At 46.3% G+C, this 57671-nt stretch carries 47 protein-coding genes (2 of these 47 running past the window's edge); 27 read left to right on the forward strand and 20 right to left on the reverse strand.

The genetic code is table 11. The features are described from left to right. A protein-coding gene (locus QYB97_RS10345) for an AAA family ATPase (protein WP_301165918.1) crosses the window boundary here: on the reverse strand, positions 1 to 417 show its 5' portion. Its footprint begins 312 nt before the window's first position; 417 of the gene's 729 nt are visible here — the first part of the coding sequence; the start codon lies at positions 415 to 417; its stop codon lies off the left edge, out of view. Between the two features lie 567 nt (positions 418 to 984). Here QYB97_RS10345 and QYB97_RS10350 point away from each other — a divergent pair. Then, positions 985 to 1431: a hypothetical protein gene (locus tag QYB97_RS10350; RefSeq protein WP_301165919.1), complete on the forward strand. Its 447-nt coding sequence runs from the start codon at positions 985 to 987 to the stop codon at positions 1429 to 1431. Positions 1432 to 1502: 71 nt separating this feature from the next. Here the strand turns inward: QYB97_RS10350 and QYB97_RS10355 are convergent, their stop codons facing one another. From QYB97_RS10355 to QYB97_RS10370, 4 genes are all read right to left on the reverse strand, one after another. Further along, entirely contained in the window at positions 1503 to 2123 is a 621-nt protein-coding gene (locus tag QYB97_RS10355) for a class D sortase (protein WP_301165920.1), read from the reverse strand. Between the two features lie 64 nt (positions 2124 to 2187). Further along, positions 2188 to 2688 carry an excalibur calcium-binding domain-containing protein gene (locus tag QYB97_RS10360; protein ID WP_301165921.1) on the reverse strand — a complete coding sequence of 167 codons (501 nt, stop codon included), beginning with the start codon at positions 2686 to 2688 and terminating at the stop codon, positions 2188 to 2190. Positions 2689 to 3069: 381 nt separating this feature from the next. Next, the gene (brnQ, locus tag QYB97_RS10365; protein ID WP_301165922.1) at positions 3070 to 4434 is read right to left on the reverse strand and encodes a branched-chain amino acid transport system II carrier protein; all 1365 of its coding nucleotides are present in this window, start codon (positions 4432 to 4434) and stop codon (positions 3070 to 3072) included. Positions 4435 to 4758: 324 nt separating this feature from the next. Then, on the reverse strand, positions 4759 to 4947 hold the full coding sequence (locus tag QYB97_RS10370) for a hypothetical protein (protein ID WP_301165923.1): 189 nt from the start codon (positions 4945 to 4947) through the stop codon (positions 4759 to 4761). A gap of 156 nt (positions 4948 to 5103) precedes the next feature. On the opposite strand from QYB97_RS10370, the gene QYB97_RS10375 reads away from it, so the two are divergent. The 3 genes from QYB97_RS10375 (at position 5104) to QYB97_RS10385 (ending at position 11290) form a co-directional block, all read left to right on the forward strand. Beyond that, positions 5104 to 6018 (forward strand): DUF4405 domain-containing protein, encoded by a 915-nt coding sequence (locus tag QYB97_RS10375; RefSeq protein ID WP_301165924.1) that lies wholly within the window; start codon positions 5104 to 5106, stop codon positions 6016 to 6018. A 297-nt stretch (positions 6019 to 6315) separates the two neighbouring features. Next, positions 6316 to 6990 carry a DNA alkylation repair protein gene (locus QYB97_RS10380; RefSeq protein ID WP_301165925.1) on the forward strand — a complete coding sequence of 225 codons (675 nt, stop codon included), beginning with the start codon at positions 6316 to 6318 and terminating at the stop codon, positions 6988 to 6990. A gap of 193 nt (positions 6991 to 7183) precedes the next feature. Next, entirely contained in the window at positions 7184 to 11290 is a 4107-nt protein-coding gene (locus QYB97_RS10385; RefSeq protein WP_301165926.1) for a phosphodiester glycosidase family protein, read from the forward strand. Between the two features lie 26 nt (positions 11291 to 11316). On the opposite strand, the gene QYB97_RS10390 is transcribed toward QYB97_RS10385, so the two are convergent. Continuing rightward, the gene (locus tag QYB97_RS10390; RefSeq protein WP_301165927.1) at positions 11317 to 11541 is read right to left on the reverse strand and encodes a YczF family membrane protein; all 225 of its coding nucleotides are present in this window, start codon (positions 11539 to 11541) and stop codon (positions 11317 to 11319) included. Between the two features lie 129 nt (positions 11542 to 11670). Between QYB97_RS10390 and QYB97_RS10395 the strand changes: the two genes are divergently transcribed. From QYB97_RS10395 to QYB97_RS10405, 3 genes are read left to right on the forward strand one after another with little or no spacing between them, the layout of a single operon-like run. Next, positions 11671 to 13275 (forward strand): spore germination protein, encoded by a 1605-nt coding sequence (locus QYB97_RS10395; RefSeq protein ID WP_301165928.1) that lies wholly within the window; start codon positions 11671 to 11673, stop codon positions 13273 to 13275. Next, positions 13272 to 14486 (forward strand): Ger(x)C family spore germination protein, encoded by a 1215-nt coding sequence (locus tag QYB97_RS10400; RefSeq protein ID WP_301165929.1) that lies wholly within the window; start codon positions 13272 to 13274, stop codon positions 14484 to 14486. The genes QYB97_RS10395 and QYB97_RS10400 overlap by 4 nt, the downstream gene beginning before the upstream one ends. Positions 14487 to 14513: 27 nt before the next feature. Next, on the forward strand, positions 14514 to 15611 hold the full coding sequence (locus tag QYB97_RS10405) for a GerAB/ArcD/ProY family transporter (protein ID WP_301165930.1): 1098 nt from the start codon (positions 14514 to 14516) through the stop codon (positions 15609 to 15611). Positions 15612 to 15650: 39 nt separating this feature from the next. On the opposite strand, the gene QYB97_RS10410 is transcribed toward QYB97_RS10405, so the two are convergent. From QYB97_RS10410 to QYB97_RS10425, 4 genes are all read right to left on the reverse strand, one after another. Further along, positions 15651 to 16175 carry an NAD(P)H-dependent oxidoreductase gene (locus QYB97_RS10410; RefSeq protein WP_301165931.1) on the reverse strand — a complete coding sequence of 175 codons (525 nt, stop codon included), beginning with the start codon at positions 16173 to 16175 and terminating at the stop codon, positions 15651 to 15653. Between the two features lie 23 nt (positions 16176 to 16198). After that, positions 16199 to 16846 carry an SDR family NAD(P)-dependent oxidoreductase gene (locus QYB97_RS10415; RefSeq protein WP_301165932.1) on the reverse strand — a complete coding sequence of 216 codons (648 nt, stop codon included), beginning with the start codon at positions 16844 to 16846 and terminating at the stop codon, positions 16199 to 16201. Between the two features lie 48 nt (positions 16847 to 16894). Further along, entirely contained in the window at positions 16895 to 17329 is a 435-nt protein-coding gene (locus tag QYB97_RS10420) for a MarR family winged helix-turn-helix transcriptional regulator (protein ID WP_301165933.1), read from the reverse strand. Positions 17330 to 17391: 62 nt separating this feature from the next. Next, positions 17392 to 17757, reverse strand: a complete 366-nt coding sequence (locus QYB97_RS10425; RefSeq protein ID WP_301165934.1) for a winged helix-turn-helix transcriptional regulator — start codon at positions 17755 to 17757, stop codon at positions 17392 to 17394. 127 nt (positions 17758 to 17884) lie between these two features. On the opposite strand from QYB97_RS10425, the gene QYB97_RS10430 reads away from it, so the two are divergent. The 3 genes from QYB97_RS10430 to QYB97_RS10440 all read left to right on the forward strand — a co-directional run bounded on the left by QYB97_RS10430 (position 17885) and on the right by QYB97_RS10440 (position 20990). Further along, on the forward strand, positions 17885 to 18865 hold the full coding sequence (locus tag QYB97_RS10430; RefSeq protein ID WP_301165935.1) for a zinc-binding dehydrogenase: 981 nt from the start codon (positions 17885 to 17887) through the stop codon (positions 18863 to 18865). Positions 18866 to 19065: 200 nt separating this feature from the next. Then, on the forward strand, positions 19066 to 20094 hold the full coding sequence (locus QYB97_RS10435; RefSeq protein WP_301165936.1) for a Gfo/Idh/MocA family protein: 1029 nt from the start codon (positions 19066 to 19068) through the stop codon (positions 20092 to 20094). 5 nt (positions 20095 to 20099) lie between these two features. After that, positions 20100 to 20990 carry an SMP-30/gluconolactonase/LRE family protein gene (locus tag QYB97_RS10440; protein WP_301165937.1) on the forward strand — a complete coding sequence of 297 codons (891 nt, stop codon included), beginning with the start codon at positions 20100 to 20102 and terminating at the stop codon, positions 20988 to 20990. A 284-nt stretch (positions 20991 to 21274) separates the two neighbouring features. Here QYB97_RS10440 and QYB97_RS10445 read toward each other — a convergent pair whose 3' ends face one another. The 4 genes from QYB97_RS10445 to coxB form a co-directional block, all read right to left on the reverse strand. After that, the gene (locus QYB97_RS10445) at positions 21275 to 22153 is read right to left on the reverse strand and encodes an LCP family protein (RefSeq protein ID WP_301165979.1); all 879 of its coding nucleotides are present in this window, start codon (positions 22151 to 22153) and stop codon (positions 21275 to 21277) included. A gap of 186 nt (positions 22154 to 22339) precedes the next feature. Further along, entirely contained in the window at positions 22340 to 22945 is a 606-nt protein-coding gene (locus tag QYB97_RS10450) for a cytochrome c oxidase subunit 3 (RefSeq protein ID WP_301165938.1), read from the reverse strand. Continuing rightward, on the reverse strand, positions 22946 to 24892 hold the full coding sequence (locus QYB97_RS10455) for a cytochrome c oxidase subunit I (protein ID WP_301165939.1): 1947 nt from the start codon (positions 24890 to 24892) through the stop codon (positions 22946 to 22948). A gap of 88 nt (positions 24893 to 24980) precedes the next feature. Beyond that, a complete protein-coding gene (coxB, locus tag QYB97_RS10460) occupies positions 24981 to 25985 on the reverse strand; it encodes a cytochrome c oxidase subunit II (protein WP_301165940.1) in 1005 nt (334 codons plus the stop codon). A gap of 475 nt (positions 25986 to 26460) precedes the next feature. Between coxB and fdhF the strand changes: the two genes are divergently transcribed. The 3 genes from fdhF to QYB97_RS10475 all read left to right on the forward strand — a co-directional run bounded on the left by fdhF (position 26461) and on the right by QYB97_RS10475 (position 30635). Beyond that, complete coding sequence (gene fdhF / locus QYB97_RS10465; protein WP_301165941.1) at positions 26461 to 29406, forward strand: formate dehydrogenase subunit alpha; 2946 nt, start codon at positions 26461 to 26463, stop codon at positions 29404 to 29406. Then, complete coding sequence (locus QYB97_RS10470; RefSeq protein ID WP_301165942.1) at positions 29399 to 29887, forward strand: helical membrane plugin domain-containing protein; 489 nt, start codon at positions 29399 to 29401, stop codon at positions 29885 to 29887. The genes fdhF and QYB97_RS10470 overlap by 8 nt, the downstream gene beginning before the upstream one ends. A gap of 67 nt (positions 29888 to 29954) precedes the next feature. Further along, complete coding sequence (locus tag QYB97_RS10475; RefSeq protein WP_301165943.1) at positions 29955 to 30635, forward strand: DUF4396 domain-containing protein; 681 nt, start codon at positions 29955 to 29957, stop codon at positions 30633 to 30635. Positions 30636 to 30646: 11 nt separating this feature from the next. Here QYB97_RS10475 and QYB97_RS10480 read toward each other — a convergent pair whose 3' ends face one another. Then, positions 30647 to 31318, reverse strand: a complete 672-nt coding sequence (locus QYB97_RS10480; RefSeq protein ID WP_301165944.1) for a YetF domain-containing protein — start codon at positions 31316 to 31318, stop codon at positions 30647 to 30649. A 243-nt stretch (positions 31319 to 31561) separates the two neighbouring features. On the opposite strand from QYB97_RS10480, the gene QYB97_RS10485 reads away from it, so the two are divergent. Beyond that, a complete protein-coding gene (locus QYB97_RS10485; RefSeq protein ID WP_301165945.1) occupies positions 31562 to 32860 on the forward strand; it encodes a S8 family peptidase in 1299 nt (432 codons plus the stop codon). 411 nt (positions 32861 to 33271) lie between these two features. Here the strand turns inward: QYB97_RS10485 and QYB97_RS10490 are convergent, their stop codons facing one another. Next, positions 33272 to 34021 carry a sulfite exporter TauE/SafE family protein gene (locus QYB97_RS10490; RefSeq protein ID WP_301165946.1) on the reverse strand — a complete coding sequence of 250 codons (750 nt, stop codon included), beginning with the start codon at positions 34019 to 34021 and terminating at the stop codon, positions 33272 to 33274. 334 nt (positions 34022 to 34355) lie between these two features. Here QYB97_RS10490 and QYB97_RS10495 point away from each other — a divergent pair, with 334 nt between their 5' ends. Then, positions 34356 to 37034: a S8 family peptidase gene (locus tag QYB97_RS10495; protein WP_301165947.1), complete on the forward strand. Its 2679-nt coding sequence runs from the start codon at positions 34356 to 34358 to the stop codon at positions 37032 to 37034. Positions 37035 to 37205: 171 nt separating this feature from the next. Here the strand turns inward: QYB97_RS10495 and QYB97_RS10500 are convergent, their stop codons facing one another. Genes QYB97_RS10500 through QYB97_RS10510 form a run of 3 tightly spaced genes read right to left on the reverse strand, consistent with a single transcriptional unit; the run spans position 37206 to position 43646 of the window. Further along, positions 37206 to 39098, reverse strand: a complete 1893-nt coding sequence (locus tag QYB97_RS10500) for a glycoside hydrolase family 84 protein (protein WP_301165948.1) — start codon at positions 39096 to 39098, stop codon at positions 37206 to 37208. A gap of 30 nt (positions 39099 to 39128) precedes the next feature. Continuing rightward, a complete protein-coding gene (locus tag QYB97_RS10505) occupies positions 39129 to 41636 on the reverse strand; it encodes a PQQ-binding-like beta-propeller repeat protein (RefSeq protein WP_301165949.1) in 2508 nt (835 codons plus the stop codon). 27 nt (positions 41637 to 41663) lie between these two features. Continuing rightward, positions 41664 to 43646, reverse strand: coding sequence for a WD40 repeat domain-containing protein (locus tag QYB97_RS10510; RefSeq protein WP_301165950.1), 1983 nt, complete (start codon positions 43644 to 43646; stop codon positions 41664 to 41666). A gap of 390 nt (positions 43647 to 44036) precedes the next feature. Between QYB97_RS10510 and QYB97_RS10515 the strand changes: the two genes are divergently transcribed. The 8 genes from QYB97_RS10515 to QYB97_RS10550 all read left to right on the forward strand — a co-directional run bounded on the left by QYB97_RS10515 (position 44037) and on the right by QYB97_RS10550 (position 53303). Then, positions 44037 to 45302 (forward strand): sugar ABC transporter substrate-binding protein, encoded by a 1266-nt coding sequence (locus QYB97_RS10515; RefSeq protein WP_301165951.1) that lies wholly within the window; start codon positions 44037 to 44039, stop codon positions 45300 to 45302. 135 nt (positions 45303 to 45437) lie between these two features. Next, positions 45438 to 46316 (forward strand): carbohydrate ABC transporter permease, encoded by an 879-nt coding sequence (locus QYB97_RS10520; RefSeq protein ID WP_301165980.1) that lies wholly within the window; start codon positions 45438 to 45440, stop codon positions 46314 to 46316. Positions 46317 to 46329: 13 nt separating this feature from the next. Further along, positions 46330 to 47142, forward strand: a complete 813-nt coding sequence (locus QYB97_RS10525) for a carbohydrate ABC transporter permease (protein WP_301165952.1) — start codon at positions 46330 to 46332, stop codon at positions 47140 to 47142. 27 nt (positions 47143 to 47169) lie between these two features. Continuing rightward, positions 47170 to 48591: an extracellular solute-binding protein gene (locus QYB97_RS10530; protein WP_301165953.1), complete on the forward strand. Its 1422-nt coding sequence runs from the start codon at positions 47170 to 47172 to the stop codon at positions 48589 to 48591. Next, positions 48588 to 49589, forward strand: a complete 1002-nt coding sequence (locus tag QYB97_RS10535; protein WP_301165954.1) for a zinc-dependent alcohol dehydrogenase — start codon at positions 48588 to 48590, stop codon at positions 49587 to 49589. The genes QYB97_RS10530 and QYB97_RS10535 overlap by 4 nt, the downstream gene beginning before the upstream one ends. 20 nt (positions 49590 to 49609) lie before the next feature. Continuing rightward, positions 49610 to 50941 carry a helix-turn-helix domain-containing protein gene (locus tag QYB97_RS10540; protein ID WP_301165955.1) on the forward strand — a complete coding sequence of 444 codons (1332 nt, stop codon included), beginning with the start codon at positions 49610 to 49612 and terminating at the stop codon, positions 50939 to 50941. 25 nt (positions 50942 to 50966) lie between these two features. Beyond that, on the forward strand, positions 50967 to 51761 hold the full coding sequence (locus QYB97_RS10545) for an endonuclease/exonuclease/phosphatase family protein (RefSeq protein WP_301165956.1): 795 nt from the start codon (positions 50967 to 50969) through the stop codon (positions 51759 to 51761). A 138-nt stretch (positions 51762 to 51899) separates the two neighbouring features. After that, on the forward strand, positions 51900 to 53303 hold the full coding sequence (locus QYB97_RS10550) for an MDR family MFS transporter (protein ID WP_301165957.1): 1404 nt from the start codon (positions 51900 to 51902) through the stop codon (positions 53301 to 53303). A gap of 31 nt (positions 53304 to 53334) precedes the next feature. Here the strand turns inward: QYB97_RS10550 and QYB97_RS10555 are convergent, their stop codons facing one another. Then, positions 53335 to 53712 (reverse strand): VOC family protein, encoded by a 378-nt coding sequence (locus QYB97_RS10555; RefSeq protein WP_301165958.1) that lies wholly within the window; start codon positions 53710 to 53712, stop codon positions 53335 to 53337. Between the two features lie 168 nt (positions 53713 to 53880). Between QYB97_RS10555 and QYB97_RS10560 the strand changes: the two genes are divergently transcribed. From QYB97_RS10560 to QYB97_RS10575, 4 genes are all read left to right on the forward strand, one after another. After that, the gene (locus tag QYB97_RS10560) at positions 53881 to 54582 is read left to right on the forward strand and encodes an alpha/beta hydrolase (protein WP_301165959.1); all 702 of its coding nucleotides are present in this window, start codon (positions 53881 to 53883) and stop codon (positions 54580 to 54582) included. A gap of 148 nt (positions 54583 to 54730) precedes the next feature. Further along, positions 54731 to 55969, forward strand: coding sequence for an Nramp family divalent metal transporter (locus tag QYB97_RS10565; RefSeq protein ID WP_301165960.1), 1239 nt, complete (start codon positions 54731 to 54733; stop codon positions 55967 to 55969). 21 nt (positions 55970 to 55990) lie between these two features. Beyond that, positions 55991 to 57007 (forward strand): NAD-dependent epimerase/dehydratase family protein, encoded by a 1017-nt coding sequence (locus QYB97_RS10570; protein ID WP_301165961.1) that lies wholly within the window; start codon positions 55991 to 55993, stop codon positions 57005 to 57007. Position 57008: 1 nt separating this feature from the next. Then, positions 57009 to 57671 carry the 5' portion of a dihydrodipicolinate synthase family protein gene (locus tag QYB97_RS10575; RefSeq protein ID WP_301165962.1) on the forward strand. 384 nt of this gene lie beyond the right edge of the window, so only the first 663 of its 1047 coding nucleotides appear in the window; its start codon is at positions 57009 to 57011; its stop codon lies beyond the right edge, outside the window.

Here is a 57671-nt window from a genome sequence, read left to right on the forward strand (position 1 = left end):
CTCACCGTGTGATTGTTCATGCAGAGATTTTCCGCCGTATGAATCAATCACCCCCAAGTCTTCAATGTTTGTCGCCACATTATAGAAACTCTCCGCGCGTAAAAAGAAACCGTCTTTCGGCCGTTCGGTCCCTCTGACAACCGTCAGATACTCATCAAGATTGGAATGCGAGTCGTAGGTCGAAAAATTAAAATTCAAGGAACCGCCCTCCGCGTTAAAGCCCATCGAAAGAGCGATGGCTTCAAGCAGGGTGGATTTTCCCATGCCGTTTTCACCAACTATAAACGTAACATCGGGATGGAGCACCAGCTCGTCCATGGCCTTGATCGCCGCCAAATTGAAAGGAAAAGAGCCGAATCCGGGCACCTTGTCCCGTTTCAATCGGATGCTGCGGAAATAAGGAGAAAAAAGATCCATGATGTAGTACCTCCTTGGATTTTTTTACTGTCTCATTTGTAAAGTATTTTCATATTAATGGATATTTTTGGTAAAATAGTCGAGTGCGTTTACGGTTTGTTTTAGTATACATTAAGAAAAAGGAAGAAAATTAATAAGATCTTTGGTGAATAAAAAATTAGAGTGTACTGGTTAAAAGGGAACTCAATAAAGACGCAAAAGTAAGAACCAAACTCATAAAAAGATCTTGAGTTACATATAAAAATGGTAAAAATATGGAAATGAATACAAGGGAGTGTTTCTTATCGTAAACGTACAAGGAATAATTGTAACTGTATTATTTGTTTTGGTAATTGGAGCGATCCTGTGGTTCTTTATCATGTCAGCAATTAAGGTAGGCGTAAGACAAGCCAATAAAGAAAAGAATCAGCAGAAGTAATTTTTTTCTGTCGCAAAGCCACGTCGATGGTTATCATCAGAGCCGCGGTTAATATCTAAGGTTACCTGGATAATTAGAGGACCCGTTTTCCCCATCATTCATATACTGATATGCAGAATAAATTTATTGTAAAAGGGGAGCGGACAGCAATGAATATTACGTTACCCGTTCCATCCCGCTGGGGGATCAGTGCAGATGTCGGCGGCAGACCGCTTGTCTGGGGAACGGTTGAAATTCATTCAATCATGGATCACAAAATTGAAGGAAGTCTCAACTTCAGGGGGGTACCGATTCCGATTCAGGGCTACTGGACGGAGAACACGAGGCATCTGATGTTTAATTCGCCGTACGCCACTTTTTCGGGCAATCTTTCCATTTATGATGATGCTTCCATCAATACACGGCATTTTCTGATTAACGGACGGCTGCAAATGAAGCAAACCTCCATGATGGCGGGAGAGTATGGAACATGGGTCGCCTCAACCAACACCCCATTGGGCCAGGGCGGCGGAACACCACAAGGTCAAAGCCAGATTCCGCCGGTTGGAGCGTTTACCACCTCAGATTACCTGAATGGTGCAGTTGACCGGGAATAGCAAAAGCTGAATGAGAGCTTCTCATTCAGCTTTTTTATGTACTAGTGGCTGCAGGGCACTCTGCCTGCAGCTTATATCCTCTTTGCTTGTATGATGTACCGTTCAGGCGCCCGCCCAAAGTAATCAAATGGATAACAGGTTGTAAGTGTTAACCTTTCATTCTCCGTCGGCACGATAACGCTCCGGTCACCTTTGTCTGTAATCCAATGTTTTTCAACCACATACCAGTACACCTTATTCTTCATTTTTACAGCGAGCTTATCTCCCGGCTGTATGCTGTCCAGACCAACAAACACGGTATCCCTATGGCCGCTTAGCACCACATGCCCTTTCTCTCCGGGCGTAACGGTATACTTTCGGTTCGAATACATTCCCACTCCTTTCTTTAGTGCTTTCTCATCGGTTCCCCAATACACGGAAAATTTCTTCTCCATTTTCGGAATGATGAGCTCTGCCATTTTTTCACCCTCTTTAAATGAAGGAGGTTCTATCTTCTTTTTTTCTATCGGCTTCATGGCCGTTTCTTTTTTTGAGCTTTGATCATCAACCGGTTTATCAACACTTTCGTACTTTTTCATTTCCTTCTGTGTCAGTGCTTCTGCTGATTGGCGTGCTGAAAACCAACTATACAATTGATAACCGGAAAACGTGAGTCCGATAATGATCAAAGCAATACCTATTTTCCTCATCATGCGTACTCCTTATATCCATAATAAGAAAAAGAGCGGGCTCAGTCCCGCTCTTTCGTTGTCATAATTATCGAGCTTTCTTACGGGCGAAAGCCAGCAATGCACCCATTCCGGCTAATAGAGCTCCACCTGCAGCTGCAATCGGCTGATTCGAAGCTGTTTCAGGCATTTCTCCACCGTCCGATGAAGAAGTGGAGTCTCCAGTATTTGAGTTGCTGCTGCTTGTATTACTGTTATTACTGTTATCGTTGGTGCTGTTATCACTATTACCACTGTTATCGCTAGCACTGTCATTGCTGGAGTTGTCGTTGCTGTTATCCTTTTTGTTGGCTAAAAAAGAATCATATTCGCTCTTGCTTACTTCACAAGGAAGTCCATCACTGTCCCGGTCTAAATCATGCGGGTCGTTCTTCGCATTATACCCATTGTTATCCCAAAATTCCATTACTGCCTGATGACTGGAAAAATCCGAACAGTTCTTATCTCCTGACCCAGCTGCTTCTGCCTGAATTCCAGTAGCAGAAGATACTCCCAATGCGACTATCCCAACAAATGCCAACCTTTTCATCTTTTCGCCTTCCTTCTCGTTGTTTTTTTCTTTCTAGTGGTTATTTCTAACCGCTTTCATCATACTATGGCAAATATTGGAAAACAACCCGACTTTTGTCGGTTATTTAAGAATTTTGACGAAAAGTATAGATATATTTAAATGGTTCTTTTTGATTAGGTAATTCTTTTTTCCAAGCTTATATGTAAAAAAATCATTTTTGAGAGTATCGATTCATGGTTTTTATTTAAAAATTTTATATTTTAACTACCTTCCCTATTAATCGAACTGTTAAACAGATATTTTTAAAAATTCAAACTAATTAAAGTCCTACATAAAAAGCTCCTCCGGATTCGGAAGAGCTTGCTTTTATGCAAAAGATATATAACACAGCATCAAGAATTATGAAACCTTCCTGTCACGATCATGGCCGGCAGCCACCTGCGATTGAACTCCGGGAATCAAGCTCAGGAAATACCCAACGAGAGCCCCGACAATTGCCGGGACAACCCAGCCAAGTCCTGCATCATATAGCGGCAGCACGTGTGAGAAAAAGGAATTTACAGCCGGGATGGAAAGCTTGGCTGCATTTAAACCATCAAATAATGAAACAATAAACGTAAACAGCAAGCTGATTTGGTAAACCTGTCTTCGTCCTTCAAACAGGCTGTGTGCAAAGCTTAAAACGATAAGCATGATCGCCAGCGGATAAATGGCAGTCAATACAGGAACAGAAATGGCAATCAGCTCATTTAATCCAAGGTTAGCCGTCAATGCACTGAAAACAGAAAGTGCAACGGCAAGTGCTTTGTATGAAAGCTTTGGAAATACACTTTGGAAATAAGATGAACAAGCTGTTACAAGACCCACACTTGTGGTCAGGCAGGCTACTGTGATCATTAAGCCCAAAAACACATTTCCAAGCGATCCGAAATAGTAGTTGGCTACTGCGGAAAGAACTTCACCGCCATTGCTCATTTGGCCAAGCTTTGAAACACTTGAAGCTCCCATGTAGGAAAGAGAAGTATAGACAATCGCAAGAACGGAAGCTGCAATGAGTGCGGCTTTCGCACAGGTAACAGCGATCACCTTCTTGTCGCTGCCCCTTTTTTCTTTAATGGCATTAATGATGATGATGCCAAAAACAAAAGCAGCAAGTGTGTCCATCGTCAGATAACCTTCCTGAAATCCTTTAAAAAAAGAATTGGTCGCAAACTCTTTGGTCGGAGCCTTGATTGGCCCGATCGGGTGAACAAATGCAGCAATGACCAGAATACCGATAAAGGTCAATTTCAGCGGCGTCAAAATTTTCCCTACAATATCAACTATCTTTGTAGGATTGAGTGAAAGCAAACAGGTGATAGTAAAAAATACAACCGTAAAAATCAGCAACGGCATATGCCCGGTGTTCTGCGGAAGAAACGGTTTTACACCGATTTCAAATGAAACGCTGCCTGCGCGGGGCAGTGCAAAAAGAGGACCGATCGCAAGGTATAGTACAAATGTATAAATCGCGCTAAACCAGGGATGAACCCGGTTTCCCATATCGCGCAAATCATTGCTTCCCGAAATACCGAAAGCAAATACCCCAAGCAATGGAACGCCAACACCAGTGATCAAAAAGCCTGCATTGGCGATCCAGACGTTGGTTCCGGCGCTTTGTCCGAGCATCGCCGGAAAAATAAGATTACCAGCCCCAAAGAAAAGAGCAAATAACATCAGGCCGATAACCAATGTATGTGAAGACTGAGTCTTGTTGTTAAACACAAATAACCCTCCGAATAAGAATATTGTGAATATTTATACCATGTCGTTTTTTGTCGACCGAACTGTCGAATACAATATACGATGATAACACGCTCACAGAAGAAATCAAGGGGAAATTGCAAAAAGAATTTAGTAAATTTCAACTTTTCTCTTTTGAAAGCCTTTTCTATTTAATTCTTAAAGTAATTATAGAAATATGCAAAAAAATTCCTTCGCCAAAAGGAAGAGGAAATATTACACACATTTATAATTTGAGCGTAATTTGAAGAACAGCAAAAACAGTTCGTTATTACACAGATAAAATAAAAAAACACGCCCTTTATGTTAGGCGCGTTCCTTTTTCACTTTATTGTCCTCAGTCACTTTATTGATACTAAAATCACCAATTGATTGTAGGTTCATGAAGTCTAGTACTTTTGTAAGTAGCTCATTTGTTTCCTTGTTAGACTTTTCAAGCTCTTTATCAATTTCATTAATGGATTCAAAAGAACTAACTCTTTCCATCATTGCCATTTAAACCGCCCCTTTCCGGGTCTTCTTTTATAATCATATCACAGAATAAGCGAGCATCTTGGAACGGAAATCAACCACAGTGTAAAAATCAAATTAAGCTTTTCTTAAGGAAACCCCATTACATTAAAATCAGAAACTATGTACAGGGGTGTAGAGATGAAGAAGATTAATTTTGTAAAGTTTGCGGTGGATGTCATCATGGCGGTTACGTTTGTGCTTTTGTTTAACAAAAGGGTGTTTGGCGGGATGACGTTTCACGAAGTGGCAGGTACAGCCATTGGGGTTGCCTTTTTAACGCATATAGCACTGAATTGGAAGTGGATTAGAAACGTCACGAGTAAACTATTTGATAAAAAACTTCCGGGTAAAACGCGTTTCAGTTATGGCTTGAATCTACTGCTGCTTCTTTGCATGGCAACGATTATGATTAGCGGAATTTTTGTATCAAGGGTGCTTTTTCCAAACGTGAACATAGGAAATGAGGGCTGGTTCAAAATGCTTCACATCTCCTTGTCATTCCTGACTTTGATCATCGTTGGCATCCATGTGGGAATGCACTGGAAATGGGTGATCAACGTCTGGAACCAAGTGCTGTCCATAAAGGAACCGAAATCCTGGATGAACTGGGTTTCCAAAGGAGCAATGGCGGTGGTCTTGGTGTTTGGGCTATTTCAGATTTATGAAACAGGATTTATGGCACGCGCAGCGAGCCCCTTCAGCTTGATCGGAGGAAATGCGTTTGCTGCAGGGAAAGGAATGGAGAGGGATGATGATGGAGACGGCGGTAAACCTTTTAACCGGCCGTTTCAAAATGAACGGAGCAACGGCACAAATGAGAACAGTGAGGGACAAGGACCTCTCGATCAGGGTTCATTCCATCATGACCGGCCAGCATTTGGCGGGGAGGACCATAGAGGAAGGGAAGGCTTTGGCGAGCGCGGTCATGAATTTGGCGGGAAGGTGAGCCCATTGTCCGTCATTGCCACCTATACCGGTATCATGGCCGTGTTCATAATCGCTGCCTACTATTTCACCCAATGGCTCTCCAGAAGAAAAAGAAAAACCGTATAGAATTAGGCATTATGCCAGGAACACCAACAGAAGGTGCCTGGCATTTTTATATTTGTTATAATTTAGGAAGAAAAGATTTGCTGTTATATGAGCACACTTAAAGAATTGCTTCAATGACAAGTTGATTGGAGAGCAAGGTGCGAGACTCCAGCAGGAGATGCGGGACAGGTGAGACTAAGGAGGCGTTTACGCCGGTAACAGGCTCACCGCCCGCCCTGCGGAAAGCGAGCGACCTGGAACGGAAATTAACCACATACGAGAACATCTGAGAACACGAAAACAATAGGAGGATGACCCATGACCATGACGTACCTGGAAACGCTGCACGAAGAAATCCGCAGCCGCCAAAATCCGGCGGAAGCGGTAAAAATGGCGGCGTACATGAAAAATAAATTTCCCTTTGCCGGCTTGAAGTCTCCCATTCTAAAAGATGTTATGAAAAACCATGTGAAAATGTACGGCTTGCCTGACATGAGCGTACCTGGAATCACGAAAGCAAGCTGGAACTATAAAGAAAGGGAAATGCAGTATGTCGGCATGTTTCTCGTGGACAAGATGAAGCAGCATATCCGGGAGGAAGACCTGAGTGCGCTGGAGCAAACCATAACGAACAAGTCATGGTGGGACTCGGTCGATCATATTGCAAAGCATCACATGGGGTATTACATCCAGACCTATCAGCACAGAGAAAAAGAATTAGTGGAAAAATGGATTCATTCCCCCAACATGTGGCTGAAGCGGACGGCCATTCTTTACCAGCTTGGCTATAAGCAAGAGACAGATACCGATATTCTTGCTTATGTGATCCAGCAGGAAAAAGAGAATAAGGAGTTTTTTATCCGGAAAGCGATCGGCTGGGCACTGCGGGAATACGCAAAAACCAATCCGGACTTTGTCGTGCGGTTTGTAGAGCGTACGGAGCTGCAGCCGTTAAGCCGAAAAGAAGCGCTTAAAAATATACAGCTCACCTGATTCTCCTTGAACGATAACGGCATACAGGATGGAAAAAATTACAACGGAGCAACTTTCGACCTATTGTTTCTCGTAATATAGTTATTTAGTATAACTTATATAACACTATTACATATTTTTAACATTGGTTTAATATTTTTCCATTACTGTATTCCTGTATGCCTAAATACGTTCACAGGAGGAAGCAATCTTTATGAAGATTTGTTGGAAAAGGAAAATGGCCACATCCACATTGGCCCTGGCACTCGTCACCTCTGCCGTCACCCCTGGTACTGTTACTGCTCTTGGAGAGTTTCACCTGACCTCACCCCTGATTCAAACACCCATCAACGAATACACCGCAGAGTTAGCCCCTGGTGTACAAGAAAAACACTACAGCTATGAAAATCAAGAAGGAAAGAAGATTGAAAGCTTTGTTGTCGATGTTGACCTTCAGCATCCCGGTGTATCGGTGGAAGCCGGAACACCAAATGACAAGGATGCCTATGGCTTGCAGCCGGTCAGGGCACAGGCCAAGGCTGCCGATTCAGAGAATCATAAAGTGGTAGCCGCCGTTAATGCCGACTTTTACAATATGGCTACCGGTGAACCGCATGGCGTGATCTACAAAGACGGACGAGCCGTTAAAGAAAAGAACATGAACGGCTGGAACTTTTTTGCTATTAAGAAAAATGGTGAAGCGATCATTGGAAACGCTTCCGAATACGAAGGAATGAAGAGTGAGCTGAAGGAAGCCCTCGGAGGCAACGCCATCCTGGTAAAAAACAAACAAGTTTATCAAACGCCGCAAACCGGGCAGAACCTGGAGCCCCGGACGGCTGTTGGAATCAAAGAAGACGGAGATGTATTCTTCACTGTTATTGACGGCCGTCAGGAGCCCTATTCTGCAGGGATCACGATGAAAGATTTGGCTCAGCTCATGATTGACCTTGGAGCTGTTCAGGCTCTTAACCTGGACGGAGGCGGATCGTCGACGTTTGCCAGCCGGGAGCTTGGCGGAGATGAGCTTGAGGTGGATAATCTGCCGTCTGACAGAAACGAAAGAAGTGTCGCCAATACCTGGCTTGTGGCGACCACTGAGCCATCCGACCATATTTTTCAAACCGCCCATATCAAGCCTTATGACGCATCCTTTACCCCGGGAAGCGTGATAGATTTTGAAGCAAAAGGAAGGGACAAGTCATTGGCCTCAGCACCGCTTCCAACAAGCGGTATGACGTGGGAACTGTCTGATCCTGCTTTTGGTGATATTAATGAAAACGGAACATTTACCTCAAACGGCAAAACCGGACAGCTTTCGATTATTGCGAAGCATGATGGCAAAGAGGTGGGCCGCAGCCCGATTGAAATTGAAGCACCGGATAAATTATATTTCTCATCGCCTGAATTAACCGTTGGGCGAAACAGTAAAACGAAATTGGATCTGGTGGCTGAATTCCATAAAAGAAAACTGAACTGGAATCGAAATGACATCGATTTCGATATTCCCGAGGGAATGGGCACCATTGATGAGAAAGGGGTTCTGCATGCGGGCAGCCAAAACGTAAAAGGAACCATTACCGCAACGGTCAAGCACACCGATTTGCAAGCAAAAATCAATGTATCGGTTGGACAGCTTCCGGTCATTCTGCACGATTTTGAACAGGGAGCGGATTTCTGGAAGGTTTCTACCGCCAACCGCGGGGAAAAAGGGGCGCTGTCCATTTCGCAATACCCACAACCCGTTCGTTTTGGAGACAAAGCACTGAAGTTTGATTTTGACCTGACAAATTCTCAAAGCGGAACAACGCTTGGCGTGTATGCCGGCCCGGGGACACCAACAGAGATTGAAGGAAATCCAAATGGCATCGGCATGTGGGTGTATGGCACGCCTGAAGCACAGGGGTACTGGCTGAGAATGTATCTTGTGGACGGAAATGGCAAGAATCAGACGATTAACCTCACTGAGGAAAGTCCGGGAATCAACTGGACGGGCTGGAAATACATCGAAGCAGAAATTCCTTCCTCTTTTACAGGGCCATTTAAGCTTTCCGGCTCACAGGCCATCCGTCTGATGTCCACAAAGTCGGGTATTACAGGGCCCATGACAAAAGGAACGCTGTATGTGGACAACATCCGCGCGGTATACGGAGAAAAAGTGGACGACCTTTATCCGCCGGTCATTGAATCTGTCAGCACGGAGGATAAAAGCTATACCACAAAAGGGGTAAATATCACGGCCAAGGTTCATGAATACGAGGAGGACCCTTTTAAGACTGGCATCGATTGGGAAAAAATCCGTGTCATGGTGGATGGAAAGGATTATTCAAAGGCTGAAGGGCACTATTCGTTTGACATGGATGGTTCCGTTTCATTAACCGGATACCAGTGGGCGGACGGAACGCACAAAGTCATGTTTATGGTTCCGGATAAGTTCGGAAATCAGGCCGTCCACACCAGCTATTTTACGGTGGACACGAACGCTCCGAAAGTCGAACTGACCACAGATCAAAAGCAAGCCTACCTGGGTGAAGCGTATACTCTTAACTTGAACGTAACGAAAGCCGAGGAGATCACCGGCTCCGCAGTAAAGCTTCAGATGGACAAAAATTTTCCTGTAGAGGATGTGGAATTTGCGGACGGATTTTCGGACAGTTCCTCAAGCTATGATGAAGACTCCGGAATACTGACCATCAACCTGAAAAACAGTACGGGTGTAGGAACTCTGAATGCGGCAGCCATTCATGTCTCTGTTCCAACGGATCTGAAAGAAGGAAGCGAGATGATGTATGAACTGCTGGAGGGAACCATCAGCTATCAGAAACCGGTGGGAGAAGCGTTCAACCCAACGTTCTCTGCCAGACCTGCAAAGGTGCCGGTAAAGGCGGCCTACCAGTTACATGCTGAGCCGATTTTAATTGGAAAGCCTACAACCTTAACTGTAAAAGACAACAAGGATGCAGCGGTAAGCGGAGCCGATATTTATGCGCTCATTGGCGGCAGCAAGGAACCGGCACATCTTGGGAAAACAGACGCAAACGGCAAATTGACCGTTGATTCCTTAACAAATGAAGTCAATGCCATCTCGCTTTATACCGTAAAGGATGGAAGGTACTCTTTTCCGTTAACGACACAATCCTATCTGCCGCTGGCCAAGGAAGAGGAGATTGAAAACATTCATTCTGCTCCTTCGGCCAATCCGTTAACGGTAAAAACGTTAACCTGGATGTCGAGCCCGCTTGGGAAAGAAAAGGCTCCATATGTTCAGTACGCAATCAAGGCGGACTATGAAAGACAAGGGGAGGCAGCCTTCCGAAAGCATGCCGGTATGTTTAAAGACAACGTGTTTAACGGTGAGCTCGACCTGAAGAAAAACGGCATCATCCGCGTCAATACCGTAACACTCAAAGGATTAAAGCCGGGCACTCAGTATGTGTATCGAACTGGCAACGGTACAGCCTGGTCCGAACTTCAGGAATTCGAAACCCAGCGGCCGAAGAAAAATTTTGAGTTTGCGGTCCTTGGGGACACACAGTCGCCTTCAGATCTGAGTCATTTTGACAAAATTCTTGCAGACCTTAATCAGAAAAAGATGCCGTTTATCATCCATGTTGGTGATTTGATTGATGAAGCCTCCAAATTCAAACAATGGGTTGATACGTTGGGTGTAGTGAGCAAGTATAAAAACATACAGAGCACTGATATGATTTCCGTGCTGGGTAATCATGAATACATGGGAGACAACAAGGCAGACCTGGCCAAATCCATATTAGGACATCCCCAGAATGGGCCACAAGCCGATCAGGGCGGAACCTATTCAGTGGACTATAACAATATGCATATCGCTGTTCTTGGCTTTACTTCCGAAAAAGGGGTGCTGGATCAGCAGCTTCAGTGGCTGAAGCAGGATATGAGCAGTACCGATAAACCGTGGAAAATTCTTGTGACCCATCAGCCGCCATACTACACGAACCCTTTTGGCGGCAATGAGAACATAAAAGAAAAAATTCCTCCTGTCGCCGATGAACTCGGTATCGATATGGTGTTTTCCGGCCACGACCATTCCTATGGACGAACGAAAAAGCTGAAAGCCGGAAAGGAAGACAGCAATGGAACCGTGTATGTTGTGGCAGGCACGACAGGAAACAAGCATTATGACGCCGTCGCTGATGACAAGTTTGAATATGTGAACATGGAAAATATCGCGATTTCTCTGCAGGCAAAGGTGGAAAAGGACGTAATGACCATTTCAGCCATCACGTCAGACGGTGAGAAGATTGATGAGTTTACGGTAAAAAATAATGAGTATGAGGGAAAGTGACAAATTCAAATGAAAGAGAAGCCTGATTACTTCGGGCTTCTTTTTTTTGTGAAAATCTGAAAGACGGATTGGAGAAAGAAGAAGGCAATAAGGGTGACGGCTACGATCACTTCGATCAGTTCCATAACCTTAAAGGGAGAAAGCTCTATCATGTAGGCGGTCCTCGGGCTGTATCCCTGGACAAGGTCGAGAATATAAGAAAAGGCTGTCAAAAAAATATACATGAAAACAGTAATTAAAAAAATTTTCATTCCATGATCACACTCCTGGTTGCTAGTGTCTCCAAAGCCAAAAATTTCATGTTGGGACCATGATTTGGAATAGGGAAAAGTGAGGTCGGAAACGATAAGAAAAGATAGGCAGGAAAGGTGTTGTGCGTTATGCCGTCTTTTTTTAAAAAGAAACCGCCAAAAGACAAAAAAACTGCAAAAGAACAAAAGAAACCGGCCGGATCTTCACCACTTTCTGTCGTTTTGGATGAAAATTTGGCAGTCATAAAAGATAAGACAGGAAACAGTACGGACATCATTATCCGCCGTTTAAATCATTCGCCGCGATTTAAAACCGAGGCCGCCATCGTTTATTTAAAGGGGCTGACCGATTCCCAGACGATTCAGGAAATCGTCATCGAATCTCTCATGAAATCCGATCCTGTCGAAACCCGGCCTTCCAGCATGCAAGAAATGATTGAGGGGTATCTGCCTTTGGGCAACATGGAACCAGTTAAGGATTGGGAAACGTTGTTTCAGGCGCTGATGTCAGGTCATACGATTATTTTTGCAGATGGTTATTCAGAAGCGATGAGTACCTCCACAGAGGGGGGAGAACGGCGTTCCATTGAGGAGCCGAGTACGCAGCGTGCCATCCGGGGATCCAGGGAAGGGTTCACGGAATCGATCGAGACCAATATCTCGATGGTGCGCAGGATTATTCAAAACCCAAACCTTTGGACAGAAACGATGACCATCGGAAGAGTCACTAAAACAAAGGTAACGATTATGTATGTGAAGGGAATTGCGAGAGACGACATTATTGAGGAACTCCGCAGCCGGCTGGAGAAAATAGATATTGATGGTGTCCTGGAGTCCGGTTACATCGAGCAGTACATTGAAGACCAGGCAATCACTGCCTTTCCTACCATGTATCACTCGGAGCGTCCCGATGTGGTGGCAGGAAACCTTCTTGAGGGGCGGTTTGCGCTCTTTGTTAATGGATCCCCCTTTGTTCTGCTGGCACCGGTCGTATTCGTGCAGTTCTTTCAGTCCATTGAGGATTATACTGAACGGTTCTACATTTCCACCGCTCTGCGTTTTTTACGCGTTCTTATCTTTTTTATTTCTCTCATTGGACCGGCAACCTACATTGCGGCTACAACCTTTCACCAGGAGATGATTCCGACCCAGCTGCTGGTCGCCATCGCCGCCCAGCGGGAATCGGTTCCGTTTCCAAGCTTTGTGGAGGCCTTGATCATGGAGGTTACCTTTGAAATCTTGAGGGAGGCCGGTATCCGGATGCCAAAAGCGATCGGGTCTGCCATTTCCATCGTTGGTGCGCTGGTCATTGGGCAGGCGGCCGTTCAGGCTGGAGTAGTGTCTCCGGCCATGGTCATCATTGTTGCGATCACAGCGATTGCAAGCTTTGCGACACCCTCTTTCGGAATTGCGATTTCTGTGCGACTGCTTCGGTTTTTATTTATGATCAGTGCGGCCACCTTCGGATTTTTTGGGATGATTCTTGGTTTTATCATCCTTGTCGTCCATTTGAGCGGGCTTCGCTCATTTGGTGTGCCTTATCTGTCCCCGCTTGCTCCGTTTGTTCCGGCTGACATCAATGATACATTTGTACGGGGGCCGTTGTGGGCAGATAGAAAACGGCCGGCCTTTATGAGCGGCAACAACCAAACACGCCAGGGTGAGGATACAGGCAGACCCCAACCGGATCAAAGCAGAGGGATGGTTACAAAAAACGAAGGTGATGACCAATGAAACGGTATATGGCTGTTTTCCTTCTCCTTATCATGTCTCTGACTTTTCTCTCAGGATGCTGGAGCAAAAAAGAACTGAATGACCTGGCTCTGGTGTCCGCAGTCGGCCTTGACTTGGATAAACAGGGACGGTTTGTCGGAACGTTTCAGTTCATTAACCCCGGAAATGTTACCGGAGGGTTTCAGGGTGGCGGAGGGGGCCAGGGGAATGCCGTTTCTGTTTACTCCTCCAAGGGAGACAACATGGACGAGGTCAGCCGCAGAATGTCGACGAAGGTTTCCAGGAACCTGTATTATGCACACGCCAACCTGGTGGTGATCAGTGATGAACTGGCAAAGAAAAAAGGGGTTCTTCCGATTCTGGACGCCTTTGACCGGGATGCGACATTTCGCAATACGGCCACCATCGTCATTGCTCATCACGTAAAAGCAGCAGATCTCGTTAAAACGCTGACAGCCATCGATAAAATTCCGGCTAATAAAATGATCAAATTGCTTCGCTTCTCGGAAAGAGTATGGGGAGGGACGATGAACGTCATGATTATGGATGTGATCAGGGATCTGACGGATGATGGAAAACAGCCTGTCATCAGTGGGTTTAACTTAAAAGGATCGGGAGAAACCGGAAAAACGACGCAAAGCATCATGCAAACCACCCCGGAATCTGCTCCCCAAATTGGCGGGCTGGCGCTCTTTAAAGGCGGAAAGCTAACGGGCTGGCTTTATGGAAGCCAGGCGAGAGGGGTCGTATGGACATTAAACAAAATTAAGAAAACCGATATCAATCTTAGCAAAAAAGGAAAAAAGGAAGCCATAGCGTTTGAAGTGATCCGTCAGAATACCAAAATCTCCGCATTCAAAATCGATGGTGAAACCCACCTCAAAGTAAAGGTAGATACCGAAGGAAATATTGGTGAAACGAAAGTGCCGGTAAACCTGAAGGATCCAATGGTCATTAAACAATTAGAAGACGGCTTTGAAAAAGTCATAGAAAAAGAGATAACATCCGCCATAACGGCAGCACAAAAGAAAAAAACCGATATTTTCGGATTTGGAGATGCGGTTCACCGTTCACAGCCGAAAACTTGGAAAAGAATTTCTGATAAATGGGATGATACGTATTTTGCCAAAGCGAAGGTGGAGGTAGAGGCGGATGCCTTCGTAAGACGAACAGCTCTGCGGAACAATTCATTCCTGTCCGATGTGGAATAAAAGGAAAATGAAGAAAGGAGCAAACTCATGGAAAAAGTCAAAATCACACCCTATCAGCTGTTTGCTCTCATTCTTCTGTTTGAATTGGGAAGTGCACTGCTTGTAGCGATCGGAATTGAAGCAAAGCAGGACGCCTGGATTGTCATTCTTTTGGGAATGATTGGAGGATTACTGCTATTCTTTGTCTTTTATCGCCTTTATTGCTTTTATCCGGATTGTTTACCTACGGAATATATACAAAAAATTATGGGAAAAGGTCTCGGGAAGTCGGTTGCTTTTTTGTACATGATGTACAACGTGTATGTGGCGGCCAGGGTGCTCAGGGACTTTGGGGCGATGCTTCTAACGTTTGCTTACATAGAAACACCGCTTTTTATAGCCAACACCTTGATGATTCTCGTCATTGTCTATTCTGTCTCCAAAGGAATCGAAGTGCTGGCCCGTACTGGAGAATTGTTCCTCGTATTTATTTATTTTTTGGCGGGTTCTGGCGTCTTGCTTGTCTTGTTTTCAGGCGTAGTGGATTTGCATAACCTTCAGCCTGTTCTTGAGAACGGATGGAAACCGATTGTTAAAGCGACTGTTAAAGAAACGATTTACTTTCCATTTGGGGAACTTATCGTCTTTTCGATGATCATGCCGTATTTAAGGGATTCCAAAAAGATAAGAAATGTAGGCATTATCGGTGTTATAGTAAGCGGAATCTCTCTTATGCTTGTGATGGTGTTTAATCTCAGCATCCTCGGTGTGAATTTGACTGCCCGGTCACAATTTCCACTGCTGAGTACGATCCAGACCATTCACGTGGCTGATTTTCTGGAACGCCTGGATGTTTATTTCATGATTGCCCTCATTGTAGGCGGCTTTTTCAAAATCAGCATTTTCTTGTATGCGGCGGTGATTGGAACAGCCAACATCTGCAACATCAAGCCAGCATCCCGGCTTACCTATCCTCTTGGTCTGGTCGTTTTGTTTATATCCATGACAATGGCAAGTAATTTTCCGGAGCACCTGAAAGAAGGAATCAGGGTCGTTCCTCTTTTGCTGCATTTGCCCTTTCAAATCATCTTTCCCCTTCTTCTTTTGGGACTGGCTTTTTGGAAAAATCGTAAAAAAACAAATTAAAGGTGCCAGTCTCTTTTCGTCTGGCACCTTTTTTCATGCTTAAAATGTTGTTTTAATATGGTTAACAAGCGCCTCGGCACTCGCCTTTACCTCTTCCTCACTCAACACGCGTACGCCCTGCGTTTTAAAAACAGGCAGATAGCGCATGCCCGTCAGGTTAGCGGTAGCCTGAAAGGGCTTCAAGAGTTCATTCAGACTGTATTGATTGTATCCGCCTGCCTGGTAGGCTTCTTCTGGTCCTCCGGTTGAAATGGCAAGCATGAACTCTTTGCCGTGAAGCTTTGTGCCTTCAGAGCCATACGCCCATCCGTAGGCCAGTACAACATCCTGCCATTCTTTTAATAAAGCAGGGCTGCTGTACCAATAAAGCGGGAATTGGAAAACGATGCGGTCATGAGCCAGCAAAAGCTCTTGTTCGCGTTCTGCGCTGATCTTTCCATCCGGATAAGCGGCATACAGGTTATGAACCGTCACATTTTCTTCACCTTCAAGACGGTTCATCCAGGTCCTGTTTACAAGCGATCCTTCCATATTGGGGTGAGCGGCAATAACTAATGTTTTCATAATATATCCTCCTAATGTATTGTTTATTTTCCTTCAAAAGCAACTTCGGATTCAGAGCGCTCCTGGTTCATGGTGTAAAAGGTGTCTGCGATATGATCGGGTGAAAACGGCGTTCCCTCTTGAACAAATCCTTTCACCGTCAAGGTTCCAACATAGATGCCAGTCTCTTTTAATTCCTGGCTCAGGCTGTATGCCAGGTTGCGGATCCCCGCTTTTCCGATCGCTAATGATGCATAATCTGCGAACGGCTGAAGCGCAAGGCCTCCCCCAGTTAGCAGGATCGAACCATTTTCCATATAAGGCAATACTTCTTGCACGCTTATTAATGCCCCGGCTACACTGATTTTAAAATCACGGACAAGGTCCTCAACGGTAAGTTCCGTAGGTTTTCCCGGCTTTCCGGAAGCGGCATTATAAAGCAATGTATCAATTTTTCCATATCTATCAGCTATAGCTGAAATGGCGGTTTTCAGGCTGATTTCAGAGGAAACATCTCCTGGAAAGCCTTTTGCTTCAATACCGAGATTTCGTAGTTGCTTTTCATACTCCTTGAGTGCTTCAAGACGCCTCGCGATGAGTGCTACCTTATATCCTTCACTGCCAAACTTTTTCGCTGCTGCCATACTGATTCCAGGTCCAGCTCCTGCAATAACAATTACTTTGTCAGTCATTTTTTCGCCTCCAAACATTTGTATATACAAATGAAAATGTAAAAATTTTTAAAGCTCTTTTTCAAGCTTATTGCTGGCTTCATGCAGCTTCTTGCTTAAATCCAGGCTGAAATCTACTCCCAGGACGTCAGAATAGCGAGCGAACATCTCTTTTAACGAAGCGCGGAAACGATCATAAACCTTTTCTCCTTCTTCCGTCAATGAGATGAATGTTTGTTTACCGTCTGCTTTCCGATTCACAAGCTTTTGCTTCTCGAGTTTATCAATAAATCGTGTGCTTGTGGAAGGAGCGATCGACAGTTTGGTGCACAGCTCTTTCTGAGTGATATCCGGATTAAACTTGACAATCATGATCATGTACAAATAAGAGGGTGCAAGATCCCCGCCGTCCAGCGTGTTTTCAGCAAGCTTTGTAATGTTGCGGGCAAAACGGCTGGCTGTAAAATATAAACAATGTATGAGTACTTGTTCTTCTTCCGTCACGGGCGATCATTCCTTTCATTTGCATATACAAATTAACATAAAAACAAAACTGCAGTCAACCATTATTTCTGCATGAAATCATAGCTTGTCCAGCAGCGGTTCATGGCAATGCCGTGCTGTTCCGCAAATTCATCTCCAAAGCGGCACATGGCAAAAAGAACGGGCTGCAGCTTTTTTCCCATATCGGTAGTGTCATACTCCACATGCGAATCACCCAATGCTGTTCGGCTGACTAAACCATGCTCTTGAAGTTCTTTCAACTGCTGAGTGAGCATTTTCTGAGTAATGTCTGGCATGGAACGTTTCAGCTCGTTGAAACGTTTTGCCCCTTCATTTAAATTCCATAAAATTAAAACCTTCCACTTGCCTCCAATAATGTCGATGACAAGGTCGATGGCGCAGGTGTATTCGTGATGCAGCTGTTTCAATGCAAGTCCTCCTCTTATGATGGGCAGGTTACAAAATGGTGCCTTGTTCTGAGTGAAACCAGTATATATTATATACCATGCAGGGAGAAACTATAGAAGGTAAACATCTCTAAAGGAGTGAATAAATATGAAAGCATTGCTTTTACACGATAAAAACCAATGGCAGAACATGAAGGTGGAGGACATCGAAACACCAAAGCCCGGAAAGGGTGAAATTCTCGTACAAGTCCACGCCGTCGGTTTGAACCCCGTTGATTACAAAACAGCGACCAACGGCAACCCGAACTGGTCGTATCCGCACATTCTTGGACTGGATACGGCAGGAGTCGTAGCGGAAACGGGTGAAGGTGTGACTCAGTGGAAAAAGGGAGACCGGGTCGTCTATCACGGTGATCTTACAAGAAAAGGTGGTTATGCTGAGTACACTGTTGCCACAGCCCACACCGTATCCCGTATCCCCGACAATGTTTCATTTGAGAATGCTGCAGCTATACCAACCGCAGGCTATACCGCTTATCAGGCACTATTTCGAAAGCTTCCGTTTGACCAGGTGGAAAGCATTCTCATCCACGGAGGAGCGGGAGGTGTCGGAGGATTTGGCGTCCAGCTTGCCAGGCTTGCCAGCAAGAAAGTCATTTCAACGGCTTCCGGCCACAACCATGAATATGTCAAATCGCTCGGAGCCGATTATGTGATTGATTATCGGGAGGAAGATGTACAAGCCAGGGTTATGGAAATGACAAACGGCCGTGGTGTGGATGCCGTGGTGGATGCGGTAAGCCGCCTAAGCGCAACAGATTCACTGGACATGCTGGCTTTCATGGGGCACATCGTGTACATTGCCGGAGCTCCTGATTTTTCAAAAGTAACACCGTTCACGAAAGTCGTTTCCTACCATGAGATCGCGCTAGGTGCAGCCAATCAGTCCAACGACGAGCGCTCTGAAAAGGACCTCGCCGTCATTGGAGACCATATGCTAGAGCTTATGGCAGAAGGAAAACTCGATTCCATGCTGAAGGAAACGATTTCTCTGGAAGAAGTTCCATCAGCACTGGTCCGACTTTCTGAACGGCACGTGAAGGGTAAAATGGTGGCAAAAGTAAAATAACAAGGAAAGGATGGCGCCGCAATGGATGCCATCCTTTTTTATGGTGGAGGAAAAGGGGAGTGGAAGTAAGAATTAGATAGAGGGAGGGTTTATGTAAAAAGCGTCTGGATGAGCTTGATAAATAAGTTTTTGATCAAAAACCAGGGGGAAAAGAAAAAGGATAGTAAAGAATTGAATGAGATTGCAGAGGAGCGGAGTCTATGTTGAATGTTGCACTGTTAAGCAAATGGCATGTCCACGCAAAGGATTATGCAAAGGAAGCCAGTGAAAATAAACAAATCAACATCATGAGTGTCTGGGATGAAGATCAGGAGCGCGGGAAGCAATGGGCAAATGAATTGAACGTGCCGTTCGAGGCAGATCTCGAGAACATTTTGTCCAACGAGGACATCCATGGGGTAATTGTCACCACTCCCACCTCAGTACATAAGGAAGTGATTGTGTCGGCGGCCCGTCACAAGAAACATATTTTTACAGAAAAAGTGCTTGCGACCACCCTGAAGGAGTGTGACGAAATCCTGTCAGCTGCGGAGGAAGCCGGTGTGCAGCTGATGGTTTCCCTGCCACGCCTGACCGAACGGTTCTATCTTTATGCGCAAAAAATACTGGACGAGGGCCTGTTGGGCGAGCTGACTTCCATCCGCTGCCGTGTCGCCCATAATGGCGCCGTGCCAACGGAAGAAAGCGAGCATGGCTGGCTGCCTTCACAGTTTTTTAAAAAGGAAGAAACAGGCGGAGGTGCCCTGATCGATCTTGGCGCTCATCCGATTTACTTGTCTAACCGATTGGGAGGAAAGGTAAAAGCGGTCACCGCACGGCTGCAACAGACGAAGGGGCATGAGGTGGATGACAATGCGGCGGTCATTGTGGAATTTGAATCAGGAGCCCTGGGGATGATTGAGACCGGCTTTTTAGCATACGGTTGCCCCGATCAGCTCGAACTTTACGGCACCGAGGGGACACTTCTTTTTGAAAACCGCCAGCCAAAAGAGCTGATTTCAAGCCATGTGGAAGACGATGGGCTTATCATGTCCGACCAGATTCCTAAAGCGTTGCCGTCTGCGATGGAGCAGTGGGTCGATGCTATTTTGAATAACGGCACGCCTTCTATTCATAAAGAGGATATCCGCAACCTGACTCTCGTCAATGAAGCGGCAGCGCTCTCTCATCGTGAAGGACGGCGGGTCGAGCTTTCCGAAATACAAACAAATTCTCTGGCAGGACGGTGAAGGAAATGACAGATAAAGTTGAATTAGTGCATGATGAAAAAGCGATGCTTGGAGAAGGACCAATCTGGGATGAGCGCAGCAACAAGCTCTACTGGGTGAACATTCTTGGGAATAGCATTCAATCGTTTGACCCGCGTTCCGGGGATACAAAGAAATATGAGCTGGACCAATATCCGGGAACATTGGCATTAAAAAAAGATGGCGGGTTTGTTTTAGCCGCCCAGCACGGCTTTTACCATCTGGAGTTGAATGAGGATGGCACAAGCTCAATGGATAAAATCGCAGATCCCGAGGAGCATCTCCCGGGAAATCGTTTCAACGATGGTAAATGTGATCCGCGTGGACGCTTTTTGGCAGGGACGCTTTCCCTGAATGAAGATAAAGGAGCAGGATCGCTTTACCGGCTGAATCTCGATGGCACAGTCGATGTGCTGATGAGCGACTTGACCATTTCCAACGGCTTGGCCTGGAGTGACGATGGCACGGTTTTTTATTTTATTGATACACCAACCATGCAGGTAAAGGCTTACTCTTATAATCTCGATATTGGAGAAGTGGGAGAAGGAAGAGTCGTAAAGGACTTCACCGATGAAGTGGGAGCTCCCGACGGTATGACGATTGATGATGATGGAATGCTCTGGGTGGCACTTTACGGCGGCTGGGGATTGGTGCAAATCGATCCGGCGGACGGAAAGGTGCTGCAAAAGATCGACGTGCCCGCTTCCAATGTGACATGCTGTGTTTTTGGCGGGGAAAATCTCGATGAGCTGTACATCACTACAGCAAGGCAGCACCTGAGCGACAGCGACCTGAAGGAGCAGCCGCAAGCTGGCGGTCTCTTCCGCTATCGTCCCGGTGTGAAAGGACGGCCTTCGTTCCGGTATGCCGGAGAGTAGATCCGCAATTTGAGGAAGCAGAAGCACTGTTGATTTAGCGGACAGTGCTTCTTTTATTTGTCGAAAAATGAAAATGATGTGATATGCAACTATTTCGTGTCGAACCGCAACTAAATATCCCGGCACCGCAACTAAGACGTGTCGAACCGCAACTAAACTCCCCAGCACCGCAACTAAACCGGCTGGAACCGCAACTAACGCTCCGGCAGGTGTACATATCATAAGAAAATCAACAAAAAAACAGGACAGATCACATGATCTGTCCTGTTTTGTACCCGAATCTGCTATTTAGCAGATAAAAACTCCTGCAGCGCTGCCTTATTTTTCTCAAGATCGATGCTGAGGACATCTCCTACATTGTGGCGCTCATTTTGGAAGGAATTGTCCAATGGGATGCGGAGCGTCTTGACGTTATGAGCCTGTCCGGTAATAAAGTCTTTGCCCACAATGAGCTTGGACTTGGAATCGACGTTGGTCTCAATGTATGGATCCAGCAAGCCAACGATTTTCGGCAGTTTAAATACATTTTTAATACGGGTAGCTTCTGTCTTTAATTTGGACAGGACTTCCTGCTGACGGGCAACACGGCCAAAGTCACTCTGGGCGTCATGGCGGAAGCGCACATAACTGAGCAAGTCTTTTCCGTGAAGATTCTGGTATCCGGGCTCTAAGTCCAGTTTCATGTCGTCAATAAGGTTTTGCGGCACATTCACTTTAACCCCTTTTGGAGCAATGGTGTCAGCAATTTTGGAAAAGCCCTGAAAATCAACGACCGCGTAGTAGTTGATATCCACGCCAAAGTTTTGTTCAATGGTTTTCCGCAGCAGCTCGGGACCGCCGAACGCATAGGCGGAATTAATCTTCTGCTTGCCGTGGCCAGGAACATCAACATAGGTGTCCCGCATAATAGACACCAATTTGGGCTGATGGCTCTTCTGGTCATACTGGCCGATCAAAATAGAGTCTGTCCGGGAATGCGCTTCTCCTCTGGAATCACTTCCGAGTAAAAGGACATTTATTTTACCGTTCTCGGGCAAATCGCCTTTAAACTGTTCTTCGTTTTTCTTATCATCCTCAAATTTTCCATCGCTTGCCTGGGACAAGCCCTGCTTGTATTGGAAGTAGCTGTATGCTCCCCCAACCAGGATCAAAAGAAGGATCATTAACAAAATAAAACGTCCCCAGCGGAACTTTCTCTTTCTGCGTCTTTGTACTCGAGCCAATGTTTACCCCCACTTATACACAGTTTCTATCAAACTGGTTACTTATTTACCACATTGTAACACGTATTTCTATTCTACTAAAATAAGCCCCCTTTCTTTTGAAAAGAAAGAGGGCTTCTGCAAAAGCTATAAAAACTGGCCGAGGCCATAGAGCAGCAGGAAGATGAAGACCCAGACTGAATCGACAAAGTGCCAATAGATTCCGAATGAAACAAACCGGCCGTGGTTGGCAACGGTAGCGCCTTTTGTTTTTACATGGACGAGCAAAAGGGCCATCCACAGTATGCCGAACAGGACGTGACATCCATGCAGTCCGACAAGCAGGTAGTAGGAGGAGATAAAAGGGCTTCTGCTCAAGGTGTACCCGTCTCCGATATTTTTCAGAAACTCTATCATTTCCAGGGAAAGAAAACCAAGGGCCAGGAGGACAGTCAGTCCGATGAAAAACAAGGTTTTTCCCTTTTCCCGGACATGCAGGGTTTTTTCCGCAAGGTACCAGGTCAGGCTGCTGGAAAGAAGCAAAATGGTTGGGAGAATAATTTCCTTGAATTTAAAAAACTCCTTCGGTCCCGGGCCGTCTCCCAAATGGTGGAGCATCACAAAATAGGTGGCAAACAAGGATCCGAAAATGACAGCTTCCGCACAGATAAACAGAAACATGGCGGTCTTTCTTGGCGAGGCATATTCGAGAAGGGTTTCGGTTGAATTTTCTACGTTGGTCTCCACTCCCATTTACGCTTCCTCCCTTCGAATGGCTTCTTCAAGCTGTTCACTCGTATAAAGTTCGATGCTCTGCTCATACGTGATGGAGCGCCAGGCCATAAGAAGCAATGTTCCGATAAAGCCTGCGATCGTGATGAGGGGCACTTCAAAAATCAAGCCAAAGGAGATGGTGAAAAATCCACCGCTCAGCAAAAGTGGAATAATGGTTGGCTTCTCGACCACAATTCTCTTTTCTGCCTTTTGGGAAAACTGCAGCGTGCCGTCACCATGATCCTTTTCATACCAAAGGTTTTCCAAATCCCTGACAACAGGCAAGTACGGCCAGCGCAAATGAGAGGAAGGGGAGGAAACCGCCCATTCCATTGTGCGCCCGTCCCACGGATCAGCCACTCCATGCCGTGGTTTTTTCCGATAGCTGTAAAAGACATTCCACAGGAACAGAAGCACACTGACGGCCATCAGATAGGCGCCCATCGTACTGATAAAGTTAAATTCGAACAGCCCGTCCTCCGGCAGGTAGGTAAAGGTTCTCCGGGGCATTCCCTGAAGGCCGGAAAGGTGCATCGGCAAAAACGTCATATGAAAACCGATGATAAATGTCCAGGCCTGCCATTTTCCGATCTTGTCATTGAGAATATAGCCAAACATTTTTGGCCACCAGAAGTAAAATCCGGAAAAGGCGCCAAGCACAGTACCGCCGACCATGACGTAATGCAGATGGGCCACGACAAAGTAAGAGTCATGGTATTGGTAATCCGCAGGAACGACTGCCTGCATGACCCCGGTTACTCCCCCGATAACAAATGAGGGAATAAAGGCAAGCGCATAGAGCATGGCCGTCGTAAACCGGACAGAGCCGCCCCGAATGGTGAACAGCCAGTTAAAGATCTTAATTCCCGTAGGAACGGCAATCAGCATGGAGGTGATGGCAAACACCACATTGGCAAAAGCGCCAAGGCCGACGGTAAACATATGGTGAATCCAGACCATGAAGCTTAAAAAACCGATAACAAGCATAGAGAGAACCATGGAGGAATAGCCAAAGATCCGTTTGGAAGCGAATGTGGAAATGACCTGGGAAAAGATTCCGAAGGCCGGAAGAATGACAATATAAACCTCAGGATGGCCAAACGCCCAAAATAAATGCTGCCAAAGCACGGGATTCCCGTTTTCGCCGCTGAAAATATGGGTGCCGAACTGATTATCAAACAACAGGATCAACAAAGCCGCACTGAGTACAGGAAAAGCAAAAAGAATAAGGATGGAAGTGATCAGGACCGACCAGGTAAACAGCGGAATCTTCATAAATCCCATCCCGGGTGCACGGTGCTTTAAAATAGTGGTGATCATGTTAATCGAAGTCATAATGGTACCGATCCCGGAAACCTGGACACCCATGTCGTAAAACGCCGTGCCGTTTCCCACAATATCCTTGTCCACTGCCAGCGGAACATAGGAGGTCCATCCGGTGGACGGCGCACCGCCCAACACAAAGCTCATATTGATCAGCAAGCCGCCGATCACAAAGAGCCACATGCTTAATGAGTTGAAAAACGGAAAGGCAAGGTCTCTTGCCCCGATCTGAAGAGGTACGGCGATGTTCATCAAACCGATCAAAAAAGGCATCGCCACAAAAAAGATCATGAGAGTCCCATGTGTCGTCATGACCTGATCATATTTATCCCCCTGGAAGACCCAGAATTTAAAATCCGGAAAAGCTAGCTGTGTCCTCATCAGCATGGCGTCGAGTCCGGCACGAAGGAAAAAAACGAATCCCCAGGCAATATAAAGAATGCCGATTTTGCGGTGATCCATCGTGCGGACCAGCATCCACGTCATCTTCCACTTTTTAGCCAAAGAGATATAGATCACAGCAGCCACCAGAATTACGAGAATGGAAATATTGGCGGCGATAATGTCAGAAGCGAATTTGAGTTGTGTATTGAAAAACGGCATATCTATCCCCCCAGCTTCTTTAGATAGTTACTGATCGAGTCTCGCACCTTCCATTCCAATCAACAAAATCTTTGAAGAATATAAAACATCACTTTTTCAGCGTCTTCAAGTAAGCGGAAAGTGCAGTGTAGTCCTTGTTGCTGAGCCCCTTGGCTTTTGGCATTTCAGTTCCCGGCTTTACTTTCGCCGGATCCTTCAGCCACTTCTGTACATTTTTTTCTGTGTTGGGAAGGAAGCCGGCAACACGTTCGCGGTCGCCGAAATCAGACAGATTGGGTCCTTCCTTTCCTTGATTGGAGCTCGTAAGGCCGCTTGTCGCGTGGCAGCTCAAACAGTTAGCTTCAAAGACTTTTCTGCCGTCCGACTCCTGTGAGTTGAGCTTTGATGATGTGTTGTCTTTTTTCATTTGATTTACCCATTGCTCGTAATCCTTTTGGCTGTCCACTTTTACCAGAAAACGCATAAAGGAATGGCCCGCTCCGCAAAATTCGCCGCATTTCCCTTGATATGTACCGACTTTTTCGGGAGTAATGGCCATTTTGTTTGTCCTTCCGGGAATCAAATCCTGTTTTCCCCCCAATTGGGGTACCCAGAACGAATGGATCACATCCATCGAGTGAAGTTCTATGACCACGCGTTTTCCTTTGGGCAAATGAAGTTCCTGGGAGGTGACAATCCCCTCTCCCGGGTATTCGAATTTCCACCAGTATTCACTGGCGGTTACTTTCACTTTCATCGCCCCGCGGTTATCCTGTTTCTCTTCCCCAAATACACTTTTCACCATGGGAACAGCGAGGATAAGGAGAAGGACAAAGGGGAGAATGGTCCAGGTGAGCTCCAGTTTTTTATTACGGTTTTCTTGGTGCTTTTCGGGTGTATAGCCCGGCCGTGCCCGGTATTTGTAAACAAACCGGACAAAAAGGACCACAACGGTGACCATGACAATTAACATAATATAAATGCTGAGTTTAATGAGTGAATATTGTTCCTCTGCCTGACTGCCGGCGGGGTTCAGGACATCCAAGCTATTGATGGCTGAACAACCGGATAAAAAAAGAAGGCAGCTGCCCCAGATTCCTACAATCTTTTTCATAGCCTCTCCTTTCAGCACATTTTTTGAAATTGAACGGCAAAAGGCAGCAGAACATAATTCAGCTGCAGGTATGTAAACGTTCTTTTAGGTGTAATCCCCTTTTTTCCTGGATTAAAACGTGTTCAGCTGCTCTTTAGGAAGGGAGTAATTAGAAAATTCTTGACATGACGTTTATAGATATGGCCGTTCAGGGAACAAAATAAAAGATATCAACAAGTAACCAAAGAGGGAAGAGTGAGGTGAATCCATGATTGAAAAACCAGGATTGACGCTGAATGCAGCGGCTGCCGTCCCACAAACGACGGTGAGGATGCCCTGCTTTTTGTTCGTGGCCGATTTGCCTGCCACTCTTCTTTTTTCTGTATAAAACTTTACAATGTAAAGATTTTACTTCGTGTATGGATGCTCCTGTTCTTTTAAAAAATGGACGTTAAAACTTTTTATCCCACAATAAACCAGGTTAAGGAGGAGACAGATGGAAAACAAACTATCAGTTGTCATTAACGGAGATCAATTCGAGGCTGAACAGGGACAAAGTGTTCTGCAGGTCCTGCTGGACAAACAAGTCTATCTTCCGCATGTTTGCTATCAGGAGAGTCTGGGACCGATTGAAACCTGTGATACGTGTGCTGTCCTTGTGAACGGTGAAATCGTCAGGGGATGCGGCACCTTCGTAAAAGAAGGAATGGAAATTCAGACGGACACTCCGAAAGTGAAGGATGCCCAGTTTAAAGCGATGGACAACATCCTTGAAAATCACGAATTATATTGCACCGTATGCGACAACAACAATGGTGACTGCACGATCCACAATACCGTGAAAGACATGGGGCTTGAACATCAAATTAAAAATTTCAAAGCGAAAAGCTACGATCTTGATAAAGGACAATTTTACAGATATGACCCTGATCAGTGTATTTTGTGCGGACAATGTGTGGAAGTATGCCAGACGGTTGAAGTCAATGAAACGCTTTCCATTGATTGGGACCTTCAGCAGCCCCGGGTCATCTGGGATAACAATGTTCCGATCGAAGAATCCTCTTGCGTAAGCTGCGGGCAATGTGTAACCGTATGCCCGTGCAATGCGCTGATGGAAAACAGCATGCAGGGCCAGGCTGGTTTCCTCACGGATATCCGTCCGGACTATTTGCGTTCCATGATTGATGTAACGAAGGAAGCGGAAACAGGGTATGGTCCGCTTTTTGCCATATCGGATTCGGAAGCGAAGATGAGGGAAGACCAGATCAAGAAAACAAAAACGGTATGTACGTATTGCGGTGTCGGCTGCAGCTTTGAAGCCTGGACGAAGGGCCGTGAAATCCTGAAAATGGATCCGGTACCCGAAGCGCCGGCCAACGGCATCATGTCCTGCATCAAAGGGAAGTTCGCCTGGGGACATATTAACAGCGAAGCACGTTTGACCCGCCCATTAATCCGCGAAGGTGAATATTTTAAAGAAGTGGAATGGGACGAAGCCCTTGACTACATCACGGATAAGTTCAAGGAAATTAAGGGAAAACACGGTCCTGATGCACTCGGCTTTATCGCCTCATCCAAAGCGACGAATGAAGAATCATACCTGATTCAGAAAATCGCACGCCAGGTGATCGGAACGAACAATATTGATAATTGCTCCCGTTACTGCCAGTCCCCGGCGACCAAAGGTCTTAACCGGACCGTGGGCTACGGGGGAGATGCAGGGTCTATGCATGACCTCCAGGCAGCAGAGCTCGTCATCATGATCGGCTCCAACACAGCGGAAGCTCACCCGGTGCTTGCCTCCAAAATCAAGCGATCCCACAAGATGTTCGGACAAAAGCTGATCGTTGCCGACCTCCGCAAGCATGAAATGGCAGAACGGGCGGATCTTTTCATCCATCCTGAGCCGGGAACGGATCTGGTGTGGATTTCAGCCATTGCCAAATACCTCATTGACATGGGCTGGCATGATGAAGCATTTCTAGCAGAGAAAGTGAATCATTTTGAAGAGTATGTGGAAAGCCTTAAGCCCTTCACATTGGGAACGGCAGAAGAAATTACCGGAATTTCACAGGAAACACTGATCCAGGTGGCAGAAGCCATTCGCGATTCTGACAAAACGTGCATTTGCTGGGCGATGGGCGTCACGCAGCACCAGATTGGCTCGGATACGTCCACGGCCATTTCCAATCTGCTGCTTGTTACCGGCAATTACGGCCGGGAGGGAACCGGTGCATACCCGCTGCGCGGCCACAATAATGTGCAGGGTGCGAGTGACTTTGGAAGCATGCCGGACACATTGCCAGGGTATCAGAAAATCAGTGATCATGACGCAGTGGCGAAGTTCGAACAGGCATGGCAGGTCAAGCTTTCAACGAATGAAGGAATGGACAACCATGAGATGGTGCAGGGCATTTATGACGGAAAGCTGAAATCTCTTTATGTCACCGGTGAAGACATGGGCGTAGTGGACTCCAATATCAATTACGTAACCGAAGCCTTTGAAAAGCTGGAGTTCTTTGTCGTGCAGGATCTCTTTTTAACCAACACGGCGGAATATGCCGATGTGGTGCTGCCGGCTTCACCAAGTCTTGAAAAAGAAGGAACGTTCACGAATACCGAGCGCAGAATTCAGCGTTTGTATCCTGCTCTGGAGCCGCTCGGTGAATCGAGGCCGGACTGGGAGATCTATTGCGAGATTGCCAAACGGCTTGGATTTGACTGGAGCTATTCCTCTCCAGCTGACATTATGGCCGAGGCAGCAGGGCTTGTGCCAATTTTTGAAGGGGTAAGCTATGAGCGGCTCGAAAACTTTGAGAGCCTGCAGTGGCCAGTAAATAAAGAAGGAAAAGATACGCCTGTTTTGTTCACGGACGGTTTTCCATTCCCGGATGGTAAGGCGAAGCTTCACCCGGTTAATTTTGCACGCCACTATCATATCGATGAGGAGCACCATCTCCATATCAACAATGGCCGTATACTGGAGCATTTCCATGAAGGCAATATGACCTATCATACAAAAGGAATCCGTGCAAAAGTGCCAAATTCCTGGATTGCGGTGTCCGAAGAGGCTGCAGAAAAGTATGGAATGGAAGAAGGCTCCAAGATTAAAATTTCTAATGAAAATGGAGAAGCGGTTACCCAGGTGCACATATCCAAGGAAGTGTTCGGGCAGGAGGCGTACCTTCCGCTCAATGACAACGGCAAAAGCGCCATCAACTATTTAACGAGCAATATTACGGATAAAGATACCAATACACCGGCTTATAAAGAAGTTCCGGCCAAAGTCGAAGTGCTGGAGAAAAAAGGAGACTCGCCGCTGCCGCTGTACAACTACCGAAGAGGAAAACGCAATCCGCAGTATGGCGTGGATGTTCAGAAAAAGTGGGATCGGGTGGATTACATTTTTCCTGGAAACGAGGAGGTAAAAAAAGATGGCTGAGCGGATCAAAGACATAAAACGCATGGAGATTCCAGAGGAAAAGATAAAACAAGATAACCTGAATGAATTGCTTGATGTGTTGTCTGAAAATAAAGAGGCGATGCTTGAGACCGTCCGGTTTTTCAGCCTCCTGCATGAGAGCGGAAACCTTGCCATGATGAACGCAATGGTTGCCAAACAGGAGCACATTATGGGAAATCTCGCTTTTGAAGCCAATAATAAACCGAATTCTACCATCCTGCATAACTTTACCCGGTTAGTTGAATTCCTGGGCATGCTGAATCTTGAAGGCATTGATGAACTGACGACACGATACACACGAAAGCAAAAGGAAGAGGGAACAGAGGTGCCAAGCGTTGAGGATGTTGGATTCCTTAAACTGATCAAAACGCTGAAAGATCCGGAGATCAGCCGGGGAGTGTATATTATGCTTCAGCTTCTCCGCGGAATCGGACATGGTCCTTCAGATGAAAAGAAATAAATAAAGGCGGCTCTGAGGGGGCCGCTTTTCCAATCATTCATTTATATAGAAAGAGGTGAAGCCAAACATGCAGTGGCTTGAAATTCTATCATACATTGGAATTGGAATTGGCGTTTTGCAGTTCCTCATCATTTTGGTCCATTCTATCAGCCACCCGCAAACGATGAAGGTGATGAATGTGGTTTGGCCCCTGACCGGGCTTTACTTTCCATTGATTGGCTTATGGATGTATTACAAGCTGGGCGTTCCGGACGCCAAAAAGGAAATGGATCATTCCAATCACGAAGAGATGCATCATAGTGATAAACCGTTCTGGCAGAGTGTTGTCGTCTCCACGACGCATTGCAGCAGCGGTTGCTCGCTTGGCGATCTTATCGGCGCTCCGATTGTCTTTTTAACCGGGCTGACGATTGCAGGAAGCACACTTTTTGCAGATTTTGCAGTCGAATTTGTTTTGGCCTACATTCTCGGTATTGCGTTTCAGTATTATGGCATGGGAATGGGCTCGAAGCCGGCTGGAGAGAAGCTCAAAAATGCGATTAAAGCCGATACCTGGTCACTGATCGCGTTTGAACTCGGGATGTTTGCTTGGATGGCCCTGTCCCATTACGTCTTCTTCTCAGAACCGCCGAAGCCAAACGGCCCCGTGTTCTGGTTCATGATGCAAATCGCCATGATCATTGGCTTTGGCACAAGCTACCCGGCGAATTGGTTTTTGGTAAAAAAGGGCGTCAAGCACGCGATGTAACGTACAACCGCTCAGCGGTCATCGCGTTTGTCGATATAAAGGATTCCGTCTTTTTGAACTTGTGCAAAAAATACGTCGCTGACCGATGATATACCTTGATTTCGTAATTGCTGATGAAGCCATGCTTCATCCAGCTGGAGTTTATCCAAATTGGCTGTATGAATGTTACCGTCGGATATTACCTCTGTCGGAAACGGGAAAATCGGAGGTTTGGGAGCGGCAGATTTCTGACCGCTTCCTTTTTTCATAACAGAAAGCTTTCCGTCCGTTTCAAAGATGGCGTAATCGACTTCAGTTAAGGAGAAGATTTCTTTTTCCCGCAGCTGCGCCATGAGCGAGTTGACATCCAGCCGCACCCGTTTTAACGTTTTTTCCATGATTAATCCATCACGAATAATAATGACAGGTTCCCCGGTCATCAGGTTTCGTGCTGTTTTGGATTTGAGATCGAGGTAGCCGGTTAGTATGGTAACAGCTCCCCAGCAGGCAACGACTAGTAATCCATTACGGATGCTCATGTTGGGATCCGTAATCAGGGTTCCGCCCAATGTGCCGAAAACAATCGCGGATATAAAGTTAAAAAACGTCATCTGGCTGATTTCCTTTCTTCCCATCAGCCTGGTTAGTGCCAATAAAAAAAGATAGGCAATTACAACCCGGGCAATTAATTCAAAGACACTCATGCGCATCTCTCCTTTTTATCAGTCTTGTCAAAAGGAAGAGAAATATAACATGGAAAGCGGCTCTAAGGGAGGCCAAGAGATTGGCTCTCGGGGAGGCCGATTATCGGCTCTCCGGAGAGCCGCTTTTTTGATAGGCAAATCTATCATTTTTTGTGGAATCTAGCAAATCACGGGACAAACACCGCTGCACATTTCCCCTATTTTCATAGAATAAAACAACTCTAATAAAAAGGGGGAATTTCGGTGTTTGGATTTTCAATGATAAAACTGGTGCGCCAGCATGCCGATAAGCTGGACCTTCAAATGCGCTCTAAACTTGTGAACTTGTACAGGCCCATGCGCAAAACGCCTTGTTTTCTGCACAGCAGCATAGAAAAATGGCTGACAAAACGGAGTAAAATAAAGGTGTTAATTGAATTTCATGAAGAGGAAGCCAATGTGCTTGCGGCGGCTCAGGTTCAAGAGTATATAGCAGCACACCGCAATTGCAAGGTTCATCATCAATTTGGAAGTATACCGTTTTGCTCTGCAACCGTAACGGCCAATGCGCTGGAAGATCTGTTAACCAACTGCAACCATATCAAAAAAATACATTATGACCGTGAAGTAAGAGCGCTGCTGGATAAAGCGTCACCTTCCATTCATGCCGATGTACTGAATCAATCAGGGGTGACGGGAAAGGATATTACGATTGCCATCGTTGATACAGGTATTTATCCGCATTCAGACATAAAAGACCGCATAATTGGTTTTAAAGATCTCGTAAACAAGAAAAGCGAAGCCTATGATGACAACGGGCATGGCACTCACTGCGCGGGTGATGCAGCAGGTAACGGCTATTTGTCAGACGGCAAGTACAAAGGACCCGCCCCGGAAGCCAATCTGGTTGGCGTAAAGGTATTGAATAAAATGGGTTCAGGTTCATTGTCCACCGTTATCGCTGGTGTGCAGTGGTGCATTGATAACAAGGAAAAATACAACATTAAGGTCATTTCCATGTCACTCGGCAGCAGCGCTACCCAGCCTGCAGCAGAGGACCCGGTCGTAAAAGCCGTGGAAAAGGCCTGGAAAGAGGGGATTGTGGTCTGCGTGGCCGCCGGAAACGAAGGACCGGATGACAATACGGTTTCAAGTCCCGGAATCAGCCCGAAGGTCATAACCGTAGGGGCGATCGATGATCAAAACACCTTAGATCGCAGCGACGACAAAATTGCCAGCTTCTCCAGCCGCGGACCGACCATTGATGGTATTACCAAGCCTGATATACTAACACCTGGTGTTAATATCGTATCCTTGCGTTCTCCTGGCTCCTATTTGGACAAGGTTGCTAAAGACAGCCGTGTAGCAAAAGACTACTGTTCACTTTCCGGCACATCCATGGCCACACCTATTTGCGCCGGCGTAGTGGCATTAGTCATTCAGCAGAATCCGGATTTTACGCCGGACCAGGTAAAAGAAAAACTTATAAACGCAGCAGAAGACTGGGGACTCCCAGCCCATTCACAAGGGCATGGTTACCTTGATGTCAGTAAGTTGATCTGAGTCTATTGATTGTGTTTTGGCAAGTTTCTTCCTTGATAGGTTGGTTGTAGTGCAAGGTGCGAGATCCTCGAAAATGAAGATCGCATTTTCTTCGTGCGATGTATCGCTGCCGAAGCCTTCCTTGTCCTGCGGGACTAGCGTGACAGGTGAGACTAAGTAGGTGCTTGCACCGGTAAAGTAGGTGCTTGCACCGGTAAAGTAGGTGCTTGCACCGGTAAAGTAGGTGCTAGCACCGGTACCGTAGGCGCCTGCGCCAAAAGGTAGGCGTTTACGCCGGTAAGGCTCACCGCACGCCCTGCGAAGGTAGGCGCTCGCGCCGGTAAAAGCGAGCGGCCTGAAATGAAAATCAATCACTTTCAAAAGCGACAAAGCGAAAAAAGAGGAACTCCTGCGAGCTCCTCTTTTTTGTTGCTATTCAAATAAAATCAGCAATGCAGCGACAACAGGCGTTGCCACCATTGCGGTCTTCAATAAAGGCTTCGGAGCGAATTTGGTCAGCTTTGCCCCAAGGTAAGCTCCAATCATCGTGCCGGCAAGCACCTGCAGGAGGAGCATATAGTCAAGATAGCCTTGCATGATGTAACCAAAGCCGCCTCCGACCGCTATCGGGAGAATAACCAGCATGGTTGTCCCGATCGATTGCCGGATGGAAAGTCCGAAAATGAGCAGCAGGCCGATCTGGATAAACGGAGCAGAGCCGATGCCAAACGCACCCGACAGGAGGCCGGTGGTCATTCCGAGAAGCAATGCCTTCATCAGAAGCGTCGGATAGCCCAGCTTTTCGTTGATGGTTTCTTCGACTCTTCCTTTGGTAATAAAGAAACGGACAATCAGCAGCACTGCCGACAGCAGCAGCATGCCTGCTGTTAAGTAGTGAAGATGCTCGCTCGGGATAAGAGAGGACAGCCTTGAGCCGAAATAAGCGGCGATCGCTCCAAATCCCCCGGTCCAAACACCGGCACGGAGGGCAATGTTTCCTTCCTTCATATGACTGTACGTTCCTGACAGCGTCGTAAAAGCCATGGCGGCAAGGGAAGTTCCAAGCGCCGTATGAATCGGTATATGAAAAAGGACAAGGATTGAAATGATAAAACCTGCTCCGCCAACGCCGATAAATCCGCAAATCAGCCCGATGACAAGCATGGTTAGAGTAATAAGCACGGTAAAAGGATTCCTTTCTTTGGCGGAATATCCGTCATTCTTGTTGTTCTTTCTTTATTATACTAAAGCAAAACAACAGAAAAAATCAATGGATGGGGTTTATTGGATGATTTCAACTGGAAACTTTTAAGTAATCAGCATGCTGACTGGTTCTGGCAATCTTTTAGGCGGGAACTACCAGAAAAAAAAGAACCGCTGGTTTAGTTCGGGACCTTCGAATGCTTTTCTGGTATTTTTTGAATAATTTACCTATTAAGCTTTGAAAATATGTTTTAATAGCGTTATGGCCAAAACGGCCTGTTCCTTTTTACACCAAATAAGAGGAGGTAATGCAATGAACGCTAAAAAAACAGCACAATGGACAGCACTGCTGCTTGTATTTGCGCTGGTGGCAGGATTTTTTGCACCAGTTACCGGACAAGTGGCAAATGCTCAAGGTTCGACATCACTTGAAAAAGCAGCACCACTGAAAAAAGGGAAAGAAATTAACAGTTCTTTTGACGCACCTGAACAAACACAATGGTACAAAATCACTCCGGAAAAGGATGAAATTCAAAAGGATTCCCATATGGAAATCTCGCTTGCGGGTGAGGGCAGCCTTAACATTTCCGCGTATTCCAGTATTGAAAATGCGGCTAATGACCAAACATTTGATTTATACCGGGGATTTACCACTCCGGATGAGCCGGTAACGCTCGAAATGCCGCATGCGTGGAAGGGACCTTATTACATAAAGGTGGAATACCTTGGAGAAGATCCCGAAGCCGAGGAACCACCAGCTGCCGATGAGCAGGAAAAGGTGAATTACAGCATTGGCTATAAAGGCGTAAAGCATCCTCCTGCAACGGAACAAGCGGGAGAAGAATGCCCGGTTGAAATGAGTGCCGGACAGAAAAAGTCGGGAGCCGCATTGCTGACCCAGCTCCGCCAGCTTCGTGATGGCCTGCTTTCCCAAACAGACGAGGGAAAATCACTTTCTTCTCTATACTACAAAACCGCTCCGTTTTTGGTAGGGAAAATGATGCTTCATAAAGATCTTCGCGAGGACGTTTACAACCATCTTGTGGCGCTAAAGCCATTATTCAATGAACTGGCCGAAAATGGATCAGCAAGCACGTATGTGTTATCCGGCAAGGATCAGACGGCCATCCAGGAGCTATACAAAATCGCGCTGGATGCAGCACCGGACAAGTATAAAAAAGATATCGAAAAGATTGGCAAGCAGGCAGGCATCAATGCCCTTAAAGGCAAAAACCTTTCCGACCTGCTGGAAAAAACCAATCTCATTCCAGAAAGCACAAAGGATGTAACGAGCAAGCTTATTGTAAAAATGAAAGATGGATACACAAGCAAATCATTGAATCAAAAGCTGCAAACGTTCGGAATCCAGTCCACCGCCCGTTCAGCATTTCAATCTCAACACAAAATGAATAACAACATGTATGTGGTCAAAGTGGATGGAGCAAAAGCTTCAGGCACATACAGCGCGACCTCCAATAGCGCAAAAACTTCAGTAAAGGCCGCCGCGGCCGCCCTTTCCAAACTGCCTGGCGTTGAATTTGCCGAGCCTGTGCAGCGCTACCATTCACTGGCCAATGATGTGGAATATTCCTATCAATGGTCATTAAAGAACAAAGGTACAGATGGAGGCATCAAGGGAGCCGACATTAATTATGAATCAGCGTCCAAACTGGTAGACCCAAAAGCGAAGGATACCTTAATCGCTGTTGTTGATACCGGAGTGGATTACACCCTCGCTGATTTAAGCAATAAAGTACGCAGCGATATCGGAAAGAACTTTGTTACTCCGGATGCAGCTCCGCTCGATGATATGGGGCACGGAACACACGTCTCCGGCATTATCGCGGCACAAGCCGACAATGGGTACTCCATGGCGGGCATTGACCAAAAAGCGAAAATTCTTCCGGTAAAAGTACTGGATGCTTCTGGTTCCGGTGATACGGAGCAAATCGCAATGGGCATCATGTATGCCGCTGATAAAGGCGCGAAAGTCATCAACCTCAGTCTTGGGGGAGGCTATAGCCGTGTCCTTGAATACGCGATGAAGTATGCTTCTGACAAAGGAGCAGCCATCGTCGTGGCAACCGGCAATGATGGAACATCCCAAGTGAGCTACCCGGGCTCATCCAAATATGCAATTGGAGTCGGGGCGACCAATAAGCTGGACGTTGTAGCTGACTACTCCAACTACGGATCAGGACTGGATCTTGTTGCACCAGGCTCCAATATCCCAAGCCTGGTGCCAAACGGAAATGTCACGCTCATGTCAGGCACATCGATGGCCACGCCGCATGTTGCTGCAGTAGCAGGAATGCTGCTTTCTGAAAATCCTCGTCTCAAAGCGAAGGATGTTGAACGAATTCTGACAGAGACAGCCGATGACATTGCCTTCGGCGAAGTAGATAATCCAGGAGATGAATACGAAGAACCATCCAAGCCGGCACCGGGCTATGACACAGCTTCCGGACATGGCAGACTCGATGCGTTCAAAGCATTAAGCGCTGTTGAACTGAATGCAAAAGTGAACCCGGTTCTTGATAATATGAACAAGGTATCCGGCGTTGCAAGCATTGGTTCAAAAGTGACCGTGAAAAACGGCAGTAAGACACTGGGCAAGGCCACCGTTTCAAAAACAGGAACATTTACCGCCAACGTACCGGTTCAAAAGGCGAACCAGGTGCTTCACGTAGAGATTGCCAAAGGTGCGGCAAAAACGGCCCTTAAGGCAGTCGTCAAAAAAGCACCGGCACCTGACATGCCGAAGGTAAGCAAAGTAACGGCGAAGTCTGTGGCTGTCAAAGGAAACTCCGTTGCCGATGGAACCATCAAAGTAAAAGATAAGAAGAAAAAAGTAATTTCCACCGCAAAAGTGAGCTCAAAAGGCACGTTCTCCGCAAAAATCAAGAAACAAAAGAAAGGCACGGTTCTTTACGTCACCGTAACCGATCTTGCCAAACGCGAGAGCAAAGCCACTAAAGTGACAGTGAAGTAATAAGGAAACCCCCAGCATCCTCCGGCTGATCCGGAGTGCAGGGGGTTTTTCATTTGATGGAGTCGGGTTTTGAAAATAAAAAGGCTGTTTTTGAAAATGAATGGTGCACTTTTGAACATAAATCAGCTTTTTTGAAAACAAATGAGGGTGATTTGAAAGTAATTCCCTCGATCAGTAAATGGTCGGTGCTGGAGAGTCCGCTTTTGTGCCTTCATTCAATGCATCATGGCCAAGAACTCTGTTAATGAAAGAGTTCATCGCGCTTAAACTCAATTTTTTCGGGATAGACACCAGTTTTTCGACGAGACTTTCAAGAATGACTCTCTGAGTGTCCGCCTGAGAAGCATCACCCTCCTTTTCCATCAGAACAAGCTGCACCGCCGCTTCTCCAGCGGCACCATACAAGGACAGCTTGATTAAATAGGGCTCTGTTTCCCTCAGAAAATTCGAATTACCCAACTGCTGAAGCTGATTTGGTACATTTTTCAGCTCGAGGAACTGGTGGAGCAGCTCATTTGCCTCCGCCCCAATAGCTCTCTTTTCCTTTTGTTTCCAAAAAGCGTCCATAAGTGGCTCCAACTTGAGAGAAAGCGGCTCTTTATGGTTGTTTAAGAGACTGCCATAACAGCTTTCTACAAACAGTCTCAGGGCATTCATTTCTCTGCCGCCCGAAAACTCTAATAGACTTTTTTGCAGTGATTCCTCGGGCTCATAACCCGTTGGATTCCACATATACTCTGCCATGGTATACAGCGGAATTTTTGAAGCCTCTGCCTCATTCATTGGATTGGCTGTTATCCCGATGATTTCAGTTTCCTTATACAACTCTGCATCTCTGCCATAAAGCGGCGCAAGGAAAAGCCGGTTGCGGTCAAAATCATTTACGGGATAATTGTCCCAGATTAATAGCGGATGCTGAAAGATACCGTGAATACATTGGGCATCCTTGACACGGATGGATGGAGCGACTACGCCTATTCCGGTCCATTGTACGATAATATCCGGCTGCACGAGTGCAGCAAATCGTTCCCGGTAAGGAGAAGTGCCTTCTTCATAATATTCAGTCGGTACGGTGATTAACGGCTTTGCCCCAGGATGTGTTTTTATAAATTCCTCATTAAAACGATTGAGAAGGAAAGCCTGTGCTGCAGCAGAAGGATTATGGTCTCCTCCAAATTTTTCTTTGTCCTTTGGAAAACGGAGGGCGGGATCAATATCATCCAGATAAAGAGCAAATGACCGCACCCCAATATCCCAGACTGCCTGCGCCTTATTAATCAGCTTCTGAAATTCCGAATCATCTGAAAAGGTGATACTGTTGCCTGGTGAGATGGCAAATGTAAAGGTAATATGGTTCCTTTTTGCGGCATCAACCAGCTGCTTGATTTCCGCCATTTTGTCCTGTGGATAGGGAGTCCGCCATTTTTCACGGTGGTAAGGATCATCTTTTGGTGCATACACGTATGCATTCATCTTGTGCTTACTGTAAAAAGAAAACTGGTTTAGGCGTTCTTCATGTGACCATGGCGGGCCATAAAATCCCTCGATCACTCCCCGAACAGGCATGGACGGCCAATCATACACCGTTACGGAAGGGATCCATCCGAGAGGGTCTTTCTTAAAAATGAGCTGGCTGAAGGTTTGAGAGGCATAAAAAATTCCATTCTCATCCATTCCGGCCAAAACAATCATATGAGTGCCGGAATTCGTGGAGCCGGCTGCCAGCACATAGCCTTCAGCATGAAAACCTTCAGCTGTTGTAGCCCCAAGAAGATCCAACGCATCAGAAACGGTCTGGTTTTCCAGGAATTTCCCCATATAAATCACGACGGGCATGGCTGTGGCCGCTATGCCGCCTTCCGGGGGTGTGCTTCTGATTTCCACTTCCTTTACCCCTGCATGATAGAGGGCAGTTTCGACTTGCAGCAATGCCGCAGGGGGAGTGTCCATGCCCGTTACAAGCCAAACGACAGGTGAAAGAGCAAAGCCGTCTTCGTGAATATTTACTGCTTGCGGTACAGGTGATAAAAGGCTGCCTTCATTTTCGGGCATCCGACTGATCATTTTTAACCCACTCCTTTGTTAATAGGGGCATTATTCTTCCAACGTTAATTTAGAAAGCTTGATGTCATCATAATAAGACGTGGTCATCGCATAAGCAGTGGTATAAGCCAGTACCTTGGCGGTGGCTGCTTTTTCTGGAACCTTTGCTGTCACCGTTACTTTTTGCCAATGGTTATAGCCCGATTCGGTGTGGACAGGTGTGGAGGAAACTTCTTTTCCATCTTTGTCATAATACCGCAGCATAAAGCTTGAAAGGCCTTCTTTTAAATAAAGCTGAGTCTGTGCTTTCAGGACCTGGCCAAACTGGACCTTTACCGGATGGCTCGTCAGGGCTACGGACTTCTTTCGGGACGTATCGACAAGCTTTAAGCTGTTTCTGCCTTTTTTATGTTTTTCACTCGTTAAACTGAACTGAACTTCGCTGTCAGCAGCAAACATGGATGCCCATCCCGGTACACGATCATGTATCATGGGGATTTCGAACCCGCTGTTTGTCAGATGGACAGGCTTTACTTTTGAAATGTGATCCACTTCGATTTTATACAGCAGTGTGCGGTTGGAGGCCAGGGAGTAGTAGATGTCTCCATCATCACCAATGGAAAATGAATAAGCATTTGTGATCTTTTGGCTGTCCAGGGTGTCAGGATCAATGGCTGTCAGGTTGCCGCCTGTGAAATTGGCAAACAGCAAGCCGTCTGACCATTTAAGATCAATGGATCCCCATGCATCCTCAGGGAGTACGCCATCAGGATACACCTTCTTGCTTTTAACAACGTTTAGTGTTTCTGGATCCAGAGCGAAGATAGCATTTTTTACGGCTCCCCATAGCAGTCCGTCTGGTCCAATAGAAAGCTCTCCGATCAGGTGGGGTTTTTCAATTCCTTCGATGTTCAATGAAACTTCTTTGATTTTCTTTTCATTTTTTACATCCCATACAAAAAGCTTCGCCTCTTCAGCTGTGGGATCAGCTCCAAGGCCACCGGTGATAGACGTCGAGCCATAGACAAGCCCATCTTTATAAGCGAGGCCAACAACACTCTGGTCCTGTACAACGTTACGGAACACCTTGTACTTCACGCCTTCCGCTTCCGGGTCATAAACGGTCAGCGCACCTCCAAGTTCCCCGTAAAACGGTATACTGCCAATAAAGGCTTTCCCCCCGCCTGTGGAAATGGTTTTAATCCTGTTCTGAGATTCTCCGAGCACAAACAGTTTTTCAGGATTTTCGCTGGATGGCGGAAGGGCCGGATCATAAGCGCGGATGTCACCTGACGGATACACACCCATCAGCATCTTATTCCCGAGCGGGGCCATACTGTCGCCCTGCCCAAGGTTAAACGGCGTTACTTTTCCTGTCACTGGATTGTATTGTGCGCCTTTTGACGTCTGCATGCCGCTGATGTAGAAATTGCCGTCAGGTCCTTTTTCGATCGCCTGCATGACGGTCGGTGTTGACTGAACGAGAGAAGGAAGACGTGTAACCTTTTTGGTTTCCAAATTAATAATGGTGACATACCCGCTAAAGTTAATGGTCACCAGACTTTTCCCCGGAAGTTCAGGCGTATTGAATTCCACCCAGTCAACTCCCCGGAAACCGCTTTCATATTCAATGCCTGTATCTTCAATTTTTAAAGTGGCGAGATCTACTGTCCTCAATTTATTGTCCGTGGTCATAAAGTAGACTTTATTGTTAAGTGATTGTTCTTCTACGTGTAAGCCGCGGACATTTGGAATGGTGACATCAAGCCATTTCTTTTCCTGCGTGTCATAAATAAATCCGTTGCTGGAAAGCTCATAGCGTGCAAAAAGGTAGCGGTCATCCACCTTTTCCAGGTCATAAATATGGCCAGGTTCGCCAATAGCTTTGGAGATGTCCTCCCTTTCGCCGGTTTTCATGTTGTAGCGGACGATTTGCCCATGGCCGGTTCCGGAATAAATGTTATCGCCGATCACCGCCAGTGAGCGGATATATTCCTGTGACACAGCTCCAATCATCCGGCCGTAATCCGTTACCTTTTTGGCTTCGGGATCATATTTAAACACTTTACCGCCAGGGTAGGTTCCAACAAATACTTCTCCCTTTTCATTGGAAGTAATGGAGAACGCAAACGATTCTCCGGGAAACTTGTAAACCAACTCGGCTTTTTTGGTGACAGGGGAGTATCTCCATAATTTCGCTCCACCGCCCTCGGTGGCAACGTAGAGGTCACCGTTCGGAACAACTTCATGTGCCCATGAGTTTTCCGAGTTCTCAAGGTCAATAACCCGCTTGAGCTTATAATCTTCAATATCAAGCACGTTTAATTTGGCGGGAAAGCCTTTGGTTGTCGTATACATGACGCGGTGTCCATCTTCCGTTCCGACAGCGCCGTTAAAAATGGAGATGGCCTGGTTCAGAGGGGCAGTCAGCTTTTGAGGTTCGCCAAAGTAAGTCCTCGCTAATTTACCGGAACTCTTGGCAGACGCCTGTTGGGTGAAGCCAAGACCTAAACCAAACAGAATCACAAGAGATAAACAGAGTGAAATCCACCTTTTCAAAAAAATCTCCTCCTTCTTTACATTCGTTTAACGGGTGTAACGGTATAAATCCGTTCCTCTGGAAAAGTAAAAGTTCCCTTCCCGGTCCTTCGCATAAAGCGAGGCATCCTCATCAAGAATTTCGGTTTCCCATGTCTCGGGATTGAACTTGAACAGCTTGCCAAGCGTTGTGCCGTAAAAGTTTCCGTCTGCATCATAATCAAGGAAGACGCCTCTCCAATAATGGCCAATGCTGCTCCAGCCGAACGGAAAGAGCTCCTTGGACATGATCACCTGCTTAGTGGAGGGATCAAATTTAAAAATCTTGCCGGGGCTCATGCCCCACAGGTAGCCGTTCTTATCAAACGAAAGGGCGCCAATGGCTTTTTCACCAGGAAGCGGTGAGATTTCAAACCGTTTCGTATTTGTAGCAGGATCATAGGCAAATAACTTGCCTTCCGATTCCGTAGGCGTTGATCCAAGTCCGCCAAATACACTTGTTCCTCCATAAACAATTCCGTCGTTATAAGAGAGGGAAATGATGCTTTGATTGCTGACAATGTTGGAGTGAACGTGATAGCTTTCCGTCTCCTCATTAAGAACCGTCAGTGCCCCTCCCAGTTTTCCGTAGTCAGGAACCGTGCCGATAAAAAGGTTTCCGTCACCCTTAGCCCAGCCAAATGGCCGGTCTTGTCCCTCGCTTTTCAGCGAAAAGAGAGCACGTGGGTTAGTGGCCTCCGGAACATTTACAGGGTCATGGTCATACGGTTTATCAGGGTCATACTTATAGATCACTCCGCCAGTGTACACTCCCAAATAAAGAAACTGGTCCGTTGACAGCATGTTTTCCGCCTGTCCGAAGCCTCTGAATCTCGTAAACTCGTGATCCTCAAGAGAATACCTGGTAAATCCTCCGGTCGGATAGCCGCTCGTGTAAATGTTTCCGTCAGGCCCTCTGCCAATCGACTGAATTTCGACCGGCTGTCCTTCAATGTCAGCTTCAATGCTCTTTGATTGTCCAGTCGTTGGATTGTAGATCCAGAAGCTGCCGTTATACCTCATACTAACCAGGGTTTTTCCTTTGAAGCCTGCCCCGGACAACTTCATCCACCCGAATCCTTTATTGCTCCAGCTCTCTTTGTAGCCGGTTGGCGTCAGCTGCTTATCACTTAATCTGTACGAATAGAGTTCATCTCCAATATTGAAATAGACAAATCCATTCTCGTCAGGCGGGGAAACACGAGAGCCCTTAACATTTGCAATTTCATCTACCCATTTCTTCTTTTTTAAATCGTAGACGAGCATCGTGTTGGACGGGGTAAGCCGGGCAAAAAGGAAACCGCGGTAGGCATCAAGATCATACAGATCCTGCTGGTCGGCAAATTTTTCAGGAAGCGGTATGTTGTTCTTCTTTCCGGTTTCCGGCAGGATTTCGATCAGCTGTGCTTTTTTTACGCCCGTACCGGCGAATACGTGCCTTTGGGCTACAGCAACACTACGTGTGTAGCCCTGGTCCTCAGCCGCTTGCCCGAAGTCTGTAAATGACTTCTTTTCTGGGTCATACATGAACACTTTGCCGTTTGGATAGGTTCCGCCAAAAATGCGTCCCAGGTGGTCACTCTGCAGTCTCCAAAGTGCCGTTTCACTCTGAACGGGTTTGCCAAGGTTGGTTACGGCATCTGTTTTGGGATCGTACCGGTATAAAAAGGGACCTCCGGCAATATAGACAATTCCATTTGGATCAACAACCATTCCCCAGGCGGAAGCCGCACCATTCAGCGGATGGCTGGCTATTTTTTTACCATCAACAGGATCAATGATGTTCAGCATCGTTGGGGTTCCGCTTGCTGCAGCATAGATGACCTGGTTTCCATCTGGTCCTTTTCCATACGCGCTGGAATGAATACCGATATTAAAGTGAGCGGTTCCAAGTCTTTCGGTTTGGCCAACAGCATGTGTTTTCGTTGAAAATGAAAAAAACGACATAGCAAGCAAACAACAGAGTAACAGGTTTTTATACGATCTTTTCACATGAAAAAACCTCCTCTTAAAAATTAAACACAGCAGTATTTATTTGGGTCATATCTGGTTCGTTATTAATCATACAAAAATACCCTTTCTTATCCAATAATATTTTAGAAAATTCAGTCAAATATAAACTTACTTAAATTAGAACCTGATAAACACAGCGGCCAAGAATTCAGTCAGTACAGGTATTAAAGGCGATTTTAAGCTGAAAACAATGGACTGTCTTTAATGTGGCGATAAATAATAAGAGACATTTCTTGTGAATTTGCAATGCCAATAAATCAGCATTGTCTTTAAAATGTCCAAAAATACAGAATATATTGACGATTAATACAACCTCACTTATTCTAAATTCGAGTACCAGTTATGAACCAGAAAAAGGAGGAAGTTGAGATGTTCTGGAAAAAAAGCGGGGTTATTGTTCTTTTATGTGCACTCCTTTTAGTCTTTACCGCCTGTTCAAAGGATGAAGCTGCATCGGGAGGGAGCACGGACAAGAAACAATCAGCAACATTAACGGTATGGATCCATCCATACGTGAGTGATGAGCTGAAGAGCAAGCAAAACGAAGTATTCAAAGGGATGGGGGAACGATTCAAGAAAGAGTATCCCAATGTGAAAGTAAAGTTTGAAGAAATTCCATGGGCGAACCGGGAGCAAAAAATTCTGACCGCACTGGCCGCGAAACAAGGTCCGGATGTCTTTTACCTGATTCCGGACATGATGGCTCAGTTTGCAGACAAAGGGGTGCTCGCACCAATCGATGATCTGCTTGGTGACTATGGCAAGGATGATTTTGACAAAACATCATTGGAAGCGGTTACGTATAAGGATAAAATGTATGGTCTTCCTTTGTTAAAAGAGGTGCAAACCTATTTTTACAATACTAAGATCCTGAAAGAGCTTGGCGGGGATCCCAATCATTTGCCTCAAACTTGGGATGAATTCAATGCTTTGGCTGAAAAGGCTGTAAAAAAAGGATATTATGCACGAAACTATGAAGGCGGAAATACGCCAAATGCCACGCTATACCCTTATGTCTGGCAGGCAGGCGGTCAGGTCATTACAGATGACGGGAAAATTGCCATCAACAAACCGGATGCCGTCAAGGGGTTTGAACTGGTCAATAACTGGTATAAAAACAAGATGATCCCGAAAGACTCCATAAATACCACCGACCATCTTCCTCTGTTTTTGGAAGGAAAGTCTCTGGCATACTGGGGAACTGGAGCTTCTCTGGCGACGATGAAAGAAAAAGGGTTCAAAGATTATGCGATTGGTTCACCGCTTAAAAATAAAGAGATGGCAACGTTCGGAACAACTGGAATGTTCGTTGTTTCGGGCAACTCCGAAAATAAAAAACTGGCTGCACAGCTCGTCAAATCGATGACAAGCACGGAAAGCCTGAAAGCATTCAACAAGCTGACCAAATATGTACCACCAAGAAAATCAGCAGCAACCATCTACAGTGAAGATAAGGACATGAAAGTCCTGACAGAGTATGCGCAGTACGCGAAGCCAGGCGTAATCCACCCTGTTTCCCGTTCGGTCATGCCGCAAATTCAGGCGAAGCTTCAGGAAATGATGCAAGGAAAGAAAACACCGCAGCAGGCGGCGGATGGAGCTGCCAAGGCAATACAGGAGGAGATGAATAAATAATGCAGGGAAGGGGGGAGGCGTCTCTCCCCGCTTGCTTTTTCTAAATCGGGAGGTGAGTTTATGGGGAATTCTAACTTGTCAGTGAGCGGTCCGGCTCCTCATCCAGCAGCGCGGCCGGCGACACGTGCTTTTAAAATGAAAAAGCATTGGAACAAATATGCGATGATTTATATCTTTTTAGTTCCCATCCTTGTTCATTTTAGTATCTTTCATTTGTTTCCGATCCTTTTTAGCTTGTACATCACCTTTACAGACTGGCCGATTATCGGTGATCCAAAATTTATCGGCTTAAAGAACTGGATCAATTTTTTCTCTGATCAGCTGGCGTGGAAAGCGATCTGGAACACGATTCTCTTTTCACTGTATTATATTGTCCCGACCATGGCGCTGGGTTTGTGTCTGGCGTTGTTGATCAATACCGGAAAAAGGGGAACCGGATTTTTTAAGGGGATCTACTTTTTGCCTGTGGTGACATCCTTTGTGGTGATTTCCGGTATTTGGGCGTGGCTGTTCAAAGGAACGGAAAGCGGGTTTATCAATTCCTTCCTTGGCTTATTCGGTATCGAGCCGCAGCTGTTTTTGTCTGATTCGATACAGGCGATGATGGTGCTTGCGGGTTTAAGTGTGTTTAAGGTGTGCGGCAGTACGATGATTTACTATTACGCGGGACTTCAATCGGTACCTGATGAGTTTTATGAGGCAGCAAGGATCGACGGTGCTTCCAAGTGGCATTTGTTCTGGAAAATCACGTTTCCGCTGTTAATGCCTATTCATTTTTATGTTGCCATCATTACTACCATTGGTTCGTTCCAAATCTTTGATTCTGCGTTTCTATTAACAAGCGGCGGGCCGAACTTCTCTACCACTACCATTGTGTACTATCTCTATCAGGAAGGGTTCACCTCTCTTCGTTTGGGATATGCCAGTGTGTTGGCCTATATCTTGTTCTTTATCGTATTTGGCATCTCTTTGATTCAAAAGAAAGCATTAGGAAAAGAAGTGAACTACAAATAGAAGGAGGTGCACCATGAATAAAGTATCCCGGTGGACATATGTTCCGCTCGCCTTGCTGGGGCTCTTGTTTATTATCCCCTTCCTGATCATGCTGGGCGGCTCCTTTATTCCTATGAAAGTTCCAAGCGGCAACCCTTTTTTATGGATAACAGAGGAACACGTTTCCCTCTCCAACTTTATGTACATTCTGGTCAATGCCAAGTTTACAAAATGGATCCTCAATTCCTTGATCATTACCATTATTCCGGTATTTTCTCAGATGTTTTTTGCGGCTGTGCTCGGTTATATCTTTGCGAAAAAACAGTTTCCGGGCAAGGAAATTATCTTTTGGGTCATGATGGCGGTCATCATGCTTCCGAGCCAGCTGCTGATTATCCCAAGGTACATCATGTTCAGTGAATTGGGGTGGATCAACACGTACTGGCCGCTGATTGTTCCTGAAATTTGGAGCATCCTTGGCGTTTTCTTTGTGCGGCAGTACATGCAGACGTTGCCCAAGGACCTTGAGGAAGCGGCGCACATGGATGGCGCGAACGATTTTACCGTCTTCTTTAAAATCATGCTTCCGATGTCAAAGCCGGTCATCGCAACGGTCGGAACCTTTGCTTTCATCTCCAACTGGAACGACCTGCTGACTCCGCTGATTTTTACAACAAGTGAAGATATGTTTCCGGTAACAGTAGGATTGGCTTCTCTTTTAACAAAGGAAGGAAACTTCGGTGTGGAGATGGCAGGCTCTGTGCTTTCCTTTATTCCAACCTTCTTAATCTTCCTTTTCTTCCAGCGCTATTTTGTTAAAGGAATTGCGTTATCGGGCCTAAAGTAAAACTTTTCAGAGGATGGTAGACGTATTATGAGCGAAAAAACGAACCGAGAACAATTCAAAATAAAGTTTGATCAATTTGTTGAGTCCATTAAACAGCAAATCAAGGATGGGATATGGGCAGTGGGTGACTATTTGCCTTCAGAGCTTACACTTGCCGAGCGGTATGACCTGAGTAAAAATTCGGTAAGAAGAGGACTCGATCAGCTGGTGAAGGAAGGGCTGGTCGTAAAGAAATCAAGGATTGGAAATATGGTGGCTGCTGCCATGCCGTTTAAGCCGCTGACGTTAAAGTTTGGCTACTATCCCAGCATTCAAAACGAAGCCGTGTTAAAGGAACTGATTGAAAGATTTGAAGAAAAGCATCCATTAATTAAAGTGCAAACCATCAATCTTCCTTATAACCATTACAGCCAGACCGTCTATGATTTTTTTCAAAATGACATGGTGGATGTGGTTACGATTAACTACAATGATTTTCTGGATTTAGAGCCCTATCATAACGGGATGTTCGAACCGCTTTCGGAAAATGATGAAGTATACCCTTTTCTGAATAAAGGATTTGCTGCACCACATTCGTATGTAAGGCCTTTCCTGTTTTCACCGATCATCCTTTGCTACAATGTCAAACACTTTGAAGAAGCGGGAATTGCCCTGCCGGACAGCGGCTGGCAGTGGGAAGATGCCTTACATGCGGCAGAACGGCTCACTGGAGGGGATGCTGAAGCGATGCGGTGCGGGTTCTATTTCCATCCGCTATCTCTCAATAGATGGCCCATTTTTCTGCTTCAAAATCAAGTGGCCTTTTCATGGGATGAACGCGGTGAAACTCATTTTGATCATGCACGCTTCATCAGGAGCATCAAGCAGTTTAAACATGTGGTGGAGCAGCAAAAAGCGGGGGTGAACTTTCTGTCGGACAGTGACCAGGATACGGAAGCCCTGTTTAAGTCGGGTAAGGCGTCCATGATCATGTGCTCTTATTTCAGTTTAAATCAGATGATTCGTTCCGACATTGAATATGATATTGCGCCTCTGCCGTATTCGGGAGATGCGCGGACGATGCTTCTCATGATCGGCCTTGCGGTGAATAAACAATCCATGAAGAAGGATGCCGCTAAGCTGCTGGTTGACTTCCTGGGATCCGAGGAGAGCCAGGAAAGAATCCGCAGGAATACGTTAAGCCTTCCCGCTGCTAAAAAAACAGCAGAAAAGACGGGCGGCGAAAATGTGGGTCTTCCTTCCCGTTTTAAAATGTTTCGTGAAATCGTTCCGAGTTACCGGTTGTACAGTGACCTGGGGTTGTCCTTTAAAGAGCTGAAAGAAATCCGTGATGAGCTTCGCCTTTATTTGTCTGGTCTGCTGGATGAAACGCTGCTTATGAAAAGAATAGAAACGAAGCTGTCGCGTACTGTTCCATTAATGGCCGGTGAAAGGGGGAAAGAGCAATGAAAAGTGTGGCGGCAAAGGAAGGGAAAATTACAATGATCGAGAGCGAGATTCCTAAGGTTCAAGATCATTATCTGCTGGTGAAAACCTCACATTCCGTCATTAGTACAGGGACCGAGCTGTCGGTGATCCGGTCCAGCCAAAACCGTACCGCTTATCTCGGGTACAGTGCTGCAGGAACAATTGTGGAATGCGGCGGCGATACAGAGCCATTTACAAAAGGTCAACTGATCGCATGCTATGGTGTTCCTTACGTCCGGCATTCCGAATACTTGCTTGTTCCCAAAACGCTTTGCAGTCCAGTTCCTGACAATGTACAGTCGAAAGAGGCGGCGTTTGCGGGGGTGGGTGCTATAGCCATTCATGCTCTGCGAATGGCCAATTTACAATTTGGTGAATCTGTTGTCATCGCAGGGCTTGGTGTGCTTGGTCAGATTATCGCGCAAATTTCACATGCAAGCGCTTATGATGTCATTCCATATGAAGTAAATGAGAGACGTGCCTTAATGTTCGAATCGTGCACAGGTGTTGAGGCAGCCACATCTAATGAACACCTGAACAGACGGATTGAAGAAAAGACGAACGGCCTTGGTGTTGATGCTGTCCTGCTGTGTGCAGGGGGAGGACACTCACCGCTAACGAATGAAAGTCTGGAATGGGTGAGAGACAAAGGGAAAATTGTGATTGTCGGTGATGTGGAACCCCATTTTAAACGAAGTCTCATGTTTGGCAAGGAAGCACAGATATTAATTTCGCGGGCCGGTGGTCCTGGAAGATATGACCCTGTGTATGAGAGAGCGGCAGTTGATTATCCTTATGCATATGTCCGGTGGACGGAGGGCCGGAATATGGGAGAGTTCCTGAGGTTGTTGAGCGAAAAACGTATTCAGGTGAATGCCTATCTTCAGGAGTCGGTCCTGTTTGACAATATTTCGGAAGCTTATGAGGAATTGCAGCAGGAGAACACAAGTGTACTTACGAAGGTGATTAATTATAACTGATAAACGGAGGTGAAAAAGCGATGTCAGGGCAAATCTTTATTGGGGTGATCGCACCTGGTGTTATTGCCCGCAGGATTCAAAAAGTGATCAAGGGGTTCCCGAACTTCACGCTCGTTTTGCAAGTCTCTGAGGATATGGCGGATGCTCTCACTATGACCAAGGAGTTAGCTGATAAAGTGGACGTTCTGCTATTTTCAAGTTATGAAGTTTATAAACTGGTGAAGAACCATTTGGATTTTGAGGTGCCCGCCCACTATATCCCTCTAAAAGCTTCGGGGCTTTACAGTGCTCTCTATCGGCTGATGAGAAAACATCCTGAGGTAAAGGGGATCTCTGTAGACACATTATCTGTCCGTGAGGTAACCCATGTGCTCTCAGAAGTTGAGGAGGAGATAGAAGTCATTTCAGTCCAAGAGGAAAGGGTGTTCCAGACCACCATTCAAATTCTAAAACGGCATCAACAGTATTTTACTGAAGGGAAATCACAAGGGGCGCTGACGGGAAGTAAAGAAATCGCTGATGACCTCGAAAGGCTGGGTGTTCCCAATCAATGGATTACGCCGACTGAGCAGGATATCATCAACGCCTTGGAACGTGCATTGCTGTCATGCAAAAAGAGGCAGAATAAGGATTCGCAAATTGTAATATGCCGGATCAGAATTGTCCCCTGCTTCGAGGAGAAATGTGAGCTGGACGGCCACCGCATCCAAAAGAAAAAATCCCTCATCCGTGGATTGATCCGCGACTATTCGGCGGCACTGGAAGCTCATCTCATGAGTGTGGGAGAGGATGAGTTTTTGCTGGTCACCACCAGAGGCATTTTCGAACGCGTTTCCGAAGGCTATAAAAGTATCCCGCTGCTTCAGTCTTTAACAGACGATTTGGAGCTTTCTCTTTCTGTAGGTGTTGGATTTGGATGGTCAGCCAAGGATGCCGGGAATCATGCCTGGATCGCGCTGTGCCAGTCCATGCAATTTGGAAGCAACCAGTGCTTCATTGTCCGCGAAGATAAAAGTGTGGTCGGTCCGGTGGAGATGTCCAATCCTTTAATCTACAGCTTATCGGTAACGGATTCTATGCTCCTTCTGAAGGCGGAAAAGACAGGCATGACGGCTGCTTATCTCGGTAAAATTCTTGCCCAGATTAAACGCAGCGAGCGCCTGACCTACACCGCACAAGAAATTGCAGATATCCTCGGGGTTACCATAAGAAGCGCCCACCGCATTCTTTTGCAATGTCTGGATGCGGGGCTGATTAAAATCGTAGGTGAAGAAAAACTGGCATCCAAAGGACGGCCAAGACAAATTTACTCCTTTCATTTTATAGAGGATTATTTGTCGGGAAAAGGGTAATGAAAGGGAGAAAGGAGTGGGGAAGATGAGGGTTTCCATCATGACGTATAACATAAGGGTTGCTGGCCCGCACGATACTGGGGAACATGCCTGGGAGGAACGGCGGCCTGTGATGAAAAAGCTGCTGGAGCACTACTTGCCGGATGTGTTGTGCACGCAGGAAGGCACATACGAACAGCTTTCCGGGCTGGAGGAGGATTTGCCGGAATATCGCTACATAGGCCTTGGACGGGATGGCGGCTCCAATGGTGAATTTATGGCTGTTTTTTATAAAAACAGCTTGTTTAGAGTGGCAGCGTTCGACCATTTCTGGCTGTCTGAAACACCGGAAGTGATCGGCTCCGTTTCCTGGAAAAGCTCCTGTACACGGATGGCGACGTGGGTTCTTCTTAAACACAGGGAAACAGGAGAGTCCTTTTACGTGTTGAACACCCATTTGGATCATATCTCCGAGGACGCACGCCGAAATGCCGCTCAATTGCTGCTGGAAAGAGCAGGTGCCCTTTCTGAACAAGCTCCCTTGGTGCTGACGGGCGATTTTAACAGCTCTCCCGATAGTGAAGCCTACCGTATTTTTACAGAGAACAGGATTTTCAGGGATAGCTGGACGGAAGCGGATGAAAAGGAGGGTACCGGTCTTGGAACCTTTACAGGCTACACCGATGAAAGTGGCGGAGGGGAAGAAAACCGGATCGACTGGGTGCTGTTAACGGAGCAGTGGAAGGTAAAAAAAGCCGGGATTGTGGACGGCAGAATTGATGGAAGGTTTGCGAGTGACCATTCACCATTGTTTGTGAATCTGGAACAACGAAAGGCCTGAGCGGCTAAGATCCGCTCAAGCTTTTTTTTGTGAAAAAATCTAATGGATTTCGAGGCACGTGATTAGCTATCCCATTTTCATTCAGGTAATATGGGATTTATCGGATTAAGTTCAGAACGGAATGAGGGTCATAAATAGATGGAAACTACAAGTTACAAGCAGTCTACCATTGTCACACTTCTTCTCGCCGGATCGTTTATTGCGATTCTCAATCAAACGCTCATGATCACGGCGATTCCTCTTGTCATGGAGGAAATGAAGACTACGGCGAACAGTGCACAATGGCTGACTACCGTATTCATGCTGGTGAACGGAATTATGATCCCAATCAGCGCCTTTTTATTGCAGCGCTTTACAACCAGGCAGTTGTTCATTACAGCGATGAGCGTTTTCGCTTTGGGCACACTGGTAGCAGGATTGGCCCCCAATTTTGGAATGCTGCTTTTGGGAAGGGTCATCCAGTCGAGCGGAGCCGGTGTGATGCTGCCATTGATGCAGACGGTATTTTTAATGATTTTCCCGGTCAATAAGCGCGGTGCAGCAATGGGGCTGATCGGTCTCGTGATTTCATTTGCTCCGGCCATCGGCCCTGCTTTGTCCGGCTGGGTCACCTCCCATTATTCATGGCGGGTGTTATTCTTCATTATTTTGCCGATCGCACTGGTTGATATTGTTGTTGCTTACTTTGCTTTGAAAAATGTAACAGAGGTAACAAAGCCGCAGGTGGATGTGCCGTCGATTATCCTGTCCTCACTCGGCTTTGGAGGCTTGCTGTACGGATTTACAAGTGCCGGAAACAACGGCTGGACGGCGCAGCTTACGATCCTTACACTCGCGCTCGGTGCGCTTGCCCTTCTGCTGTTCATCATACGTCAGCTGCGGATGAACCATCCGATGCTGGAGTTCCGGGTGTTTACGAAAGGGATTTTTCCGTTTACGGTTGTCATTGGAGCAATCACATTCATGGGGCTGATCGGTTCGGAAACGATCATTCCATTGTTTATGCAAAATATGAGAGGCTTTTCTGCTTTTGAGGCAGGGCTTGCGCTCCTGCCGGGTGCTTTGGTCTCGGGGTTGATGTCGCCGGTTACGGGAAGGATTTTTGACCGGATTGGTGCCCGCGCGCTGGCATTTACCGGCCTGGTCATCCTCACCGCATCCACTCTCGGACTGTCCTTTTTGAGTCCATCCACTTCGTTTATGTACATCACCATTCTGTACAGCGTGCGGATGTTTGGCTTATCCATGGTCATGATGCCTGCTTCCACAGCCGGCCTGAATCAGCTGCCCAAACGGCTCATTCCCCATGGAGCTGCCATGGATAACACGATGCGGATGGTTGCATCTTCGGTCGGAACGGCGATCCTTGTAACCATTATGACCACAGCACAGTCGAATGCCGCACAAGACGCAAAGCATGCCGACATTTATGGCGCCAACATGGCCTTTATGGTTATTACGTTGCTTTCCCTGATCGCGCTTGTCCTCACATACTTCATTAAGGACCGGGGCATGGCAGAAGAGCCGATTGAAGAGAGATAATAAAGAAAACTCGCCATTTGGCGAGTTTTCTTTATAGCTGTCTCCCAATTTCCCAATGGTATCCAAAAGGATCTTCTAAACGCCCTATACGCCAGCCGTGCGCCTCGCTAATCGGTACAATCTCAATCGCACCCGCAGCCAAAGCTTGTTCAAACACGGGGTCAGGGTCCGGGATGGTAATAATGATACGAAAGGATTTTCCCGACTCAGGATGAAGAGCTGAATCCTCCTGAATCCAAAAATCGGATCCGCCAAAGGATAGCTGCGCGATAACAGGGGTTCCATCATCACCTCTTAAACTATATTGCTCTGAAACGCTAAATGCTTCTTTATAAAAGGTAATGGCTTTCTGAACATTTTCAACACCAAGCCAAGGGGCGATACTGACCGTCGATTTGTTCTCACTCATGTAAAAACCTCTCCCATCTTATTCGCTGGTATTCTTCTTTAATTGTACAATACCGATCGCTGTTCCAGTGTTATTTAAAAGAAGAACTCTTTCATGCTATGATAAATGGTGGATAGCACAGAGCAGTCAGGAGGGGTTATCATTAGTCTGTTAATCAATGAAAATCGTATGTACAGTAAACAGTTAAACCGCGAGATCGAGGTCAAATGGCTGTTTTCCGATCAGCTTCAGGAGGGCGATGTACAGCTTCTCTTCGTTCAGGACGGATATTATTACATGAAGCTTGGCGGGCTTCAGCAAACCTTTGAAAGATTGCTGGAGGAAAAGCCCGAGCTGTCGTCTAACCTTGTGATGATCGCCGTCAGCCCGGGTTCGCCTTCACAGCGGCGGGAAGTTTACCATCCGCACGGGGAGCACTTTAACGATTTCACCAAATTCTTTTACGAAGAAGTTCTTCCGGATGTACAGCAGAAGCTCAAAGCCATCAATATGAACGTGATAAAGACGGGCTTGATCGGGGATTCGTTGGCAGGGGTTATTTCTTTGTACCTGGCCATGCAAAAACCAGAACTCTGGTCGCACCTTATGCTGCAGTCTTCGGCATTTGATGAAGAGATGGCAGAGGATGCGCGCAGGCTGATTGGACAGCCTGATTGGAAAATTTACCAGGTTGTCGGTGAGCGGGAAAATAACTTTAAGTCACCTGTAACGGGCGAAATCGCCCAAATCTATGATGGAAATCAGCGCATGGTGGAGGTCTTTCAGGAGAAGGGACTTTCCATTGATTACCACGTGGAAGACGAAGAACACAGGTGGGTCTTCTGGAAAGAGGATCTTCCGCGGGCATTGTGCTTCTTTTTAAACAATTAAATTTCTAAGCCAGGCATCGTATTTATGCGGTGCCTGGCTTTTTTCATGAATTATAGACGGATTTATGTCGTTTTTTTACAGGCCGGTGCACTATATCATGAAAGTATGGAAGGAGATCGAACCTTATTCTAATTAAGGAGGGGGTTTTGTGAGTACAGAAGCAAGTGAAGCTGTGGTATCGGTGAACGAAAAGAAACGAAAGAAGAGTTTTCTTAGCCATTTAGGACCAGCCTTCATCACATCTGCGCTGGTCATCGGACCAGGTAGCTTAACACTGAATTCAAAGATTGGTGCCCTCTATGGAACCCAGTTGATATGGGTGCTGGCGGCAGCTGTTATTTTCATGATGATTTTTACAGAAATGAGTACACGGATCGGACTTGCTTCAACGTCTTCTTTCTTTGAGATCGTGAGGAGAAAGTGGGGAAAGCCTGCCTCATTGCTGATCAGTATCGGCGCCTTCTTGGTTACTGCTTCCTTTCAGGCGGGGAATTCGTTAGGTTCAGGATTGGCTGTGGCTTCTATTACCGGTCTATCCGTAAATTTTTGGATGATTGCAGTGACGCTTGTCGGAATTGCATTTCTTTTTTCAAAGCAGTTTTACAATCTGCTTGAAAAACTCATGCTTGGACTTGTGCTGCTTATGCTTGTTTCATTTGCCATGACAGTCATATTGACTAGACCGTCATTGAAAGACATTGCTGCCGGGTTTATTCCTGTTTTGCCGGATGGTTCATTGCCGTTGATTATCGGATTAACGGCTACCAGTTTTTCCATTGTCGGAGCTTGCTATCAATCATACTTGGTGCAGGAAAAGAACTGGAAGATCGATCAGTTGAAAACAGGGCGGCGGGAAAGCTACCTGGGTATTTTTATACTCGGCTTTCTTTCCTTGATGATGATGGTTTCAGCAGCGGCCGTGCTGAAACCGAAAGGATTGGTCGTTAACTCAGTAGCCGAGATGGGCACAGCGCTTGAACCACTTTATGGAAACGGAGCGACATTTATCTTTATGCTTGGGCTGTTTGGGGCCTCTTTTTCCTCCTTGATAGGGAATGCCACGATTGGCGGGTCGATTCTGGCCGATGGCTTGGGATTTGGAAGCAAGTTAATGTCAAAGCCAGTGCGTCTTCTGATTGTCCTTGTGATGGTATTCGGCACAGTGGTTGGTATTATGTTTGGCGCAGCCCCCGTTAGCTTGATCATTTTTGCCCAAGCCATCACCATCGTGATTGTTCCTTTCATCGCGATAGCCATTCTAACAATAGCGAACGACAAGAAGCTTATGGGTCCACTTAGAAATTCAATTCGACATAACCTGTTGGGGGTTGCAGGTCTGATCGTGCTTATTCTTTTGGCCATTAATAATGTGATCGCTCTATTTTAAAACTAAAAATGAGGTGAAATCATGAACACCATACAGGAACTGGAAGAAGTAATGACAAAGCCGTCAGAGCGGCTGATTGAAGATATTAAACAGCTTAATGGAGATATTATGATTTTAGGAGTCGGAGGGAAAATGGGACCGTCCATGGCGAGGCTTGCCAAACGGGCCGTTGACGCAGGAAATCTATCAAACCGTGTGATCGGTGTATCCCGCTTTACTTCAGGCACACTTCGAACCGAACTGAAGGAGGCGGGAATTGAAACGATTAGTGCAGATTTACTGAAAGAGGAGGATTTGCAAAAACTACCTGACACGGAGAACATTATTTATATGGCAGGCCATAAGTTTGGCACAACCGGAAATGAACAGTACACGTGGGCGATGAATACGTATTTGCCCGGCCGTGTGGCAGAGCGGTTTCCGAACGCACGCCACGTGGTATTTTCCACTGGAAATGTATATCCTCTCGTTCCCTTGGCTCAGGGAGGATGCGATGAAACACATCTGGTACATCCTGTCGGTGAATATGCGCAGTCCTGTCTGGGCAGAGAACGAATTTACTCTTACTTTTCCCGCAAGAATGGAACCCCGGTTACGCTGTTTCGGCTGAACTATGCCATTGATATGAAATACGGTGTTCTATTGGAAATTGCGAAACAAGTGTATCAAGAAAAACCGGTCGATGTAAGAATGGGCCATGTGAACGTGATCTGGCAGGGAGACGCTAACGAATATGCGCTTCGTTCATTGCTTGTAAGTGAAAGTCCGCCTTCTGTTCTAAACATCACCGGTCCTGAAACAGTATCCATCCGCTGGCTGGCACAGCAATTTGCCGAACGATTCGGCAAGCGGGTCACGTTTGCTGGAGAAGAGCAGCCAACAGCTCTGCTTAGCAATTCTTCCAAGGCGCATCAGTTATTCGGATATCCTTCAGTGACCTTAAATACCATGATTGCCTGGACTGCCGATTGGATAAAGGGAGACGGTCAGACCATTGATAAACCGACACATTTTCAGGAAAGACAGGGAGCATTTTAATATGCTGAACCCGGAAATTAAGAAGCTTTTGTTGGACGGAACGGTCATTCCGGCTCATCCCCTGGCCCTGAACCGGAACCGACAGCTTGATGAAACAAGTCAGAGGAGACTTACAAACTATTACATGGATTCCGGCGCAGGCGGGGTGGCGGTTGGTGTTCATACGACCCAGTTTGAAATCAGGGATCAAACGTTTAATCTCTATGAAAAAGTGCTGCGGCTTGCTGCAGAAGAAGTAGATAAAAAAGGACTGCAGCGCCCGTTTATCAAAGTGGCAGGAATCTGCGGAAAAATTGAACAGGCCGAAAGCGAAGCGTTCATTGCAAGATCTATGGGCTATGATCTCGGACTGCTTAGCCCCGGTGGACTAAATGACTTAACGGAGGCTGAGATGCTTGAAAGGACAAGGAGAGTTTCAGAGATTCTGCCGGTATTTGGCTTTTATCTTCAGCCCTCTGTGGGGGGCCGCGTCTTTTCATACGAATTCTGGCGGGCGTTCGCCGACATCCCCGATGTACATGCGATTAAGATGGCACCTTTCAACCGTTATCAGACGCTCGATGTGATCCGGGCTGTCTGTCAGTCCGAGAGACGGGATGAGATTGCTTTATACACCGGAAACGATGACAATATCGTTCATGACCTTCTAACCTCATATGAGATT

Origin of the sequence: Fictibacillus fluitans (assembly GCF_030418125.1) — a bacterium.
Lineage (GTDB): Bacteria > Bacillota > Bacilli > Bacillales > Fictibacillaceae > Fictibacillus_C > Fictibacillus_C fluitans.

Bases quoted from the DNA above. Each gene is read 5' to 3' on its own strand.
- QYB97_RS10450 (WP_301165938.1), bottom strand. From the start codon at position 22,945: ATGGGAGTGGAGACCAACGTAGAAAATTCAACCGAAACCCTTCTCGAA.
- QYB97_RS10395 (WP_301165928.1), top strand. From the start codon at position 11,671: ATGCCGTCTTTTTTTAAAAAGAAACCGCCAAAAGACAAAAAAACTGCA.
- QYB97_RS10370 (WP_301165923.1), bottom strand. From the start codon at position 4,947: ATGGCAATGATGGAAAGAGTTAGTTCTTTTGAATCCATTAATGAAATT.
- QYB97_RS10495 (WP_301165947.1), top strand. From the start codon at position 34,356: ATGAACGCTAAAAAAACAGCACAATGGACAGCACTGCTGCTTGTATTT.
- QYB97_RS10380 (WP_301165925.1), top strand. From the start codon at position 6,316: ATGACCATGACGTACCTGGAAACGCTGCACGAAGAAATCCGCAGCCGC.
- QYB97_RS10360 (WP_301165921.1), bottom strand. From the start codon at position 2,688: ATGAAAAGGTTGGCATTTGTTGGGATAGTCGCATTGGGAGTATCTTCT.
- QYB97_RS10535 (WP_301165954.1), top strand. From the start codon at position 48,588: ATGAAAAGTGTGGCGGCAAAGGAAGGGAAAATTACAATGATCGAGAGC.
- QYB97_RS10455 (WP_301165939.1), bottom strand. From the start codon at position 24,892: ATGCCGTTTTTCAATACACAACTCAAATTCGCTTCTGACATTATCGCC.
- QYB97_RS10440 (WP_301165937.1), top strand. From the start codon at position 20,100: ATGACAGATAAAGTTGAATTAGTGCATGATGAAAAAGCGATGCTTGGA.
- QYB97_RS10525 (WP_301165952.1), top strand. From the start codon at position 46,330: ATGAATAAAGTATCCCGGTGGACATATGTTCCGCTCGCCTTGCTGGGG.
- QYB97_RS10375 (WP_301165924.1), top strand. From the start codon at position 5,104: ATGAAGAAGATTAATTTTGTAAAGTTTGCGGTGGATGTCATCATGGCG.
- QYB97_RS10415 (WP_301165932.1), bottom strand. From the start codon at position 16,846: ATGACTGACAAAGTAATTGTTATTGCAGGAGCTGGACCTGGAATCAGT.
- QYB97_RS10500 (WP_301165948.1), bottom strand. From the start codon at position 39,098: ATGATCAGTCGGATGCCCGAAAATGAAGGCAGCCTTTTATCACCTGTA.
- coxB (WP_301165940.1), bottom strand. From the start codon at position 25,985: ATGAAAAAGATTGTAGGAATCTGGGGCAGCTGCCTTCTTTTTTTATCC.
- QYB97_RS10470 (WP_301165942.1), top strand. From the start codon at position 29,399: ATGGCTGAGCGGATCAAAGACATAAAACGCATGGAGATTCCAGAGGAA.
- QYB97_RS10515 (WP_301165951.1), top strand. From the start codon at position 44,037: ATGTTCTGGAAAAAAAGCGGGGTTATTGTTCTTTTATGTGCACTCCTT.
- QYB97_RS10350 (WP_301165919.1), top strand. From the start codon at position 985: ATGAATATTACGTTACCCGTTCCATCCCGCTGGGGGATCAGTGCAGAT.
- QYB97_RS10400 (WP_301165929.1), top strand. From the start codon at position 13,272: ATGAAACGGTATATGGCTGTTTTCCTTCTCCTTATCATGTCTCTGACT.
- QYB97_RS10355 (WP_301165920.1), bottom strand. From the start codon at position 2,123: ATGATGAGGAAAATAGGTATTGCTTTGATCATTATCGGACTCACGTTT.
- QYB97_RS10550 (WP_301165957.1), top strand. From the start codon at position 51,900: ATGGAAACTACAAGTTACAAGCAGTCTACCATTGTCACACTTCTTCTC.
- QYB97_RS10540 (WP_301165955.1), top strand. From the start codon at position 49,610: ATGTCAGGGCAAATCTTTATTGGGGTGATCGCACCTGGTGTTATTGCC.
- QYB97_RS10475 (WP_301165943.1), top strand. From the start codon at position 29,955: ATGCAGTGGCTTGAAATTCTATCATACATTGGAATTGGAATTGGCGTT.
- QYB97_RS10530 (WP_301165953.1), top strand. From the start codon at position 47,170: ATGAGCGAAAAAACGAACCGAGAACAATTCAAAATAAAGTTTGATCAA.
- QYB97_RS10445 (WP_301165979.1), bottom strand. From the start codon at position 22,153: ATGATCCTTCTTTTGATCCTGGTTGGGGGAGCATACAGCTACTTCCAA.
- fdhF (WP_301165941.1), top strand. From the start codon at position 26,461: ATGGAAAACAAACTATCAGTTGTCATTAACGGAGATCAATTCGAGGCT.
- QYB97_RS10520 (WP_301165980.1), top strand. From the start codon at position 45,438: ATGAAAAAGCATTGGAACAAATATGCGATGATTTATATCTTTTTAGTT.
- QYB97_RS10555 (WP_301165958.1), bottom strand. From the start codon at position 53,712: ATGAGTGAGAACAAATCGACGGTCAGTATCGCCCCTTGGCTTGGTGTT.
- QYB97_RS10480 (WP_301165944.1), bottom strand. From the start codon at position 31,318: ATGAGTGTCTTTGAATTAATTGCCCGGGTTGTAATTGCCTATCTTTTT.
- QYB97_RS10435 (WP_301165936.1), top strand. From the start codon at position 19,066: ATGTTGAATGTTGCACTGTTAAGCAAATGGCATGTCCACGCAAAGGAT.
- QYB97_RS10560 (WP_301165959.1), top strand. From the start codon at position 53,881: ATGTACAGTAAACAGTTAAACCGCGAGATCGAGGTCAAATGGCTGTTT.
- QYB97_RS10405 (WP_301165930.1), top strand. From the start codon at position 14,514: ATGGAAAAAGTCAAAATCACACCCTATCAGCTGTTTGCTCTCATTCTT.
- QYB97_RS10410 (WP_301165931.1), bottom strand. From the start codon at position 16,175: ATGAAAACATTAGTTATTGCCGCTCACCCCAATATGGAAGGATCGCTT.
- QYB97_RS10430 (WP_301165935.1), top strand. From the start codon at position 17,885: ATGAAAGCATTGCTTTTACACGATAAAAACCAATGGCAGAACATGAAG.
- QYB97_RS10545 (WP_301165956.1), top strand. From the start codon at position 50,967: ATGAGGGTTTCCATCATGACGTATAACATAAGGGTTGCTGGCCCGCAC.
- QYB97_RS10385 (WP_301165926.1), top strand. From the start codon at position 7,184: ATGAAGATTTGTTGGAAAAGGAAAATGGCCACATCCACATTGGCCCTG.
- QYB97_RS10390 (WP_301165927.1), bottom strand. From the start codon at position 11,541: ATGAAAATTTTTTTAATTACTGTTTTCATGTATATTTTTTTGACAGCC.
- QYB97_RS10570 (WP_301165961.1), top strand. From the start codon at position 55,991: ATGAACACCATACAGGAACTGGAAGAAGTAATGACAAAGCCGTCAGAG.